A 57,462-nucleotide genomic window follows, 5' to 3' on the forward strand; every position below is an offset into this window, starting at 1 on the left:
TCGGGACTTTGCAAGCTTTCATGGCTTAAAATAATTCTGTTTTTAAAAACTTAGCGCCGTGAAATTAAACAGCAAAGCAGAAAATCCGCTTAATCATTGTTGCAGCGCGATGGTGCTTGTATAACCTGATGTCAGTAGATCTTTTACGGAGCGACCTGCCTGATGACTGTCGACGATGCCATTTTCCTTGGTGCAAGCCGCAAACCAGATGATTCTTATCAGCAGCCCGAATATCTGGCGCTGAAATATGGTAACAGGCACGGCCTTGTTACGGGGGCGACGGGTACGGGTAAAACGGTTACGTTGCAGGTTTTGGCCGAAAGTTTTTCGGCGGCAGGCGTTCCAGTTTTCTGTGCGGATATCAAGGGTGATTTGTCCGGCATTGCCGCGAAGGGCGTGCTCAATGATAATTTGAGCAAACGCGCCGAAGAAGTTAAGCTTGATCCATATGAAATGCGGGCATCGCCGGTCATTTTCTGGGATATATTTGGTGAGCAGGGCCATCCGGTCCGTGCGACGATTTCCGAAATGGGGCCGCTGCTGCTCTCACGGCTGATGAACCTGACCGACGCGCAGGAAGGCGTTTTGAACGTCGCTTTCCGTTTGGCCGATGAAGAAGGTCTGCTGCTGCTCGATCTGAAAGATTTGCAGGCAATTCTTACAGAAATGGCTGAGCGTTCAGCGGAGCTTTCGGCCAAATATGGCAATGTCAACAAAGCCTCCGTTGGTGCGATCCAGCGTTCGTTGCTGGTGCTTGACCAGCAGGGCGGCTCAAAATTCTTTGGCGAACCAGCGCTGCGAATCGCGGATTTGATGCGCACCACGACAGATGGTCGTGGCGTTGTCAGTGTGCTTGCGGCGGATAAGCTGATGATGAGCCCGCGTCTATATTCGACGTTTCTGCTTTGGCTCATGTCGGAATTGTTCGAGGAGCTCCCGGAAGTGGGGGATCCCGATAAACCAAGGCTCGTCTTCTTCTTTGATGAAGCGCATTTGCTGTTTGATGAAGCGCCGAAGGCACTTGTCGATCGCGTGGAGCAGGTGGTGCGCCTCATTCGCTCGAAAGGCGTCGGCGTTTATTTCGTAACACAGAACCCGCTTGATGTGCCGGAAACGGTGCTCGCGCAGCTTGGTAATCGTGTGCAGCACGCGCTTCGTGCTTATACACCGCGCGAAACCAATGCTGTGAAGACCGCTGCGGATACATTCCGTCCAAACCCAGATTTCAAGACGTTTGAGGCGATTACCAATCTCGCAACGGGTGAAGCGCTTGTTTCGACCTTGCAGGCGAAGGGTGTGCCCTCAATGGTACAGCGCACATTGATCCGCCCGCCAGCTTCGCAGATTGGCCCATTAACGCCTGAAGCGCGCGCCCGGATCATCGCGGCAAGCCCGGTTGCCGGTCAATATGATCAGGCTGTCGATCGCGATTCCGCCTTTGAAATGCTGGCGCGAAAAGCGCAGGCCGCAGCAGACGCGCAGCAGAAGGCCAAGCAGGAGGAATCCGGTGAAGGTGGCGGTCTTCTCGGCGAAATTATGGGAACCGCATTTGGGACGGGTGGTCGCCGGTCGGGTCGTCAGACGGTCGCTGAAACGGCTATGAAGTCCGTGGTACGTTCCGTGAGCACATCGCTTGGCCGCGCATTGGTGCGTGGCATTTTGGGCAGTTTTAAACGCTAAACGCTGGTGAAGTAAAAAAGCCCGGAGAAAACTCCGGGCTTTTTTGTATCAGATCACCACGATTGGTGATTTTGGCGGAACGCGGTTGTAAAGATCGATAATGTCCTGGTTCATCAGACGTACACAGCCTGAAGAAACGGCTTTGCCGATTGACCACCACTCCGGATTGCCGTGCAGGCGGTAGATTGTGTCTTTGCCATCCTTGAAGATGTAAAGCGCGCGTGCGCCGAGCGGGTTCTTGAGACCCGGAGCCATGCCGCCATTGCGCGAGCTATAGGGTTCGAGTTCTGGCTGACGCGCAACCATTTCATCCGGTGGCGTCCAGCGTGGCCATTCGCGCTTGTACTGAATAACAGCGCGGCCTGACCATGCAAAGCCGTCACGACCAATGCCGACGCCGTAGCGCATTGCCTGACCGTTGCCGAGCACCAGATAAAGGAAGCGATTGGCCGTATCGACGACGATTGTGCCCGGCATTTCGCCCGTTGGATCCTGAACAACCTGACGCAGATAGCGCTTGTCCATTTTCTGGATCGGAATAGCCGGAAGCTGATAGCCGTTGTCTTCAACAGCTGCATACATGGATGCCCAGCTTCCGTAAGAAGCGTCGACATTGGCTTGCGGTGTCTTGTTGATAGGATTGCCATTGGCATCGACATCAATGATGGGAACATTCTGCCCCAACTGAGCACAACCGGCGAGGCCGGCCGCCGCTGTTGCTGTCATGGCCGTCAGAAAAGAACGGCGGGTAAGAGTCGTTTGCATATGAAAACCATTTTGGTGGCGGGAGGATCTGTGGATATAACTACAACGGTCAGGGTTAATTAAGTGCGACCAACCCGTTGCTATGGTCACAAATTACGCGGCGATAACGATGCTACAGACATTTCGTTCCGCATTTATTGGTCGCAAAACGCCCGATAAATGTGACCGCCAGGGGTTCATAATAAGGCTTAAAAGTGGCTGATAGGCCGCTATGGGGCGTGTGTTGCCGTTGCGACACAACTTTGGCCGCAACAGGCCATTGTCACTCAATTTGGATTGATCAAGTTTGGGTGAGTTTCAGTCGAGCAGTTGCAGGCTCGGTAAGATGAGAGCGGGAGGATAGTGCCTGTACTCGTCTGGTTGATTGGATCGGTTGATCCAGACTGCACGCATTCCGAATCGCGCAGCCCCTGCCACATCCCAGCGATTGGACGATTGAAATGAAATGGCAGACGGATAAAGCCGCCACTGCATTGTGACGAGTTCATAGACAGATGGCGACGTCTTATATCGTCTCACACGATCGGCAGAGATGATATCATCCAGCAATTCATCAAGGGCGGATGATTTGACGGCGGCTTCAAGCATGGCAGGCGAACCATTGGACAGAATAGCCAACCGCGCACCGCGATTTTTCAGGCTTTTAAGGGCCGCAGGGACTTCTTCGTAACAGTCCAGTTTCCAGTAAGCCTCAAGCAGGTCACTGCGAAGCGTCGGGTCGACGGACGGATACCGTGCAAAGGCGAAATCAAGCGCTTCTTCCGTGAGCTTCCAGAAATCGCGATATTCGCCCATCAAGCTCAGTGTCCACGAATATTCGAGCTGCTTTGTGCGCCAGAGCAGGGAAAAAGCCGCCCCATCCGGTCCTGCTTTTTCCTCATAACGACGCACGGCAGAATGCACATCGAACAATGTGCCATAAGCGTCGAAAACATAGGAACTATAGGACACCGGTTTTCTCCCTTTGGGCATTTATCTCAAAAAAATAGAATGGCCTCTATCCTTATGCAATTTCAATAAAAATTCATCGAGTTGCATGGCAAATTTAGAACATGCGCCATTGCCGCATGAACCGTTGCGGCCTATGTAGATTGCGCACGCAAGTTTTCGGGCATGTATTCACACTGCCCCCAGTCGCTGCCTGTTGTAAGCTGAAAGACAAAGAGGAGAGTTCCAATGGCTTTTGAACTGCCCGCCCTTCCATACGATTATGACGCACTTGCTCCGTTCATGTCGCGCGAAACGCTCGAATTCCACCACGACAAACACCATCAGGCTTATGTTACCAATGGTAACAAGCTGCTTGAAGGTTCCGGCCTCGAAGGCAAGAGCCTCGAAGAGATCGTCAAGGAAAGCTTCGGCAAGAATCAGGCACTCTTCAACAATGCTGGCCAGCACTACAACCATCTCCATTTCTGGAACTGGATGAAGAAAGACGGCGGCGGCAAGAAGCTGCCAGGCAAGCTTGAAAAGGCAGTCGAATCCGATCTCGGCGGTTACGACAAGTTCCGCGAAGACTTTATCGCTGCTGGCGCTGGTCAGTTCGGTTCGGGTTGGGCATGGTTGTCGGTTAAAGATGGCAAGCTTGAAATCTCGAAGACTGCAAACGGTGAAAGCCCGCTTGTTCACGGCGCAACGCCAATCCTCGGCGTCGACGTATGGGAACATTCCTACTATATCGACTACCGCAACGCGCGTCCGAAGTACCTCGAAGCTTTTGTGGACAGCCTGATCAACTGGGATTATGTCCTGGAGCTTTACGAAAAGGCATAATCTGCCGTTTCATAATGAGCTTTAAACCCCGCGAAAGCGGGGTTTTTATTTGCTGATCAAGAATTGCATAAAATATGATTTTTGCATTCATGATTATGGGTGCTCGCCCATAGATTAGACCGCAACGCTGAGAGTGCTTAAACAATAGTATTTTAATCATGATTTTCACGTTAACGTGAATATATTGTAATATTCGATATAATATCAGCATGTTGTTTATTATTGTCACCATTTATTAGGTGCGCTTGTTGCAAAGGCGGTGAACGTATCAGATATTTGCATAGGGGTGATTTTCATCCATTTTCAACTGCGGAGGACCGTATGCGTTCATTTTTTCTGGCTATCAGCTCAGTGGCTCTTTTGACCGCCGGCGCAGCCCATGCCGATGCGATTGCAGACCGTCAGGCAATCATGAAGGATATGGGGCGTTCTGTTGGACAGCTCGCACCGATGGTGAAGGGTGATAAGCCTTTTGATGCTGTAACCGCTCTCGCAGCCCTTGAAAAGATCAACGCTGATGCGAAGAAGTTTGACGTTGATGCCTTGTTCCCAGCCGGTTCTGATCAGGGTGACACGGAAGCTTCGCCAAAGATCTGGGAAAACAAGCAAGACTTCGTCAAGCACGTTGAAAAATTTCGCTCTGACGCAGCCGCAGCGCTCGCGGCCAAACCTGCTGATCTTGATGCTTTGAAGCCAGCCTTTCAGCAGGTTGCAGCCAATTGCGGTTCCTGCCATCAGGCCTATCGGATGAAGAAGAATTAACATCAGCACAACAATGGCCCGTAAAATCGCATATGCCGCAGGCGCTGTAATCATCATTGGTGCAGCCTCCTTTTGGATGCTGACAACGCCGCAGACGGTGGATCAGTCGGTGATCGCATCCTTGCAGCCGGGTGATGTTACAAAGGGCGAGCAGGTGTTCTGGGCAGGGGGCTGCGCTTCCTGTCATGCGGCGCCCGAAGCAAAAGATGAGGACCGAAAGCTACTCGCCGGGGGCCACGAATTGGTTTCGGATTTTGGTACCTTCATTGCACCCAATATTTCTCCGTCAGAAGAGGGCATTGGCAATTGGACCCTGCACGACTTTGCCAATGCAATGCTCAAAGGAACAGGGCGGGCAGGGGAGCATCTCTATCCATCTTTTCCCTACACATCTTACGCAAAAATGCAGCCGCAGGATGTGGCAGACCTGTTTGCCTATATGAAGACTTTGCCTGCGTCTGATAATGTGACGGCACCGCATAAGCTCGGATTTCCGTTCAATATCCGTCGTGGGTTGGGGCTTTGGAAGCAGCTTTATCTGTCCGACAAGCCAGTTGTAGAACTCGCAAATGCATCTGATCAGGTCAAGCGCGGTCAATATCTGACCGAAGCGCTTGGTCATTGTGGCGAGTGCCATACGCCGCGCACTGTCATTGGCGGGCTTGATGATACGCAATGGATGGCCGGTGCTCTGTCGCCTGAAACGGGCAGCGACGGTCGCAAGGGTGTGGTTCCCAATATTACTTCTGGAGAGGGTGGTATTGGTGATTGGAGTGAAAATGATATCGCCTATGCACTGCAAAGCGGCTTCACACCTGATTTTGATTCACTCGGTGGATCAATGGCGGATGTTGTAACCAATATGGCGCACCTGACAGATGCCGATCGCGATGCGATTGCTGCTTATCTCAAAACCATTCCGGCGCATTCAAACGGCTATCCATCCAGTCGCTGATTACCGCTTTGTACAGCGCACAACCGTTGCCGCTCCGGCACTCGTGTACTTGCTTTGCATGGTATAGAGCCAGCCTTTGCACTCTGCCATTGTCGTGAAACAGCGGTAGCGATCAATCGGCACGCGCCCGTCACCGTCACTGATAAAGGGCGAATCGTCCACACCGCTGAACTGACCGACAATGATACCGCTGCCGCGTGGTGGCGTGTTGCAACGCTGCCCCGCATATTCGCTGACATTTTTGCGCACCTGAGCTCCAGCCTGTGTTGCTGGGGCCAACAAAGGAAAAGCAATGAGAGCGGTCAAAAATGCGCGATGCATGAACTGATCTCCGCGTGTATTGATCTAGACAATATAAGCTCAATAAAAACTCCCGGCAATTGATTTGCCGGGAGTGATTATAAATAAGGCCGCTAAGCTTTTCCGACTGCTTTCAGCGCAAAAGCATAGGTGTAAGCGACTTCCTCCAGTCGAGAGAACCGGCCTGAGGCACCGGTATGTCCAGCATCCATATTGATGCGGAAAAGAACTGGGTGCTCGTCTGTCTTAAGCTCGCGCAGTTTCGCAACCCACTTGGCAGGTTCCCAATAGGTAACGCGCGGGTCGGTCAGACCAGCCACTGCCAGAATGCGCGGATAGGCGTGCGCGCGGACATTATCGTAAGGCGAATAGGACGCGATGTTGCGGTAATCGGTTTCCGAGGTGATCGGATTGCCCCATTCCGGCCATTCTGGCGGCGTCAGCGGCAGTGTATCATCGAGCATGGTGTTGAGAACATCGACAAAAGGCACTTCCGCGATGATGCCGCCAAAGGCTTCCGGTGCCATATTGGCAATCGCACCCATCAGCATGCCGCCTGCCGAACCACCATGCGCGACGATGCGATCATGGCTCGTAAAGCCTTCGCTGACGAGGTGTTTTGCTGCCGCAATGAAATCCGTAAACGTGTTGGTCTTCTTTTCACGTTTGCCGTTTTCGTACCAGGCAAAACCCTTGTCCTTGCCGCCACGAATATGCGCGATGGCATAGACGAAGCCACGATCAACAAGCGACAGGCGCGAGGTGCTGAAACTTGCTGGGATGGTGATGCCGTAAGAACCATAGCCATAAAGCAGGCAAGGGGCCGAACCGTCGAGCTTTGTATCCTTGTGATAGATCAGCGACACAGGCACCAACTCGCCATCCGCTGCCGGAGCAAGGACGCGGCGTGTCACATAGTCAGCAATATTATGGCCTGATGGGACTTCCTGCGTTTTGAGCAGCGTGCGCTGACGCGTGCGCATATTGTAATCAAACAGCTGCTCAGGCGTGGTCATCGAAGAATAGGAGAAGCGAATAACATCTGTATCATATTCCGCGCTGCCATGCAGGCCAAGCGAATAGGCTTCTTCGTCGAATGCAATCGCGTGCTGCTCACCGGTTTCGCGATCACGGATAATGATGCGTGGCAGGCCATTGTCACGTTCCATCCAGACCAGATGCCGCTTATAGGCGGAATGCGACAAGATCAGGCGTCCCGGTACTTCTGGAACCAGCTCTTCCCAGTTTTCTGGTTGCGGTGCCGATGCGGGCGCGCGCATGATCTTGAAGTCTTTGGCGCTGTCAACATTCGTCAGAATGAAGAACTCATCGCCGCCGGGCGCGATATCGTATTCAACACCCGTTTGGCGCGCCATGATCAACTGCGGTTTGGCAGATGGATCGTTGGCTGGCAACAGCCAGCATTCCGAAGTCTCGTGATCGTGAATATCGATAAAGATAAAATCATCCAGTGCAGAACCGCCAACACCGAGGAAGAAACCGGCGTCCTTCTCTTCATAGATCAGCTTATCCTGCGACTGTTCAGTGCCGATTTCATGGTAAAAGACCTTGGAGGGGCGATGGTTTTCATCCAGCAAGGTATAGAAAAAACCTTTGCTGTCTGCATCCCAGCTTCCGCCGCCGTTGGTATCCGACAGAATATCTTCGAGATCCGACATGGTGCTGAGATCACGAACTCTGAGCTTGTAGAACTCTGATCCCTTATCGTCATAGCCCCAGATCAAGCGATTGTGATCGGGCGAATGATCGGCGGATGCGAGGCGGAAATAAGCTTTATTTTCCGCTTCCTTGTCGCCATCGAGCAGAATGGTTTCATCACCGCCATCGCGTGGGGTTCGAATGAAGTAAGGCTGCTCGCCGCCGGTCCGGAACGACATGCCATAAGCATAGGGACCGTCCTTTGACGGAATCGATGAATCGTCTTCCTTGATGCGACCACGCATCTCGGCAAACAGCTGCTTCTGAAGCGCTTCTGTATCTTTCATGAGCGCTGTCTGATAGGCGTTTTCTGCCTCCAGATGATCATGAATTTCAGGCGCCAGAACAGACGGATCCTTGAAGACCTCCTGCCAGTTATCGGCGCGCAGCCATGCATAATCATCGGTGCGGGTGATGCCATGGCGTGTATCGCTCGCAGGATGCTTTGGTGCTTTTGGTGGCTGAGGAAAATTGGTGTCGTGTGGCATGTAAAATCCAGTAAAAAGCAAATGAAATCAGTCCGAACCGTTGTGCCGTTCCGGACTGTTAAACACAAGAATTAATCCTGATCGAAAATCAGTGCATTTCCGTTCATGCAATAGCGCAGGCCGGTTGGTGGCGGACCATCGGGAAAGACGTGGCCCAGATGCGCATCGCAGTCTGAGCAGCGGATTTCAGTGCGGGTCATACCATAGGAATGATCTTCAAATGCAGAAACGGCATCAGGTTCAATCGGCTGATAGAAACTTGGCCAGCCAGTGCCTGATTCATATTTCGCTTCCGACTTGTAGAGCGGACGATCACAACAAACGCATCGATAGGTTCCATGCAGCGAACTGTCGAAATTCGGGCTTGAAAAAGCGCGTTCTGTGCCGTGCTGGCGTGTGATCTGATACTGAATGGGCGTGAGCTGTTCCCGCCATTCGGCATCAGTCTTAACAACCTTAAGATTGCTTCTCTGACTGGTAGAGCTTGACATGGTTTTGTCCTCTCTTTGGCGTATTGCAGTGTAAGACTGCCAGTTGGTTCTTGTCAGTTTAGAGCACTGATGTGATTCAATCTGATCAAAGCGCGCTCCGGGGTAAGTGCTTCAACCCACTGATAAATCTTGTCTACGCTAATCGGGCTCAATCTGCTGATGTACGTATGGCGAATATATAGTTGGTGACACCGTTGAATGCGAGTTTATTTAATCAAAATATATTGTACTCTGGCCTTTTTGTTGCCAGACTCCTTGTTCAGGGTCTCACGTGCAGAATGATATTTGTTCTAGCTTATGGTAAAAGACTTATCACAAAAAAATGATTGCTTATGAGTGCTCTGCAACTTAAGGGCGCGCCAACACAATTTTCCATTTCCGCCCAGCAATACGAATAAATTATGGCGCTGAAAGCAGCGCTGTCTGTGTGTTTTCAGTCAACTTGATGGCCTGAGTCCGGGAATAATTATGTTGTATTTAATGACATAAGAAGAAACCGGCCACTTTAATGTAATGTGGTTTGACAATTCTATTGCAAATGACACTATTCATTGTTAATTGCATCGTTTGTAAGGTGGGGTGGGGATAAGAAATTCGCGCAGACGGCATTCAGGTTTTTGAGAGCCATAATCTGTTTGATGCTAAGACGACCAAAAAGGAAATAAAATGGAAAACTCTGAAGTTTACGATGAGAGCGCAGAATTGCTTCTCAGCCTGACTGCTGATGTTGTTGCAGCTTATGTCGGAAATAATTCTATTCGCGCAAGTGAACTGCCTCTCCTGATTTCAGAAGTACATGCTGCTTTCAAGAGCCACGTTGCTCGTGAAGAAGCGCCTGTCGTTGTTGAAAAACCAAAGCCGGCCGTAAATCCGAAGAAATCGGTTCATGATGATTACATTATTTGCCTCGAAGACGGCAAAAAGTTCAAGTCGCTGAAGCGTCACCTGATGACCCATTACAGCCTGTCTCCTGAGCAGTATCGTGAAAAGTGGGATCTTGATCCTAACTATCCAATGGTTGCTCCGAACTATGCTGCAGCACGTTCGCGCCTTGCAAAGAAGATGGGTCTGGGCCGTAAGCCTAAGGACGCATAATTTAGAGCATAATCCGACCGGAGCGAAGCGAAGGTCGTTAAGATTGTGCTTCAAATAGAAAAATTTAGAGCTTTGATCTGTTTAATCAGATCGGAGCTCTAATTCGTTACGTGTTGTAAAACAGGTTGAGTGTAGCCCGGCATTGATATGCCGGGCTATTTTTATTTGAATTTTATTCGAGCGCTTATCTCGCTATGCCTGATACGGTCTTTCTCTTCATTGTATTTATTTCTCCGCCAAGCCTGTCGAGCGCCTGCTTCAAAGCGATATGTCTGTTGAGATCGTAGCTCCAGTGGCCGCTGACGCCCTTCAGGCGCTCGCGCTCAATCAACCGGATAAGCTTGCTTTGCGCTTGTTTTTGTTGGTCTTGCGGGGCGCTCAAGAGATTATCCATATCGATACCGGCGATAATCTGTAGTGCGATGCGCTGCATGGAGTTCATACGCTCCTGGCTGCGTGCTGCCAGAAATGCCTGGCAGGCTTTACGAAGAACAATTTCCATTTGGTGATCTTTCATGGGTTCGTGATGCGTACCGATGATAGGATCACCGTCTTTGACGGCTGTTGGATAAAATTCCTATTTTTTGATAAAATCTCTGGATAATGAAGTGTCTTAGTGCTTCAATAAACTTATCCCCACTTGCAGAATCCTCATTATAAGAACATATTCCTATAATGGTGAGGAAAGATGAATGTCTCTGAAATTTTCGGATATCATCCATACCCGCGCAGAAGCTGTAGAAGCTTTACGAGTCATTGCAGCGCGACACGGACGAACGCTTAACCCGGATAATTCCGGTCCTGCTTTGGGGCGCAGGCGTCAGGAGAAAAACGTGGAAATCTGTGATGCGCTTATCGATTTATTGTCTGCTTATTTCGCTGTCAGTGGCGCAGAATTACGTTCGCCTTTGCGATGCAGGAGAGAAGTGGCACAGGTTCGACAATTGGGAATGTATCTCGCACATACTTCATTCGGAATGGTGATGCGTGAGGTGGCTGTCGGTTTTGCCCGCGATCGTACGACGGTTATGTATGCCTGCCACCTCGTGGAGGACAGGCGTGATGATGAGGATTACGACGCTGTGGTTGCGACGCTGGAAAAGGTTGTTAATCAAGGGTTCTCGGCGTGGAGGATGGCAGCATGAGCACAACATATTCGACGTCCGAAGCCCGGATCATTCGTTTTCTCAGGCAGGGTGGCTGTGAGATGCAGGATTCGGTCCGCGAAACACATGTTTTGCTGGTTGGCGAGCAGGGAAATATAGCCGTAACGCGTGTCGAACTGGATGCAATGCAAAAGCGCGGCATTGTGATTTGCGAAGGCGAGCGCTTGGTGATTTCAGGCTATACGCGCAAGACTGCGGCGAAAAATCCAAAACCTGTGCGCAAGACAGAAACCGTTGAGACTGAGCACGGTGAAAAGGTTGAAATCAACCTGTCTGAATCTCCGCTTGCGAAACTTTATCGTCTTCGCAACGCAGATGGTGGAAGTTTCATTTGTGAAGATGAATTTCGCGCAGGCGAGAGATTACGGGCCGATTTTACCCGTGGCGCTATGATGCCATCCATGTCAGCGCGCTGGGATGTCGGGGTTTCTGGTTCCACGCGTTCGGGGCCGGGTGGGATGGCGGAACTCACCGATATTGCGCTGGCAAGCCGGATGCGCGTGGAGCGGGCGCTGGATGCCGTTGGACCCGAATTAAGCGGCGTACTGATTGATGTGTGCTGCTTTCTCAAAGGACTTGAAACGGTAGAGCGGGAACGACAGTGGCCGGTGCGTTCTGGCAAAATGCTGCTGAAAATGGGACTTTCTATGCTACACCGACATTATAATCCACAACTCGCAAAAGAATGCCGATCTCCGGTGATTCTGCATTGGGGTTCTGATGACTATCGCCCGACTGCAAGCCCGGCAAAGGGCTGATCGCAATTTGAATATGGAAACGAAAATGCAAAGCTGTCGGCAAAATCTGGAGACAATTCTGAAAGAGCTTGAGACGAGCGCGAAAAATGAGTGCGTCTTCAGTGTTGTCTATCAGGAGACGGCGCGTCTTGAGGCCAGCGCGTCTGAGCAACGTGCGAAAGAGAGGCGTGTTCTTGGTCCGCTTGATGGCCGGATCGTTTCGATCAAAGACCTGTTCGATGTGAAAGGAGAGCCAACGCTGGCTGGCTCCGTCATTCGCAAAACGGCTGCGTCTGCGCATACGGACGCGATTATTGTGCAACGCCTGAGAGCTGCGGGTGCCATCATCGTCGGCAAGACCCACATGACGGAATTTGCGTTCACCGCAGTGGGGCTCAATCCGCATTATGGCGTTCCGGCAAATGCCGCCGATCCAACACGTGTGCCGGGAGGGTCGTCGTCCGGTGCTGCGGTTTCTGTTGCGCAGGGCACCAGTGAAATTGCGATTGGTTCTGATACAGGCGGTTCCGTTCGCATTCCGGCGGCACTCAATGGTTTGGTCGGTTTCAAGCCGACCGCAAAACGCATTCCGCTCCAAGGTGCCTTTCCGCTCGCTCCATCGCTTGATTCGATTGGCCCTTTAACGAAAAACGTGAGCGACTGCATTCTTGTCGATGCGGTAATGGCAGGCGATAGCCCGGTTTTGCCTGTTTTTGCGTCTGTGGAGGGGCGAAGAGTAGGGCTGCCTGCTGGCCTTTTGCTGCACGACATGCAGCCGGAGGTCGCGACCGCTTTTGATCTGGCGGTGAGCATGCTCGAAAAAGCCGGAGCACGCATTGTAAGAATTGAACTGGATGATCTTATTCTTGCCTTTTACGAAGCGACCCGCATTGGCTCAATTGCCGGTATTGAAGCGAGCCGTGTTCATGCGCAAACTTGGCTGAAAGACCCTGACGCGAACGTCGATGAGAGGGTAAAACATACGCTTGTAAAGCGTCTTAACGTCTCCAATGCAGCCTATAACCAGCTAATGGATACACGGTTGAAGCTGATTGAAGAAATGGATCAGCGGCTGCGCGACATTGATTTTTCCATCGCGCCAACAACGCCGATTGTTGCACCAACCATCGCATCGGTCAGTGGAAACCCTGCCGAATATGATCGGGTTGAAGAACTGTTATTGCGCAATACGCAGATTGCCAATCAGTTCGATCTTTGCAGCATTACATTGCCGATGCCTGTTTCAGGGATGCCGGCAGGCCTGATGATGAGCGCACGCAATGGCGCTGATAAAGAGCTGCTCTCAGCCGCGCTTACAGTCGAAAAACTGTTAAGCTGAAACACGGAGAATTTCTGCATCCCTGCGAATACGCGCCACCATGGAGCGAAGGCCATTAGAACGCTGCGGCGTTAAATGCTCATCCAGTCCGAGCTTCTTAAGCAGGTCTTCGGGATCGGATGCGACGATTTCCGATGCCTTGCGGCCTGAATAGAAGGCTAGCACAATGGCCACTAGCCCGCGCACGATATGGGCATCTGAATCGCCCAGAAACTCCACAATCGGGTCATCGCCCTCATGTGGAATGGTTTTGAGCCAGACTTGACTGACACAGCCCTGCACCTTGTGTGCAGCATCGCGGGCATCTTCCGGGTAGGCAGGCAATTCTTTTCCAAGATCAATCACATAGCGGTAGCGGTCTTCCCAATCGTCGAGAAATTCGAAGTCGGAGATAATGCTGTCTATCGTGGTGGTCATGACATTCGCCTGAATAAAATCTTGGATAAGCCATCTATATAGGGACAAAAGCCGCCAAGGTCACGGAAAACTGTTTCGCACTTTTCAGGATGTGCTCTGGGCTCTGTCTGCATTCACGGGCTTCGTTCATCTCGCTTGCGCTCGCAATGCGCTTGCACGCGGCGTGGGGACCGGAATGGTCTGGAGAGACGTCTTTGAAGGCTCTGTCAGCGGCTCCTGCTTTGTAACAGTGGCAGCAGGTATCTCATGCTTTGTGCCGATGCGATCACTCAGATATTCGAGGATACTGCCGCTGCGGTGTAGGATTCCGCTGGCTGCACTTGAAAGCAAAGACGTGCCATTTTCGCACAATGCAGGATTGTTGGCGCAGAGCTTTCCAACTTCCAATGCCGTTTTGCCGTTTGCAAGCAGTTGATTGATGGAGTCTGGCTTTGCCATTGCTTCAACCGAAGCAGCATTTTTAGATGACGTGTTTTCTTTGTCCGCAGGAAAGAAGTGCGGCATGACAATAAATGCCAGCGACAACCAGAATACGGATTTGATGAGAAAACGGATCATTACGCTCGGAGTTTGTTGGCCGGGATTGGTAATGGCATTGTCTACGTAATTTGAAAAGATTCCGTAACCGCAAGAATCGCTGGTGTCTTACTCCTGATTGTGGCGCGCCTTGAAAGGCAATCGGGACTGCCCATATCCACCATCTGTTTACCATAGCGAAAAAACACCCGCGCCGAACCGTCAGATTCTGCATCAAGTTGCTGAAGATGGCTTCGTTTTATCGTTTCTTTAAAGCCTCACCTGCATTCTGGCTTCCAGAGGTTCTTCCGCGATGGATAAACCGAGCGAGTATTGAGTGAGTAAGGCAAGTTGAACGCCATTCTTTTGAACGCAGCACAGATTCTCGGCACGAAGGTGCAGACGTTGGCGCGTTTTCACGAACGTTTCTGCCAGCGTTGGACTGACCAATCGGATGCCGTAGCGCTTCGCACTGTCGGCTCATTTATGCTCATGCCCACCCTTCTGTTTGCAGCCGTGCTCGCATCGGGCTTAACGACAGATTTTGCAGCCATTGCTGTTCTTGCCGCAAGTTTTGCTGGCTTTGCGATGATTCTATGCGCGCTCAGCCTCATGGGTCTGAGCGTTGCAGCACTTGGAGCGTTGAATTTCTTGGCCTATGGCGCCGGTCTTGCCGCAATTTCAATGTTTCTAAATGCCAGCAACGTCGCGCTTTGGATAATGGCAGCAGCCTTGCCGCTGGAAATATGGTTTGTCAGCCGTAAGATTCCGCCTGTGCTTGCAGCGACTGGCTTGAGCGCCTGCGTTTTAAGTTTCTTTGCGCTTAAAGGTGGCATATCTGTTGCACCCGCATCGCTGATCATTTTGATACTTTATATGATGAGCCTTATAGCGCGCAGTTTTGCGATTAAATCTGCACTTCAATCAAAGCCGCTTGTGCAGCATCAACCTGTGGTCGCGGAAGGCGGTGTGCGACTCTGTCTGGATATCGAGGGCGTTCTCACTCAAGTTGATGCGCAGTCCGCAGCAGTGCTGGGCGTGCAGCCACACAATCTTGAAGGCGTTGCGTTGATTGATCGGATCCATGTTGCAGATCGCGTGCAATATTTGTCGCTTCTGGCGGACCTGCGTTCAGGACATGCATCACAGCCAGCGGATATTCGTCTGCGCATGCTGGAAAACGGCACTCCGGTTTTTCTAGCCTTCCGTATGGAAGGTGCTGCCAGCAACGGCATTATCACCCTGGTCGGCCGTTCGCTCGAAGGCGAACATAAGCTGCTTGAAGAAATCAATGCGCTGAAAGCGCAGCTTGAAGCGGAACGGATCAGCAAGGGACGTTTGCTTGCAACCGTCAGCCATGAACTGCGCACGCCGCTCAATTCGATCATCGGCTTTTCGGATATGCTCTCGCACGAAATGGGTTGCCAGTTGCAGAATGAAAAACAGCGCGAATATGCTGGTCTCATTCACAAGTCGGGCCATTATCTGCTCGAGCTGGTCAATTCTGTGCTTGATAATTCAAAGCTTGAAACTGGCACTTACGGCATTGAGCCACAGAATATTAATTTCAGGGAAGTGGCTGAACTGTGTGCGGCTGTTATGCTGCCGCAGGCCGAGAAAAAGGGCATCGCTTTTTGTCATCGTGTGAATGCGAGCACCGGTGATCTGGTGGCGGATCGCCGTGCGCTACAGCAAATCTTGATCAATCTTGCAGCCAATGCCGTGAAATTTACGCAAACCGGTGGATGCGTCACGATCGATGCTGCGCGTGTAATGATCAATGGGCGTCCACATCTCGAAATCGTGGTCTCTGATACCGGCATTGGCATTGAACCGGAAGATATGCAGCGCATCGGGGCGCCATTCGTGCGCGCAGACAATCACTATACGCGCGCGCAAGAGGGCAGCGGCCTTGGCCTTTCGGTGGTCAAGGGGCTGGTGGAACTGCATCAAGGCTCGATGCAAATTAAAAGCTGTGTGGGCGAAGGAACGGTCGTAACGGTCCACCTTCCGGTTGCAGGCCCACAAAAACTGCTCGAACCGGGCGCTTTGGGAGAAGAAGATCAACAGCAACTTGGCACGGTTATTGACATGCACCGTCACCAGGGAGAACGGAATAATGACTGGCAGAAAGACGAAAACCGGGAACAAAGCCCAGAGCGGATCGACGCGCAAGCCCGCAAAACGGCATAGCCTCGGTCGCCGTCTGCTCAAGTTCTTCTTCAGTTCGGCTTCCGCGCTGGCGATTTTCGCTGGCAATGTCATCGTGCGCAATCCTGTGCTTACAGGCGGAGCCACAGCGTTTATCGTGGTGATGGGGTTTGTTTCGGCCAATGCGCTTTGGTATCAGCCAGAAGCGCATAATGCCGTGTTTTTCAAAACCCGTGCGAATTTTGTTTTCAAGGCAACGCCACGTGCGGTGCTGCCTGGAACGGTTGTTGATAAAAAGCATGAAACTGCCAGCATAGAAACACCACAGACAGTGCCGTCGCAATCAGTGGCGGAGAGCGCAGAATTGTCGCCTGATCGCCTGCAAGTGACAGGCTCTATTGATGAAATGCTGCCCGCTCTTGCACCAAATGCCGATCTGGAGATCGCGCGATTGCAACAAAGATTGTTGACGCTTGGTATTTATCAAGGCGCTGTCGATGGCTTCACCGGCCCCCAGACGCGTGAGGCAATTGAGCGGTGGCAGGCACTTCAGAAGAAGCTCGGTGTTCCTGCACAAAATGCTTCGGCACAAACGCCATCGCAAGATGATGTTGCAAAGGTTATCGATCTGGCCATACCGACACCGCGTCCCGAACCTGCCGTGTTGAAAGTCAGTGAAACAGCAAATCGCGCGCCCGATCTTGCATCGCTGGAGCGTAAACCAGCGCCGCAAAAGAAGCATGCGGCATCGGCACCGGCCATTGAGCAGCAGGCAAGGATTTCCTCTCAGGATATTGTCCGCGTGCAGGCGGGCCTTAAAGCTTTCGGCAATGAAAAAGTGAGCGTTGACGGGGTTCCCGGTAAGTCGACGCAGGATGCCATTCGCGAATTCCAGAAATTGTTCAACCTGCGCGTCACGGGAGAAGTCGATGCTGCACTGATTTCCAAGATGCGCGAAATCGGGTTGATAAGCTGATGCGTGTTACATCTGATTTCTGGGTGTCGGCTTTAATCCGCAGAGTGCAGGGCGAGGGCGGATTTGCCTATCTCGCGCGTCGCGGCTCCAAAGAGGCCGGTGCGATCTTCATCAAAGTCAGTTCGCGCCTTGGAACATGTGATCTATATTCGCCCGCACCGCAGACGTCTTATGATGAAGACGATGATGGAGAACGCATGTTTTTGCGCATTCTCCACGAGGTGGATGCTCTGAAAGCAGGGGAGCGCATGGAGCGCGAAATTCGCTTTGATCCAGATCTTTGGTTGGTTGAACTGGAAGATCTGGCTGATCCGGCAAATCTATTTTCTATTTCACCGGATGATCTATAAGTTTGATCGTGCTGTAGCGGTATTTACATCCGCGGCAGTCGCCATCTCGCGCAACTTGCTGCGCAACAGTTTCGACATGTCATCAGCCTTCCAGCGCCGCACGAGCATGACAGCTTTTTCGCGGTCAATCGAACGATACATCTGAACGAATTCGCGCAAATGATCGCGACTGGCTGCAATCGGCCCCAAAAGCGTTGACATGATCATGAAACATTCCGAAGCGGATATTCCAAGTGCGCGCAGTGCGATAGGCAGATGTGTTTGCGGCCATTGCCCGATAATGTGATCGGCGCGCTCAAAAGATACATCAAGCGAATCGGCCAGCGCCGTCCGGAAAATCTGATCATCGATGAGCAAAGCCGTATCGATAAGATATTCAGGTGCCCAGAGTGCGCTTGTACCCGAAAGCGATGACGCAAAGGGTGAGCCGTCATCCGGCTTTTCAATTGTGTATTCTGACGTGACGGTTTTTTCAGGTTCAAGGCCCGCGAGATTTTCCTGCAGGGCCAGCAATCGATTGATTGCCGGATCATCGAAGCTGCGCAGAACATTTTTCAGCAATGGGTCGTCAGACTGCCTGCGAGCAACAGCGCGGGCATGGTCCAGCCCATTCTTGGCGATGATGTCGAGCAAATCTTCGGATCGCAAAACCGGCGAACGCAGAAGGATTGGTGCGGAAATCTCGACTGGCTCGCTTGCAAGCGAAAGAATGAGCCGGCGCGGCGCGTCTTCAATCTGAGCAAGTGCGTGGGCGGCTTGCCGTTTTCCGCGTGTGGTTGCGCGTTCAATGAGCGGAAATGCCAGATCTTCAAGCTGATGCGCATCGTGACGGCTGGGGCGTGTGATGGAGGCAAACGCAGCTATTGCAGCGCCCAGAAGGTCGTCTGCTTTGCTGCTGTCAGCTCTTGAATGTGATTGGCTCCGGTTCGCTGAAATCTCTTCCAGCACGCGGAACTGATCATTTGTCACGCAAAATTACTCCACACGACCTAACACTACGAACGCCATTTGCCACAAGTCGGCAACCTGGATAATAGGTATGAAGCCTTAGCAACTCATTAACCGTGCGTAAGAAAGTGTCTGTTTCGCAGGGAGTTAACCCGCTTCATATGGTGTGCAGTTTGCTTGTGTGAAAAAGTCTTGGACCTGCTGACCCCAGCTCGCATCAGGAACGAACCCCCGCAGGAGAACCGCACCTTCGCCGGCATTCAGTTCAATAATGATGGAACGGCCATCATTCTGCAGACCCTCGGCACGAAGCGCTGCAACACCAAGCGGATCGGCAATGATCAGATCAAGCTGCCGGTCAGTCGATACATTATCATTGAGGCTGTAAAGATTATCGCCATTGGGTGCGTAAACCGATAGCGACCAGAAAGGTAGATTGCCTTTTGCGGTGATCTGTACGGGGCCATCGGTCAGGTCAAACCGGCATGCGGCCTGTTCTATGAGTGGGTCCTGATCGCTGACAAGCCCCGATGTGTCGGAAAGCATATAGAAGCGATAAGGCTCGCCCAAAGCTTCCAGATGTGACCACGCATTCTTGCTCGAATAAAGCGGAACCAGCAACAACACCGCAATATGCACGATTGCAGCGCCGACCAGACCAAGCACCAACAGGCGGAGCACCTTAGCCACGACAAGCCTCCCGTCCGGTAATTGGCAGAATGCGTGGCATGACGAGATCAGTCAGCCCGGACGAACTTGCAGCCGGTGTATCATAAAGTGTCATGACAAGCACGAAACTGCCACTGCCTTCAACGGGCAGCCAGTTATCCGGGCTGGCATCTGGCCCCACTGTGATCTGAATGCTGCCGTCATTGTCATAAAGCACTTCACGTGAGTGCAGCGCAGGTTGCAGACCTTCGCGGGGGGGAAGCGGCTCAAGGTTCGGATCGGCCGGATAGAGCGTCCAGAAACGTGCCGGTGGTGTCAGTCCGGTAAGGCGATAACTGCACCCGCGCCGCAATTCCGCTCCATGGCTATCACGACGCGCATAAAACGGTAGCCCTTCAGCTGTTCCGAGTGCAAGCGAGGCTTTGCGCGCGGCGCGCGCCTTTGAATAAGGATCGGCCTGACTGGTACCGGAGGCGGGGTAGGCATTCCACGCGTCAAGCTGCAATTCACCGAACCCGTCAAAATGGTCCAGCGTATAATCGGTCACCCATATACCGCCGCCAATTGCAATCGTGAGCACGGCCAGAACTTTGAGAATTGTTTTCAGCATTCTGGACTCAAAGAACCGATATTTTTGTTCGTCCCGCAAGCGAGGGAACGGGCGGCGAACTGAGGAATTTGTCGCGCAGCTCTTTAAGCGTTTTTGTCGCGGCGGGTGAGAGAACGCGCGGTGGAGCGGCCATCATTTCCTGCGGGCTTGCCGTTGCCGCAAGCGTTGCCTGGGGCGTCTTTGCAGGGGCGGGGAAGGCAGGCGTGATACCGGGTATTGGCTTTAGCTCGATATTCTGATGCGCGTAATTCATCATGCGCTGCCATGCCATCGCAGGCAGAACGCCACCGGTAAGCTCTTTCATCGGCGTGAAATTATCATTGCCGAACCAGACTGCGGCTGTGAAATTTCCGGTGAAGCCGACAAACCATGCATCGCGATAGTTCTGCGTCGTGCCTGTTTTGCCGCCAACCCGCGTCATGGAAAGGGCTGCGCGGCGTGCCGTACCGCGTTCTGGCACCTGCACAAGCATTGAGTTCATCTCAAACGCTGCTTTTTCGGACAGCGCACGATGCGGCTTTGGTGCATCGCGGGTAAAATCCCATAACACTTTTCCATCTGCCGATATGATCTGCGTAAAGCCATGGCGATTGCCAGCCATTCCGCCATTGGGAAAGACGTTAAAGCCGGTTGCCTGATCCATCACCGTCATTTCCGATGTGCCGAGCACCATGGTTTTATGCGAAGAAATGGTTGATTCCACCCCCATGGCTTTTGCAAGTGCAACAATGGGGGCAGTTGTGAGATGATCGCGCGCAAGGCGCACAGGCACCGAATTGAGCGAGCGCACAAGTGCTGTTGTGAGATCAACGCGTCCGGCAAAGCTGCGGCCATAATTGCGTGGTGACCAGTTGCCCCAACTAATCGGTGCATCGGAAACGACCGTGCTTGGCGTCAGACCTTTTTCCATCGCGGCCGCATAGACATAAGGCTTGAAGGACGATCCTGCCTGCCGCAGCGCTTTGGTTGCGCGATTAAACTGGCTTTCGCCATAGTCGCGCCCACCGACAAGCGCACGCACCGAACCGTCATTGGCTATGACGACGGTGGCTGCTTCCGAGACATTATACTCTTTGCCATTCTGGCGCAGATAGAATTCGAGCGATTCCTCAGCTGCTTTCTGAATGTTGCGGTCGAGTGTCGTGCGTACGGTGAGCGTACGCTGGGGAAGTTTTCCTGCAACTTTTTTGACTTCTTCGAAGGCCCAGTCCAGGAAATAGTCGGGGCTTTCATTTTTTGCACGGTCGATGATGCTGGCAGGGTTGCGGCGCGCAACAGCCACCTGGCCATTGCTCATGAAGCCGCTTTCAACCATGTTGGAAAGCACCACATTGGCGCGTGCGCGTGCCGCAGGCAGATTGACATGCGGTGCGAATTTCGCAGGCGCTTTGAAAAGCCCGGCCAGCATGGCGGCTTCCGCAAGAGTGACATCTTTGACGTTTTTACCGAAATAAAACTCGGAGGCAGCAGCAATCCCGAATGTACCGCCCCCCATATAAGCGCGGTCGAGATACAGTTGGAGAATCTCTTTCTTGGTGAGATTGCTTTCAAGCCAAAGGGCGAGGAAAGCTTCCTTGATCTTGCGTTCAATCGTCCGCTCATTCGAAAGAAACAGGTTCTTGGCAAGCTGCTGCGTGAGGGTCGAGCCGCCTTGCACCACGCCATTGGCACGCAGATTCTGATTGAGCGCGCGGCTGAGCCCCCAGAAATCAATGCCATAATGATCGAAAAAGCGACGATCTTCCGTACCAAGCACTGCTTTGATGACATGATCGGGCAGTTCATCAATCGGCACTGCCTGGCGATGCAAAATCCCGCGTTGGCCTATTTCATTGCCATATCGATCGAGAAAGGTGACGGCATAGTCATCCTGCGCACGCCAGTCTTTTTTGGTTTCTTCAAAAGCTGGAAGTGCAAGTCCGAGCATAAGGACGGCGCCAATCGTGCCAAGCGTAAAGCCTTCATCCAGCACTTCCACGACCAGACGTCGAAAGCCGCGAACACGAAATCTGCGCGAGAAAATAGTGATATTTTCCCACCATTCACGTGTATGAGAACGCAGATTATAGAGGCCGGAATCGATCCAGGCATCAAGTCCTATAAGCCGGGAAACCCGGAAGGGCCGGCGGCTTTTTTTGTTAGAACTTTCATCGGCCGTTTTACGCATGAACTCTACTTTAAAGCCGTAAAATTTATGAAACGAGCGAAACCTGCTCGCGGATAATAGCAGATTAATAAGTTATAACTCATTTTAATTCGTAAACAGAGTCGACAAAAGTCGATATGAAAAAAATCATAAATAGGAAAATAGTCCTTGACGGCGTAACGGTGCTTTGCTACCAATTAGATACGGTCAAGAAATTGTGACTGATACCGATGAGAGCTTCGATACCCCCGGCTTTTATCGATATTTACAAAACCCCGGAAGCAACGCGCTTTCGGGGTTTTGCATGAAAAGAGGTTAAACCTGACGGATATGGCCGTTGAAGACGCAAAAAAATGACGCGGACCGCGAGGCGCAGGTCAGGCTGGCTTTTTGCCTGCAAATAAAACATGAAATCACCCCTGCGGATATTGCGCAGGTGATGGGCATCACGGAAAAAAACTATCGGATTCGTCTCGGGCGTCTCAATCTGGATGATAAAATTGTCAGCAAGCCGTCTGCCAGTGAAACGGCTTTGCAAAGATTGCAGGCAGAACTCAATAAATTAATTGATGGCGATGATTTGCCGGACAAAAGCAAGGCTGAAGCCCTGATGGCACTGGCCAAGGCTGTGAAAACCGTTGGCGAGCTTGTTGCTGAAACACAGACTGCTGAAGGGGACACGGTGACATCCGTTGCAAGCCTTCACGAGGTTCGACAGGCGCTTATCCGCATAGACAGGAGAATTGAAGATCTTGCTCAAAGGCGCGCGCGGGACATCTTGGGGCGCGGACTTGACGCAAAATCAGATATTGGCAGCGGATTGTGAATGGCTGATCAGGGCGCGTGATGCGCAATTGCCACCATTTGGTGACTGGCGGACTTGGCTTATTCTGGGCGGACGTGGCTCGGGAAAAACGAGGGCAGGGGCGGAATGGGCATCGGGGATGGCATTGGGATTGGCACCTTTCTCGCAGAAAGCATGCGGACATATTGCGCTGGTCGGCGAAACTTTCGCCGATGCGCGTGAGGTGATGGTCGATGGCCCTTCCGGCATTTTATCGGTGTCGCGCATTTCGCGTCCCCGTTATGAAACAACGCGCAGGCGACTGCTGTGGGACAATGGGGCCGTGGCGTCTCTTTATACATCAGAAGATCCAGATGGCTTGCGTGGGCCGCAGTTTGATGCCGCATGGTGCGATGAGCTTGCAAAGTGGAAAAACCCGCAAGCCACATGGGACATGCTGCAATTCGGGCTTCGACTGGGAGACTTCCCACGTCAGGTGGTGACGACAACACCGAGGGCAGTGCCATTGTTGAAGGCGCTGATGACAGACAGTTCTGTAACCATGACGCATATGCGCACCGCGGAGAATGCAGCGCATCTGGCTGTTGGCTTTATGGAGACTATCAATCAACGCTATGCGGGAACCCGCCTTGGACGACAGGAACTCGATGGCGAATTGATTGAGGAGCGCGCAGGCGCTTTGTGGTCGCGTGAGCGGATCGAACAGTGTTTTGAACCCAAAGCCCCTGAGCTTGAGCGTATTCTGATCGCTGTTGATCCGCCTGCATCATCCAACAAATCGTCGGATGCCTGCGGAATCGTTGTGGCCGGGATTGATGAAAATGGCTTTGCGCATGTGTTGGCTGATGAAAGCATGAATATGGCCAAGCCGCATCAATGGGCGCGGCGTGCAATCGCACTTTATCATTCTTATGAGGCCGATGCGATTTTGGCCGAGGTCAATCAGGGCGGTGAAATGGTTGCCGCCGTTCTGTCGGCCGAAGATGCCACCGTTCCGGTGCTGATGCGGCATGCATCGCGCGGCAAATGGCTGCGCGCCGAGCCGGTGGCGGCCCTTTATGAACAGGATCGTGTTCGTCATGCAGGACGCTTTGCAGCACTTGAAGATGAAATGTGTGATTTCGCACCCGAAGGTCTGTCCACCGGGCGCTCGCCGGACCGTCTTGATGCCCTTGTCTGGGCGCTGACCGAACTCATGCTCGGTCACGACCGAAAGCCGCGTATCAGGCGTTTCGGATAACATTTACACTGATTGGAGAGCCGATATATGGCGTGGAATTTGCCGTGGCGTAGAAATGCCGGGAAGGCAGCCTCATATTCTGATGCGGGACGTGAGCGCAAAAACACGAATGGCTTTGTGGCCCTTCATATGGAACGCGGACCATCCTGGATAGCGCGGGATTATACATCATTGGCGCGCGAAGGGTTTATGCGTAATCCGGTGGCGCATCGTTGCGTTCGGCTGATCGCCGAAGCGGCCAGCAATGTGCCGTGGCTGCTTTATGAGGGCACGACCGAGCATGAAGTTCATCCGCTGCTTGATCTTGTGGCGCGCCCCCAGAGTGGTCTGGATGGAAGCAGTTTTTTTGAACGGCTTTATGGCCATTTGCTGATTTCAGGAAATGCTTATGTGGAGCGTGTTGCTCTTCCAAGCGGAAACAGCGAGTTGCATTTGCTCAGGCCTGAAAGGGTGACGCTAGAAACATCGAATGATGGATGGCCGCAATCGCTGGTCTATCGTTCAGGCAATACAAGCCGAGTGGTGTCTCTTTCAGGCGAGGCATCCTCTGGCCTGCATCTGAAACTGTTTCATCCACTGGATGATCATTATGGTTTTCCGCCGCTTGAAGCGGCTTTAATGGCGCTTGATCTGCATAATGCAGCAGGTGCCTGGAACAAGGCTCTGCTTGATAATTCCGCACGGCCTTCCGGCGCGTTAGTCTACGCACCAAAAGATGGTGGCAATCTGACGGAAGAGCAGTTTGATCGCCTGAAAACCGAGCTTGAAGAAGGCTACACAGGGGCCTCAGGGGCGGGGCGACCATTGCTTCTTGAAGGCGGACTGGACTGGAAAGCCATGGGCTATAGCCCGCAGGATATGGATTTTATCGAAGCCAAAAATGGTGCCGCACGCGATATTGCGCTGGCATTTGGCGTGCCGCCGATGCTGCTCGGTATTCCGGGTGATAACACATATGCAAATTATGCCGAAGCCAATCGCGCCTTCTATCGCCTGACTGTTCTGCCGCTGATCAACCGGACTGCCAAGGCCTTTGGCTGTTGGCTGGGCCCACTGTTTGGCGGCGATCTGCGGCTAGAGCATGACATTGACCAGATCGAAGGGTTGTCGCTCGAACGGGAGTCGCTCTGGCGGCGTGTGTCAGAAGCCTCATTTCTTAGCGATGACGAAAAACGCGATGCGGTTGGCTATCAGCTGCGCGCAGAAAGGAGAGTGCCATGAGTAATCTGAGTGATACCGTAATGACATCCGATGCAACATTGGTTTGGTTTGCCAAGATTGCCGGAGCGGTTGCCGGTTCTGCCGTGTCACTTGCCTATATGCTGCCCAAAGGAAAACGCGAAGCTGGCATTCGCTTTGCGGTGGGAATCATCTGCGGTATGATCTTTGGCGGTGCCGCAGGCGTTAAAATAGCGGAAACACTCTCGCTTGAAGCCCTTCTTGGCCGAGCTGAACTGATGCTGATGGGGTCGACGGCTGCAAGCCTTGCTGCATGGTCGGTGCTTGGCATTCTGAAGCGCTTTGCCGAGCGGGTGAAGCATGCGCCGCTTCAGGGGCTTATAACGTCTCAAAGGAGCGGGAATGATAAAGCCTGATCTCAAACTGGAAACCAAGCGTGCTTCACTTGCGCTCAGTGATGTCGAAATGGACGGGAGTTTTTCCGGCTATGCCAGTATTTTCGGCCTGCCTGATCTTGGCAATGACATTATTGAAAAAGGTGCTTTTGCAAAGTCGCTGTCGACCCGGAGATCGTCGGGTGTGCGGATGCTCTGGCAGCATGATGCGGCCGAGCCGATCGGTGTATGGACAGATATTCGCGAGGATGCGCGTGGTCTTTATGTGGAAGGCAGGCTTGCCAAGGGTGTGGCGCGCGCACGCGAAGCACTGGAGCTGATGCGGGCAGGCGGGCTTGATGGACTGTCCATCGGCTTTCGCACCGTGAAGGCGCGCAAGGATGCACGCACGGGCCTGCGCCATATTGTTGAAGCGGATCTCTGGGAAATCTCGGTGGTGACGTTTCCGATGCTGCCACAGGCGCGCATCAACAATCTGAAAGCGGATTTGCCAACAGTCAGAGAATTTGAACGTTGGCTCACGCGGGATGCGGGGTTAAGCCGTTCCGCTGCACGTCTGGTGATAGCCAAAGGCTATTCAGCACTTGCAGCCTTACAAAGCCGGAATGAGCGGGACGCTCTCAACTCGGGCGATACAGGCCTTGCACAGCGTATGCGTGCCGCCTGCAAGATGATGTCTTTTAACTAAATCAGGATCAAAATGAACAACACTCATAAAGTCCAGCTCGAAACCAAGAGCGTGGAAACAAAGGCGCTTGGCGCCAATCTGGGCAATGATGGCGATGTGTCGGAAGCCTTCGATGAATTCATGGCCGCTTTTTCGGCCTTTCGTGAAGCCAATGATGAGCGGCTGAAAAAAGTCGAAAAGAATACGAGTGTCGATGTGCTGCTGCGCGAAAAGGTTGATCGTATCAACCACGCGCTCGACGAGCAGAAACAGGCGCTTGACCAATTTGTTCTGAAAACTGCACGTCCGCAACTGGGCAAATGTCCGGTTGTCGAAAACCGCGAACACAAGCAGGCTTTCGATGACTATGTACGCCGTGGCGATGAACAGGCGATGCGCGGTATTGAGCAGAAAGCGCATTCTTACGCCTCTGGGCCGGATGGCGGTTATCTTGTGCCAGCAGAGCTTGAAACCGAAATTGGCCGCAGGCTGGCTGTGTTGTCGCCGATCCGTGGCATTTCAAGCGTGCGCCAAGTTTCTGGTGCTGTGCTCAAAAAGCCGTTTTCGGTGAGCGGCCCGGCAACAGGCTGGGTCGGTGAAACTGATGCTCGCCCACAGACAGCTTCGGCCAAACTGGCAGAACTGCAGTTTCCAACTATGGAAATCTACGCGATGCCGGCGGCAACATCTTCGCTTCTCGATGATGCTGCCGTTAATGTCGAGCAGTGGATCGCCGAGGAAGTGGAAGCAGCCTTTGCCGAGCAGGAAGGCGAGGCCTTTATCAGCGGCAATGGCGTCAACAAGCCAACGGGCTTTTTGAGCTATGATACGGTCGAAGACACAAGCTGGGAATGGGGCAAGATCGGTCATATCGAAACGGGTGTTGCAGGTGCGCTGCCAGCAGCCGATCCGTCTGACAAGCTGATCGAACTTATCTATGCGCTGAAAGCCGGATATCGTCAGAATGCCAGTTTCGTTATGAATCGCAAGACTCAGAGCGTGCTGCGCAAGCTCAAAGATGCAGACGGAAATTACCTCTGGCAGCCGCCCTCGGCTGTTGGCGAGAAAGCGTCACTGATGGGCTTTGGTCTGGTTGAGGCCGAGCATATGCCGGATATTGCAGCCGACGAAACGCCAATCGCTTTTGGTGATTTTGAACGGGGGTATCTGGTTGTGGACCGTATTGGCGTTCGCGTTTTGCGCGACCCATACTCTGCCAAACCATATGTGCTTTTTTATACCACCAAGCGCGTTGGCGGTGGTGTTCAGGATTTTGATGCGATCAAGCTTCTGAAGTTTGGAGCCTGATATTTGCATCAACAAGCATCGTATCCGAAAGCGGAATCATGTTTTCGGGATGCGCATTTCGCAGCGGCTTTGCTGCATTTCTGCTTAACGACCCTGCCGGTTTTGGCAGCTAGATTCAATTCGCAAACACGTTGAATCTTTTTCTGGAATGCCATTCGTAACTATCTGATTTGAGAGTTATTTTAAGGGGAAATAAATGACAATGTTTCTTGTCACGCCGCCGGTACTTGAACCGGTGACGGTCGCGGATGCGCGTGCATTTTTAAGAATTTCAACGGACAGCGAAGATGACATTCTTCGCCGTATTATCAAGACAGCACGTGAACTGGTCAAGGCTGATACAGGGCTGGCTCTTATCGACCAAACTTGGCGGTTGCGCGTTGATCGCTGGCCGCGTTCGGGTCGGTTGGCTCTTTTCAAGTATCCGGTAAAGGCTGTGACCGCTGTCGTCGCATATCGCTGCGACGGAACTGCAATCAGCATGGAGCCCGAAGAATTCATGCTCCAGCATGGACGCCGCCCCCAGCGTGTTTACATGGCACAATATCCTGATGCGCAGTCGTTTTGCGGTCTTGAAGTCGACTTCATTGCGGGCTTTGGCGAAACGGGTGTCGAGGTGCCTGACGCCCTCAAGCAAGCCATACTCACGTTGAGCGCGCATCTCTACGAGAACCGCGCTGGTCTTGATGGCGCAACATCAGAGCTTCCGCCGATGGTTGGGCAGATGGTCGATAGTTGGCGGCGCATATCTCTATGAACAACGTCCTGTTTATTGATCCAGGCCAGCTCACCGTAGAGCTGGCTCTGGAAGCCATGCATCCGATTGCCGACGGCATGGGCGGCTATCGCGAAACATGGGTGGAAGTATCAACCGTTTGGGGGCGCATTGAACCAATAACCGCCAGTCAACGCGATTTCGGCACCCGGCCACGCCCGGAAATAACCCATCGTATCTTGGTGCGCCATCGTGAGGATATTTCATCCGACAAGCGCTTCCGAAAAGGGGGGCGTGTTTTCTTGCTGCGTTCCGTACGCGATCCGGATGAAAGCGGACGCTATCTGATTTGTCTGGCAGTGGAGGAAGGGCGGTGAACGTAACCATGAAATTAACGTTTGATGGCCTCGTGCGTGCGCTTCGGTTCAAACAGATAGCGCTGCGCGAGGAAATTGCCACCTGGGGATCTGGCAGTCGAGGCGACAAAGAAAAGCTGATTGGGGAACACAATGAAGAGCAGCGCGGCAGCATTGCAGAAAGCACTTTATGAGGCCTTGAAGAACGACGGCGAACTCATTGAAACGCTTGGTGGAGAACATGTTTATGACCATGTCCCACCAAAAACCGCGTTCCCTTATATCACGCTTGGCGAGACACTGACGAAGGATTGGAGCACGGCGAGCGAGCTGGGCGGGGAGCATTTTCTCAACATTCAGATATGGGCGCGCGAGTCAGGCCGCAAACGCGTTTTGGAGATTGCCGGGCGCATCGCTACGCGTCTTGATGAACAACCGCTCGCAGTCAACGGCCATCGCATCGTCAATCTTATGTTGACCGAAGTGCTAGCCCGTAACACCGACGGGTTCGGGAGTTATCTCGGCACCATGCGCTATCGGGCCGTAACAGAACCCGTAATTTGATTCAGGAGCCAAATATGACAGCTCAACGCGGCAAGGACATCTTGCTGAAAATTGCGCATGGCGCAGGGCAGTTTGAAACCTGTGCCGGCCTGCGCACCAAACGCATTGCGTTCAATGCGGAAACGGTCGATGTGACTGACGCCGACGCAGCCGGGCGCTGGCGACAGTTGCTGGCCGGAAGCGGCGTGCAGCGGGCCTCTGTAAGCGGGTCTGGCATATTCAAAGATGCAACGTCTGATGCTCTGATACGCAGCGTATTCTTTGATGGTGAAATTCGCAACTGGCAGATTTTACTTCCTGACTTTGGAACAATCACAGGGCCGTTTCAGATCGTGGCTCTTGAATATGGCGGCAATCACGATGCGGAAATGACCTTTGAAATTGCGTTGGAATCCGCCGGACTGATCGCCTTCGGAGAAGCGCTATGATGGTCAATCGTCATCGTGGCGAGGTTGCGGCAAAACTGGATGGTCGTGACTGGACACTCTGCCTGACGCTCGGTGCGCTGGCGCAACTCGAATCTGCTTTTGAGGCAGACAATCTTTCTGACCTGATCATGCGCTTTTCCGGCGGTAAGCTGTCTGCTTTCGATATGCAGCGCATCATCTGTGCGGGCCTTCATGGTGGTGGGCATAATGTACCGTTTGAAGACGTGGCCGAAATGCGCGCCGATGGCGGTGCCAGCGGCTATGCCCGCATCGTTTCAGCACTGCTGACGGCGACCTTCGGAACGGAAGAAAGCGATTCTCCTTCAAACCCTTGAGTGCCGCAGTTGAATCAAGTCCTTCACGTCAGCCTTTTCCCTGGAAAGAGGTGATGCGCGCTGGCTTTGGTTTGCTGCGGCTTTCTTCAAAAGACTTCTGGGCGATGACCCCACGCGAACTCAGTGTCGTTCTCGGGCCTGTCTCGCAGAGCAAAAATGCTCCTTCGCGCGCGACTCTCGACGCGCTGATGCATGCCTTTCCCGATAGGTGATTTATCATGACGGATGAAACCGTAACTGTTTCCGTCGAGGCGGATACAAGCGCATTTGATCGCGCATTGACGGACCTCGAAAAACGCTCATCAAGCTTCGGCTCAAGCCTGACGACTGCACTCAAAAGTGCAATCGTTTCCGGCAAGGGGCTTGACGATGTGCTGCGCGGCCTTGCCAGCAGTCTGGCAGGTTCGGCACTTTCGGCCGGGCTTCAGCCATTGCAAAGTCTTGGCTCATCGCTGATGTCGGGCGTACTTGGCGGTATTCGTGGCATCATGCCGTTTGCGAAAGGCGGTGTGGTTTCAAGCCCGACCTATTTCGGCATGGGCAATGGGGCGCTGGGGCTGACGGGGGAGGCCGGTGCAGAGGCGATTTTGCCACTCGCGCGCGGTGCTGATGGCAGACTTGGCGTTGCCACGGGTGGCACAGGCAGTAAGCCGGTGCAGGTGGTCTTTAATATGACGTCGCCCGATGTATCTTCTTTCCGCAAGTCCGAGGCACAGCTTTCCACCATGCTTGCAGGTGCAGTACGCCGTGGCGCACGGAGGATGTGAGATGGAAGCCTTTCACGATGTGCGTTTTCCGCTCAGCGTTTCGTTTGGTGCAACCGGTGGGCCGGAATGGCGCAATGAAATTGTCACGCTCACATCAGGTATGGAAAAGCGGAATGCGCGCTGGGCGCATTCACGCCGACACTTTGATGCGGGGACGGGGCTGCGCTCGCTTGATGATCTGAAAACCGTATTGGCGTTTTTTGAGGCGCGGCGCGGGTCGCTTCATACGTTTCGGTTCCGCGACCCGCTCGATTTTTCTTCCGCAACCGGCTGTGCTGCGCCCTCGCATCTCGATCAGGTGATTGGAACGGGCGATGGGGCCACCACACGCTTTCAACTCGTCAAACATTACGAGACATATGATCGCCCCATCCGGCGGCCCGTTGCAGGCTCTGTGGTGGTTGGTGTGGATGGCATAAGGCTGACTGAAACTGAGGCTTTCACGCTTTAGCCCGCCACTGGCATTGTCGCCTTCACATCCGGTTATGTGCCGTCTTCAGGCCAGCGGGTCAGTGCTGGTTTCCTGTTCGATGTGCCGGTACGTTTCGATACGGATCGTCTTTCGGCCAGCATCGCCTCGTTTCAGGCGGGTGAAATCCCGTCTATTCCCATCATTGAGGTCAAGGCATGATCCCTATTCCGACCGAACTTGAATCACATTTAAAGGGTGAAGTGACAAGCCATTGCTTTGCATGGCTTATCAGGCGTTCTGACACTGTCGTTCTCGGTTTCACCGATCATGATTCTGCTTTGCCTTTGGACGGTGTTTTATGTGAACCGCTCACGGGATTGAACAGCAGCGAAGCAACCACAATGCTTGGTCTCTCTATCGCCGGAGGCGAGGTCGAGGGTGCACTCTCATCGCAGCGCATCAGCGATCGCGATATTGAACTTGGCCGCTACGATGGTGCCATCGTTGAAAGCTATCTGGTCAACTGGAATGCTCCAGATCAGCACATGCTGTTGCGGCGCTGGATAGCGGGCACCATCAGCCGCTCCGATGGACGCTTCGTAATGGAGTTGAAAGGCGCCGCTGCAGCGTTCGATGCCGTTTGTGGGCGCCGGATTATGCGCCAGTGTAATGCAGTGCTAGGCGATAACCGTTGCGGCGTGAATGGCAATGATCCGCGATTTTCTGCCGTTGGTTCAATCCTGCATGCCGATGGTGTGATGCTTGATGTTGCCGGGCTTGAGGGCTTTGGCAGTGGCTGGTTCACGCAAGGACTGCTCACATGGACGAGTGGTGAAAATGTCGGTCGGTCTGTGCGTGTTCTTATGCACAGTGGCACTAATCTAAACCTAACCGATCAGCCGGTCCTGCCTGTCACAGCAGGCGATGGTTTTCGTATCATTGCTGGCTGCGACAAGAGTTTTGCCACCTGTAAGGCGAAATTCGAAAACGGCATTAACTTCCGAGGTTTTCCGCATCTTCCCGGAAACGATGCAGCTTTTGCCTATGTCAGCGGCGGCAATGAGTATGACGGGAGCGCACTGGTGCCATGACAATCGCAGACAAAGTTTTGACCGAAGCTGAAAGCTGGATTGGTACGCCCTATCGGCATGGCGCTTCAACGCGCGGCATAAGCTGCGATTGCCTCGGACTGGTGCGGGGTGTTTGGCATGCGCTTTATGGTGAGGAGCCAGAAGATCCCGGTGCCTATGCGCCGGACTGGGCGGAGGCCGCATCTGGCGATCCGTTGCTGGAGGCGGCCAACCGGCATATGCAGCCTCGTTCCAGCTATAATCCTGAGCCGGGTGATCTGTTGATCTTTCGCTGGCGTGCCGATGTTGCGGCCAAGCATCTCGGCATTATGACCAATCAAAACCGTTTCATCCATGCCTATGAGGGGCATCGGGTAATGGCCTCTGCGCTGGTGCCGCAATGGCGGAAACGTATAGCCGGAATTTTCATCTTTCCCGAACCAAAAGGTTAAGCAATGGCGACTGTTGTTCTGCAGGCCGTGGGCGCTGCTGTCGGAGGCATTTTTGGTCCTGTGGGTGCAGCTATCGGCGCAGGTCTTGGTGCCATGGGCGGATATGCCATCGACACGGCAATCATCAATTCTACCCGTCATATGGAAGGGGCACGCCTCAATAGCGGCCGCGTGGCCACGGCAGAAGAGGGCGCTGCATTGCCATTTGTCTATGGGACAGCACGGCTTACGGGCACGCTGATCTGGGCAACCCGTTTTGAGGAAAAGAAAACCACCGAGCGCCAGGGCGGCAAGGGCGGTCCGAAAGTCACCAGCTACAGTTATTTCGGCAATGCAGCCTATGCAGTTGCCGAAGGTGAAATTGCTACTATTCGTCGTGTATGGGCCGATGGGCAGGAGCTTGATCTTACCGAGATCGAAATGCGCATTTATCACGGCACCGATACCCAGCAGCCGGACCCGCTGATTGAGGCAAAGCAGGGCACGGGCAATGCACCCGCTTATCGCGGTACGGCCTATGTGGTTTTCGAACGCATTCCGCTTGATACTTACGGAAACCGATTTCCGCAGTTTCAGTTTGAGGTTCTGCGACCGGTTGGAGAACTGGCACAGAATCTTCGTGCCATCGCGCTTATTCCGGGGTCAACTGAATTTGGTCTTTCGCCTGATCCGGTTACGGATCGGGTCTTCTTCGGTGAACGCCGCACACTCAACCGCAATGCAAAGCGCGGTCGTAGCGACTGGACGGTGGCCATGGATGAACTGCAAGCGCTGTGCCCTCAATTGCAACACGTGGCTATCGTTCTGCCGTGGTTTGGCGATGATCTGCGTGCAGCATCATGTAAAATTCGCCCCGGTGTCACGCATCAGGCGTCGCTGTTATCAAGCCTGACATGGAAGGTCGAGAATGTCACGCGCGCGCAGGCGCATTTGATTTCGACGAGCGGCAAGGGCGCGGCCTATGGCGGAACGCCATCCGATCAGAGCGTGATCAGTGCCATCCGCGATGCGAAAGCGCGCGGTCTTAAAGTCACATTATATCCTTTTATCATGATGGATATTGCGGCTGATAATCAGTTGCCGTCTCCCTATGGTGGAATTGGGCAATCGGTCTATCCATGGCGCGGACGTATCACCTGCCATCCGGCAATCGGTGAAACAGGTTCGCCAGATACAACGCCTGAGGCGGGAAGTCAGGTTGAGGCTTTCGTCAATGGAACATGGGGTTACAGACGTTTTTTGAATCATTGTGCAAATCTTGCGGTACGGGCCGGTGGAGTCGATGCGTTTTTGCTGGGATCTGAATTGCGCGGCCTGACAAGCATTCGCGATGCTCGAGAGAACTTTCCATTTGTCACGCATCTTTGTGCGCTCGCCGGTGAAATGCGTGTGAAGCTTGGGGCGGGTTGCCGCATCAGTTATGGCGCAGACTGGACCGAATATTTTGGTTATCAGGCGCAGGACGGAACCGGCGATTTTTATTTTAACCTCGACCCGCTCTGGTCGCATCCGGCAATAGATGCCGTTGGCATCGACAATTACATGCCGCTTTCCGACTGGCGAGATAGTGATCTTCGCGGCGGCAATCCCGATGGTTTCGAGGGGCCCTATGATCTTGATGGACTGCTACAGAGTGTTGAGGCACGTGAAGGTTTCGACTGGTATTATGCCAACAGTCAAGACCGGGATGAGCGCAAGCGCACACGCATCACTGACGGGCTTGCGGGGAAGCCATGGGTCTATCGTTACAAAGACACTCGTGCATGGTGGAGCAATCCGCATCATAACCGGATTGATGGTGAGGAGGTTGCAGCACCGACCGGTTGGGTGCCGCAGTCAAAGCCCATTTGGTTTACGGAACTCGGATGTCCGGCAGTCGATAAGGGACCGAACCAGCCCAATGTATTTCCCGATCCAAAATCGTCGGAAAATGCCACGCCCTATTTTTCGAATGGCTCGCGCTCCGATATCGCAATGGATCGCTTCCTGCGCGCGCATTATTACTATTGGCCTCAAAATAATCCGGTCTCGCCGGTCTATGGCGGGTCAATGCTGGATATGGACCGCATTTATCTCTGGGCCTGGGATACGAGGCCTTTCCCGGAATTTCCGCTGAAAGGGGATGTGTGGGGTGATACGCCAAACTGGCGGCTGGGTCATTGGTTGAACGGCCGGCTGAGTGGCGTTGCCCTTGATGAACTGATTGCCGCAATCCTTGAGGACTTTGATTTGCCGCAAGCTGATTGTTCCGGTGCAGATGGACATTTGACCGGCTTCGTCATTTCAGAACCCTCCACAGCGCGTGGCGTGCTTGAACCTTTGGTGAATGTATTTGGCGTTCATGGTTTTGAGCAGGCGGGAACATTCGTCTTCCGCAGCATTGGACGTACCGCACAAACGCTGGATGTTGCGGACCTGTTGGTCGAGCCGCATGATGGTGATGCGCTGACCTCTGTTCTTGAAGACCAGGGCGATTTGCCCAGCGTGGCGGAGCTTTATTGCAACGATCCTCTGCGTGATTTTCAGGTCGTGGGGGCATCCGTGCGCCGCGATGCGGGACAAGGGACAGAGAGTCTCAGCCTTTCAGATTCGATGGAAACAGGACAGGCAATGGCCCTGGCTGAAGGCTGGATGGCACGTCGCTATGCGGAGCGGCGCACAGCAAGCTTTTCATTGCCGTGGTCGGCAGCAGCGCTTCATGTCGGGGACCGGGTACGGATCGATATTTTGGGCGGTGAGCGTGATTATGTGGTGTCATCGCTCGAAGATGGTGAGGTGCGAGCGGTCAAGGCGGTGGCGTTAGCACCCAATGTCGCCTTTGCCGACAGAGGCGAAACACCACAGCTTTCGCCGGGCGGGTCAGTTTCTGATATGAAGCCGATTTTCCATCTGATTGATGTGCCGCTCTGGCCGGGTGCGGAAGATCCCGCTGGTCAGTTTCGCATTGCTTGCCATGCCAGACCATGGCGTGGCGTGGCAATTTATGCTTCGCCTTCCGATGATGGTTTTGCCGAGCGTAATATGATTGGGGAGCGCGCGGTCATGGGAGAACTCACCGCGGCACTTGGATCAGGTCCGAGTGGACGTCTGATCGAAGCGCAGACCATAGACGTGGTGCTTTATTCGGGTGAACTGCAATCAAAGCCGATCGCACAAATTCTCAATGGTGCCAATATGGCAATGATGAAATCTCCCGATGGAAAATGGGAGGTGGTTCAGTTTCTTGAGGCCGAGGAAGTTGGACAGAATCAATGGCGATTATCGCGGCTTTTGCGCGGCCAGCTTGGCACAGAAGCGGCAAGCCGCATCGAAAAACCCATCGGAGCGCCATTTGTGCTCTTTGATGGCGGCGTACAAAGCATTGGATTGCAGGCAAATGAAATCGGGCTTGAGCTCAATTGGCGGATAGGCGCGGCAGGCAAAACCTTCTCGGATGAGTATTTTGATACTGTGAAAGTCATCGGTGGTCTGAACGCTTTGAGACCTTTAAGCCCTGTTCATCTCAGGGCAGAACGGCTTGGTAATGGTGATCTGTCGCTGCATTGGATAAGGCGCGGGCGTGTAGATGCCGATAGCTGGATGGGCGCAGATATTCCGCTGGGGGAGGACGCAGAAGCCTATCGGATTGAAATCTGGCAGGGGGAAACGCTTGTCCGAAGTTTAGAGGTGCAGACGCCATCATGGATCTATCCGAATGCTGAACGAATGGCTGAGGTTGGAGCCAACAGTTTTGAGCTGCGGATTGCGATGTTGAGCGCAAGAATAGGCGCGGGCGATTTTGCCTCAATCGAAATTCAGAATGTTTTGTGAAATGAAAGGACACGTCATGAGTGAAGACAAGCCTTGGTATCTTTCTCGCACTATCTGGGCCGGGCTGGTCGCGCTTTTTCTGTCGCTGGCTGGCGCTTTTGGCTTCATCAGCGATGCGGTGGATCATGGTGCTTTGACTGATGTAATGCTGCAACTTGCCACTGCAATTGCCGGTCTTATTACCATTTTTGGAAGGTTAGGGGCAACTTCGCGCATTTCATAATTTCATAAACCGTGATAGCAAAGTTCCGAAGATCGCCTGATACCGGAATATTGACGGATGTTTCGGAAGATATTATGCGTAAAAACAATAGTTTAGAATGGCTTCGGTCTGAGGCTGTTTTATGGGAAAAATTCCTTTGCGTTGATCATCTGCGTGTATCGTTCATGCATCGTTCAGATGAAAGGCGCTATATAAGGGACATGATGAAACAGAACCCTGCTCTCAAAATTTTCGCGCTTCTGGCCGTTAGCATTGGTCTGTTGCCTGTTAACGCCGGTGCCTTGCCAATTGCTACCCCGCAGAAGTCCAACATGCTGATTGCCGCCGCAGGTGATTGCGCGGCAGTCGGCGAACAAGTGGCCGCCTCACAGGGGGGCCAGTTGGCCAAGGCAACACCCACCACACAGAACGGTCGCGCTATGTGCGTGATCGTGGTGCTCGTGCCGGGGCGCGATGGCGAACGTCCGCGTCGTGTCGAAGTGGCTGTTCCTGCGCAATAACTTACTTTGCTAGAGAATATAGGCAAGGCAACATAGGCAAGGGAATATGGCTTGCGTATCCTGATTGTTGAAGATGACAAGGACCTGAACAGGCAGCTCTCGGATGCGTTGGGTGCAGCAGGTTATGTTATTGATAGCGCTTTTGATGGCGAGGAAGGTCATTATCTGGGCGACACTGAGCCCTATGATGCGGTGATCCTTGATATTGGCTTGCCGCAGATGGATGGCATTAGCGTGGTTGAGCGCTGGCGGCGCAGTGGCCGCACAATGCCTGTTCTGATGCTGACGGCGCGGGATCGCTGGAGCGACAAGGTTGCTGGTATTGATGCCGGTGCCGATGATTATGTTGCCAAACCTTTTCATATTGAGGAAGTGCTGGCCCGATTGCGTGCATTGATTCGTCGCGCTGCCGGGCATGCTTCATCTGAGCTGGTTTGTGGTTCCTTGCATCTTGATACGAAGACATCCAAGGCAAGCGTCGATGGCGTCGCGCTCAAGCTCACATCCCATGAATATCGCCTGCTGTCTTATCTGATGCATCATATGGATGAGGTCGTTTCGCGAACTGAACTGGTTGAGCATCTTTATGATCAGGATTTTGATCGTGACTCGAACACGATTGAAGTTTTTGTCGGACGCCTGCGCAAGAAGATGGGTGTCGATCTGATCGAAACCGTGCGCGGTATGGGATATCGCATTCGCTCGGACGAGCAGGGAGATACGAAAGGGACCGGGAACTGAAGCTTCTCAGCGTTTTCCCCTCTTTACGATCCCTTGCGATACGCGTCGTCACCCTATCGACGCTCTGGGTTATTCTGGGGCTGGTCGTTGTCGCGACACTTATCAGCACACTTTATGGCGATGCGGCGCGCAATAATTTCGAGCGGCTTCTGACGGCGCACCTTTTCAGTCTTGTTGGCGCCGTGAGCATAACACCCGATGGGCTTCTGCAGGGCCGCCCGGAATTGGGTGATCTGCGATATTCCAGCCCGCTCTCCGGTTGGTACTGGTTTGTTGACCCCATTTCTCCCAACACCAATGGCAAATTACAGTCTCTGTCTTCAGTGGGGCGTATCGTGCCGGAAATGCCGGTTTCGCAGGCGCCTTTTGATAGCTCGTTCATGCGCAGCTACACCTTGCCAGGTCTCAACGGTGAAGAGCTTTACATCGTTGAAACGGAAGTGGTGCTCGACAATGACAACCGTGTTGCGCGTTTTCGCGTGATGGGAAACCTCAGTGAAGTCCTAAGTGAAATTTCGGACTTTAGAAGGAAACTTGCATTCTATCTGGCGATTTTTGGCCTAGGCAGTGTTTTCATTAATGCAGGCATTATTCTTTTTGGTCTGCGTCCTCTCGATAAAGTGCGTCAGGCTTTGGCTGATATTCGAGAGGGGCGTTCTGCGAAGCTTGATACATCGCTGCCAATTGAGATTGCCCCCCTTGCGGTTGAAATGAATGCGCTGATTGAAAACAACCGCCGTATTGTCGAGCGCTCGCGCACACAGGTCGGGAATCTTGCGCATTCGCTAAAAACGCCGCTATCGGTCCTTGCCAATGAGGCGCGTACAATGGGTGGTCAGCAGGGGCGGCTTGTACTGGAACAAAGCGAGGCAATGCAGGTCCAGATCCAGCATTATCTGCAACGAGCACGGATTGCAGCACAACGTGACAGTGTTGTGTTTCGCACCCTGGTTACGCCTGTTCTTGAACGCATGGAGCGGGTGACAGCAAAGCTCAACCCTTCTTTGAAGATCACTTTCAGAAACACCCTGCCGGAAGCAGTCTTTGCTGGTGAGAAGGAGGATCTGGAGGAGATTGTCGGAAACCTTCTGGAAAATGCGGGTAAGTGGGGGCGCAGACGGATAAAGATTGTTTTGCAGTCTGCAACGGATTCGCAACGGCAGTTTGAAATTCTGATCGAAGATGATGGTGCGGGGCTTGCGCCGGATAAGATGGATGCGGCCCTGAAACGTGGCAATCGTGTTGACGAAACGAAGCCGGGAACAGGTCTTGGTCTGGCAATCGTTCAGGATACGGTGCGCGAGTATGGGGGGACTCTGCATCTGGGGAAAAGCGATATGGGGGGGCTTCAGGTGCGCGTTGTGTTGCCGCTGACCGAAGATTGACTGTTGCGTTTGGCTCAAGGTGATTTAGAAGATTGAAGTTATTAGCTGTATTCTGCGATAGTATGCATGCTCATTTATTATGAAGGCCGGTTTATTATGATGGTTGTATCAAGGTTTTCTGCTCCGATTCTGGTTGCTTCAATGGCGATTGCGCTTTCTGCCTGCGGTACGTCCGGCGGCGGAAAGGGTTCGGGGCTGACTTCACTTGGTGGTCTTTCTGCTCCGGCTAACACGCGCCCGGCTGACACACGTCCTGATCTGCTTGCTTCACTCGGTAATGGGCTTCTTGGCAGTTCAGCAGCGCAATTGACTGCCGCTGACCGCAAAACTGCGCTTGAAGCGGAGTATCGCGCGCTCGAATATTCGCCTGCTGGCAAAGCAGTGTCTTGGAGCGGCAGTGGGTCGGCTTCTGGTGATGTGACCGCCGCACAGCCTTATCAGGTCGGATCCCAAAATTGCCGCCAATATACCCATAGCTTTACGATTGCGGGAGCACCACAAACTGCACGTGGAACGGCTTGTCGCAATACGGATGGAAGCTGGACGCCATTAACCTGATTTGGCCTTTGCGGCGAATTGCCCTACTATGCGACTTATAGCAGGTTAGTGTTGGTTTTTGCCTCGGCTGGGATTAAGTCTCAGCCATGGAATTCTGGTTGACTGCCGCACTGCTGACTTTTGCAGCTACATTGACTGTTTTGTTGCCGCTGACGCGGAACAAGCAGGAATTTTTGCCCCCTGAAAAAAACGATCTGGAAGTTTATCGCGATCAGCTGCGTGAGATCGAAGCCGATGCCGCACGCGGCATGATTGATGCGCCAAGCGCTGAACAGGCACGTATCGAAATTTCCCGCCGTATTCTCAATGCCGAGAAAGCCAGCACGGATGCAGCCGCGCAAATGAAGAAGTCCCGCTCCGGACGCCTGCTTGCATTTCTGGCTGTTCTGGCTGTGCCGTTGATCGCGTGGGGTGTTTATCCTTTGTTTGGTGCGCCCGATATGCAGTCCATGCCGCTTGCCGCGCGTCTGGAAAATAGTCCGCAGAACAGTTCGGTTGACGAGCTTATTGCGCGTGCTGAAACACATCTTTCTCAAAATCCGAATGATGCACGCGGGTGGGATGTCTTGGCGCCAATTTATCTGCGCATTGGCCGTGGTGCCGATGCGGTCAACGCTTATCGTTCAGCAATTCGTCTTGAAGGCGAAAACTTTTCTCGCCTTCTTGGGCTTGGTGAAGCCTTGATCGCAGTGTCAGGTGGGCCGGTGACGGCAGAAGCTGAAGAATTATTCAACAAAGCAGCAAGTTTGAACCCGAAAGATATTCGCCCGCAATACTACCTCGCGCAGGGCGAAGTTCAGGATGGCAATACCGAAGGTGCTGTGAAGCGGTTACAAAGTCTGCTTGATGAAGCGCCTGCTGAAGCACCATGGCGTGCTCAGATTGAGCAGGCAATTGCCCGTATTAAGGGGGTTGTTGCGGCCCCGCCGCCTGCCAATGGCCCAACGACAGAGGATGTGGCTGCTGCTGCTGCCATGAATGCCGATGATCGTCAGGCCATGGTTGAAGGCATGGTTCAACGCCTTGATGATAGCCTTCGCAACGACGGTGACAATCTTGACGGCTGGAAGCGGCTTGTGCAGGCTTACATTGTTCTTAATCGCCGCGATGCGGCCCTTGATGCGTTACAACGTGGTGCGGAAGCGCTCAATGTTGAGAAGCGGGATGAGCTGAAAAGCTTTGCCGCGGGGCTGGGCCTTGAAGCAGGGAGCGCAACCCAATGAGTGCGACTGCAGAAAATAATGATCGGAAAGCGAAACCGACAGGCAGTCTTGCCCGCGCCGTCAGCCAGAGGAAGCGCAAGCGCCTTATCATGATTGGTGGAGCGCTGGCTGTTCTTGCGGTCGCGGTCGGCCTCATGCTGATGGCTTTTAGTCAGGATATTCGTTTCTTTCGAACACCTGCGGATTTGACTGAACAGGAAATCACGTCCGGGGCCCGCTTTCGTCTGGGGGGGCTTGTGGAAGAGGGATCTGTTACGCGGGTTGGCAGCGAATTACACTTCACAGTCACCGATACAATTAAAACCGTCAAAGTCGTGTTTGAAGGCATTGCACCTGATCTCTTTCGGGAAGGGCAGGGTGTTGTCGCCGAGGGGCGCTTCGGCCCTGACGGGGTATTTCGCGCTGATAGTGTGCTGGCCAAACATGATGAAAATTACATTCCTAAAGATCTCGCCGACAGCCTGAAGGAAAAGGGCGTGTGGGAAGGGCAATGATGAGATCGGGATATAGAACATGAATGTTGAAATCGGTCATTTTGCCCTTGTGCTTGCACTGGCTTTGTCTGTGGTGCAATCTATTGTTCCGCTTGTGGGCGCGCAACGCAGAGATATGCAACTCATGTCCGTTGCAGCCCCCACTGCACTTGCAGTTTTCTCACTGATTGCCTTTTCCTTCATCGTTTTGACTGTTGCTTATGTCACATCCGATTTCTCGGTGCTGAATGTGGTCGAGAACTCCCATTCGCAGAAGCCGATGCTTTATAAAATCACCGGCGTCTGGGGTAATCACGAAGGCTCGATGCTGCTGTGGGTGCTGATTCTTAGTTTTTTCAGCGCACTTGTTGCAGCCTTCTCGGCCAATCTGCCTGAGACACTGCGCGCCAACGTTCTGGCTGTTCAAGGCTGGATTGCCACGGCTTTTCTTGCTTTTATCATTTTCACATCCAATCCTTTCATACGCATCTTTCCAGCGCCGATGGAGGGGGGCGATCTCAATCCGATCCTTCAGGACATCGGCCTCGCCATCCATCCACCGCTGCTTTATCTGGGATATGTCGGCTTCTCAGTCTGTTTCTCTTTCGCTCTTGCGGCGCTTATCGAGGGACGTCTGGATGCTGCATGGGCTCGCTGGGTGCGTCCATGGGCACTGCTTGCATGGATGTTCCTGACGGGCGGCATCGCGATGGGTTCCTACTGGGCCTATTATGAACTTGGCTGGGGAGGTTGGTGGTTCTGGGATCCGGTTGAAAACGCATCCTTCATGCCATGGCTGGTCGGCACTGCATTGCTGCATTCGGCAATTGTGATGGAAAAGCGCTCGGCACTGAAAATCTGGACCGTCCTGCTCGCAATATTGACCTTCTCGCTGTCTCTGCTCGGCACATTTCTGGTGCGCTCCGGTGTGCTTACATCGGTGCATAGTTTTGCAACCGATCCGGGGCGTGGGCTATTTATCTTAGCCATCCTTGCGATTTTCATCGGCGGTTCCCTGTCGCTTTTTGCGCTGCGTGTTCAAAGCCTTTCGTCGGGTGGGCTGTTTCAGCCGATTTCGCGCGAAGGCGCGCTGGTTTTTAACAATCTTTTCCTCACAACGGCGGCAGCAACGGTGCTGATCGGTACGCTTTATCCGTTACTTCTGGAGGTTCTGACGGGTGAGAAGATTTCAGTTGGCGCACCATTCTTCAACATGACATTCGGGCCGTTGATGATTCCGTTGCTGCTGGCCGTGCCTTTCGGGCCGCTTCTGGCCTGGAAACGCGGTGATCTTTATGGCGTCGCTCAACGGCTGATGACCGCCTTCGCTTTGGCTTTGATTGTCTTTGGCATCGTGCTGTGGCGCAGCAATGCGCATTCGGTGATGGCAGCACTTGGCATCGGTCTCGCGGCATGGCTTATCTTTGGCAGCCTTACTGACCTGTGGCTCAAAGCAGGGATCGGTAAAGTTTCGGCAGGCAAGGCATTCTCACGCTTCATCGGTCTGCCGCGTTCGGTCTTCGGCACATCGCTCGCGCATATGGGCCTTGGCTTTACGCTGCTTGGCATTGTCAGCGTCACAACCTTTGGCACGGAAAATGTCGTTGTTATGCGTTCCGGTGATACGGTCAGCATTGCCGACTATTCGCTGCGCTTTGACGGACTGCGCCCGCTAACGGGCTCTAACTTCACAGAAAACCGCGGCGATTTTACGCTGTTCGATTCCTCAAATCGTGATCTTGGGCAGATCCACTCCTCAAAGCGCTTTTTCCCTGCGCGTCAGATGCCCACAACTGAATCGGGCATCCGCACACTGTGGTTCAGCCAGATCTATGTCGCTCTTGGTGATGAGCCGGGTGAAGGATCCATCGTTGTGCGGGTCTGGTGGAAACCATATGTCACACTCATTTGGTACGGCGCTCTGGTGATGATGCTTGGCGGCATCTTCTCGCTGGCCGATCGGCGATTGCGCATCGGCGCTCCGTCGAAAGCGCGCAAGTCTTCGTCCAAGCAGGCAGGGGCAAGCGCATGAGACTCTCCCAAAAACTCGCGGCGTTTTTTTTAGGATTTTCATTGATACTATATGGTTCTGCTGCTTTGGCAGTGAACCCCGACGAGATTCTGCCTGATCCTCAGCTTGAAAGTCGTGCGCGTCAAATCTCGGCTGAACTTAGATGCATGGTCTGTCAGAATGAATCGATAGACGATTCCAATGCCGAACTCGCACGAGATTTGCGCATATTGGTGAGGGAGCGCCTGACATCGGGCGATACCGATCAGCAGGTTATCGATTTTGTGGTGGATCGTTACGGCGAATTCGTTTTGCTTAAGCCGCGCTTCAATGCACAGACAGCTCTTTTATGGGGTTTCCCTGTGCTTCTTCTTTTAATTGGTGGCATCGCACTTGTTTTTGCATTTCGCAGAAGAAGTGCTGTCGTTGAAGTGCAAAAGCCGCTTTCTGAAAGCGAAAGAGCCCAGCTTTCCCGGCTTCTTGACGACAAATAATCGCGTTTGAGCGGGAATTATAAGCTCTATTCTTACAAAAGTTTCATCTTGCGGAAATTGAGCGGTAAGGTAGCCCATACTATCTTAAGCTCTATAAAGAGTTCACAGAGCTGGTAAGCCATGTAACGGCGCGCTGGTCCGAGAATATTGCTCGCAAGGAGAGACTTATGTTTAAAGCGACTAATTCCAGGTATCGTAAGGGCGTTGCAGCCTTGGCACTGTCGGCAGCGCTCGCTGGCGGTTTTGTCGCAACCGGCCCTTTGGGCGCATTGCAGGATGCCCGTGCTGAAGCTGTCCGCGTTACCGGTCCCCAGCAGGCAGGCTTTGCTGATCTTGTTGAAAAGGTTCGCCCCGCTGTTGTCAGCGTGCGGGTGAAGAAGGAAGTGCAGGAAGTTGACAATCAGGGTCAGCAGTTCGCGCTGCCTCCAGGCTTTGATCAGCTCCCGGACGGTCATCCGTTAAAGCGCTTCTTCCGTGATTTCGGTATGGAGCCACGCGGTGATGCGCGCCCGGATGATCGCCGTCAGGGCAAGCGCGGTGCAAAGCCGCGTCCAGGTCACGAACGTCCGTTTGCGCAGGGTTCTGGCTTCTTCATTTCAGAAGACGGCTATCTGGTTACCAACAATCATGTCGTTTCCGATGGTGACGCTTATAGCGTTGTGATGGATGATGGCACCGAATATGATGCCAAGCTCATTGGCGCCGATCCGCGCACCGATCTTGCTGTGCTCAAGGTTGATCAGCCTAAGCATAAATTTACCTATGTCAGTTTTGGTGACGATAACAAGGTCCGTGTCGGTGACTGGGTTGTCGCTGTCGGTAACCCCTTTGGTCTTGGCGGCACCGTGACATCCGGTATCGTTTCGGCGCGCGGTCGTGATATTGGTGCCGGCCCTTACGATGACTTTATCCAGATTGACGCTGCGGTAAACAAAGGTAATTCCGGTGGTCCGGCTTTTGATCTCTCCGGTGAAGTGATCGGCATCAACACCGCGATCTTCTCCCCATCTGGCGGCAGCGTTGGTATTGCCTTCGCAATTCCGGCTTCCACTGCCAAGCAGGTTGTGGATCAGCTGATCAAGACAGGTTCGGTTGAACGTGGTTGGATTGGTGTTCAGATTCAGCCTGTCACCAAGGACATTGCAGCATCGCTCGGTTTGGCGGAAGAAAAAGGCGCAATCGTTGCCTCGCCACAGGCTGATGGCCCTGCTGCAAAGGCAGGCATCAAGGCAGGTGATGTGATCACCGCAGTCAATGGTGACCCTGTTCAGGATCCACGTGATCTTGCACGCAAGATTGCCAAGATTGCGCCGGACGAAAAGGCAGCATTGACGGTCTGGCGTAAAAATAAGGCTCAGGAAATCGACGTTACGATTGCCGCTATGCCTAAGGATGCAGGCAAGGCCACAACCCAGTCCGATGATGGCAACAGCGATCAGGGTGAAACGCTTGACAACTATGGTCTGACGGTCACGCCTTCAGAAGAAGGTGACGGTGTTGTTGTAACCAATGTTGACCCGGACAGCGATGCTGCGGATCGTGGCATTCGTTCTGGCGATACGATTGTTACTGTCAATAATCAGATCGTGAAGAGCGCGAAGGATATCGACAAGGCTATTGCCGAAGCATCGAAGGCAGGTCGCAAGGCTGTGTTGCTTCAGATCCAGAGCAATGATCAGAGCCGCTTCGTCGCTCTACCAATCGATCAGGGTTAATGCTGTACTGTTGGTCTTGCTGTGATTAAATCTGGTGCCAGGCGGACGATCCGCCTGGCATTGCTTCATTTTCTCCAACGACCCGGTATAGTAACGCCATGAAGATTCTCGTTATCGAAGACGACCGCGAAGCGGCCCGCTATCTTGAGAAGGCCTTTACCGAGGCCGGTCATTCTGCTGATATTGCCGGTGACGGCGAGACTGGTTATGCACTGGCGGAACATGGCAGCTATGATGTGCTGGTCGTTGATCGGATGCTGCCCAAGCGCGATGGACTTTCTGTCGTTGCAGGTCTTCGGGCGAAGGGCTTGGAAACGCCGGTTCTCATTCTTTCTGCCCTCGGCGAAGTGGATGATCGCGTAACGGGTTTACGTGCGGGTGGTGATGATTATCTCACCAAACCCTATGCATTTTCCGAGCTTCTGGCGCGTGTGGAAGTTTTGCAGCGTCGCTCGAGTCCGCGCGAGGCCGATACTATTTATCGCGTTGGTGATCTGGAACTCGACCGTCTCGCACACACCGCACGCAGACAAAATGTCGACATCACACTCCAGCCGCGCGAATTCCGTTTGCTTGAATATTTGATGCGTCATGCGGGACAGGTCGTGACGCGCACAATGTTGCTCGAAAATGTCTGGGATTATCACTTTGATCCCCAGACCAACGTGATTGATGTGCATATTTCGCGCCTGCGTTCAAAGATCGAAAAGGGATTTGACGGTCCGCTGCTGCACACGGTGCGCGGTGCAGGTTACATGTTGAAAGCCGGACGTTCCAAGCCAGCTTCGAATGCCGGGACAGCCGTTTCCGGAGGACAAGAGTGAGCCGTTTTTCCGCACTTATGCGGACAACTGCCGTGCGATTGTCCACGCTCTACCTGCTGCTTTTTGCAGTAGGCGCGGTCGCGCTTGTTTTTTACATGACAAATCTGTCGGCTTCAATTCTCAATGGCCAGACGCAGGAAGCTTTGGGCGAGGAAGTTGCAAGCATTGGCAAGGCCTATGCGCGTGGCGGCATACCTCAACTCGTGCGGACAATTGATTATCGTTCCCGTCAGCCGGGCGCTTATCTTTATCTCGTCGCCGATCCATCGGGGCGTATTCTCTCCGGCAATGTCGAAGGTGTCGAGCCGGGTGTCCTTGATACGGATGGCGTGGTTGAACGCGCGTTCAAATATCGGCGCTATGGTGATCAGGGGGCTGAAACCGAGCATCGTGCGATTGCCGTGGTGATTGCGCTGCCCAATAGTATGCGCCTGCTGGTCGGCCGCGATCTGGGCGAACCGGAGCGTTTCCGCGATCTGGTGCGTAGCTCGCTGATGCTGGCACTTGGTATCATGGGCGTTGGCGCACTTCTGATCTGGTTCTTTGTTGGCCGTCGGGCACTCAAGCGCATTGATGATATGTCGCGTGCATCACAGCGCATTATGGATGGTGATCTGACAGGTCGGTTACCGGTTAATGGTTCGGGCGACGAGTTTGATCGCTTGTCCGGCAATCTCAACGTCATGCTTGGGCGCATTCTTGAGCTGAATGAGGGGCTGAAACAGGTTTCTGATAACATCGCGCATGATCTCAAGACACCGCTGACACGACTGCGCAATCGTGCTGAAGAAGCGCTCTCGCGCAAGAAAACCGGCCCGGAATATCGTGAAGCGCTTGAGGCTATGATCAGCGAATCCGATCAGCTGATCCGCACATTCAACGCCATCTTAATGATTTCGCGTCTCGAAGCGGGCTATTCGACTGAAAGTCTTGAAAACATGTCGGTGGCGTCGATTGTCAGGGACGTTGCGGAAATGTATGAGCCGGTTGCCGAAGATGCTGGCGCTGCTTTGACGCTTGGAGCGTTGGACGATGTGCCTTTGCATATCAACCGCGAATTGGTCGGCCAGACGGTTTCAAACCTCGTCGATAATGCCATCAAATATGCTTTGCGAAGCGAGAAGGATGCTGCCGTCAGTCTCTCCATGGAGCGCGATCAGCAATGGGTGCGCATTGTGGTGGCCGATAACGGTCCGGGGATTCCCGAGGACAAGCGTGAACAGGCGACAGAGCGTTTCGTAAGACTTGAGGAAAGCCGCACGCAGCCGGGTTCAGGGCTCGGTTTAAGCCTTGCCAAGGCGGTCATGAAGTTGCACGGTGGCGCTCTTCGTCTCGAAGACAATGGTCCCGGTCTGCGTGCTGTTCTGGAGTTTCCGTTGGTAAAAGATGAAAAACCATAATGGCTTAGAGCGCATCCCGAAAAGTGTGAAGTGATTTTCATATAAGATGCGCGTCAAAACAAATAAACAGAGCGCCGATTTGATAAAATCAGATCGAGATGTGCTCTAATACACGAGGGGCTTATGACGGCTGAAGACACAAAGGCACTGTTTTTTGATCGAAACCTTTGTGGGCTGACACCCCTTGATGACGAGAGAGCACAGTCCTTCCTGACTGATCTTGAAGAGCGGGTAAAGGAAGAAGAACTTGGCCGCGTCAAAGCCCTTTTGCAAGACAAACGCGCCGCGAGCTTTCTGGCAGCCGTCCTTGACCTGTCGCCCTTTATGCGCGAGGCGCTCATCCGTCACCCGCGCATTCTTGATCGCATTGCAGTCGATACGCCTGAGCAGGCGCTTGCCAATATTCTTTCCGAAATTGTTGCATCCGGCCTCGAAGACGGTGTGACCGAGGCGGCGTTGATGAGCAGCCTGCGGCAACGAAAGCGAGAGGCGCATGTGCTGATTGCACTTTGTGATCTGGCTCGGATTTTTAATACCGAAATGACGACTGGCTGGCTCACGGATCTCGCAGAAGCCTGTACGGGCGCAGCCGTTCGTTTTCTTCTGCGCGATGCGGACAGTGCCGGTAAAATCAAGCTGCTGGATCGCGATAACCCCGAAAAAGAAAGCGGCTGGATCATTCTTGGCATGGGTAAGTTCGGTGCGCGCGAACTTAATTATTCTTCTGATATTGATCTGATTGTTTTTATCGATTCAGAACGCCCGGCGATTATAGACCCTTATGAGTGCGTGGATGCTTTCTCGCGGATGACGCGGCGTCTGGTTCGTATTCTGCAGGATCGCACGGCTGACGGCTATGTCTTCCGCGTCGATCTCAGACTGCGTCCTGATCCGGGATCGACACCGCTGGCAATTCCGGTGGGGGCAGCGCTTCATTATTACGAAGGGCGCGGCCAGAACTGGGAACGTGCAGCGATGATCAAGGCGCGGCCTGTTGCCGGTGATCGCGAATCCGGCCAGCAAGTGCTTGCCGAACTTAGCCCCTATGTCTGGCGCAAATATCTCGATTATGCGGCAATTGCTGATGTGCATTCGATCAAGCGGCAGATTCATGCGCATAAGGGCCATGGCGATATCGCCGTGCGCGGGCATAATGTGAAACTTGGGCGCGGCGGTATCCGCGAAATCGAGTTTTTCGTGCAGACACAGCAATTGATTGCCGGTGGACGTTTTCCCGAATTGCGTGGCAATCAGACGGTCCCAATGCTGGCCAGACTTGCCGAGCGCGGCTGGATCACCGAGAAGGCACGTGATGCGCTTGGCAAGGAATATTACTTCCTGCGCGATGTTGAACATCGCATTCAGATGGTTGCCGATGAGCAAACCCACATTCTCCCGGAAGATGATGAAGGCTTTGCCCGCATTGCCCATATGATGGGCTATTCTGATACAGCCGCGTTTTCCGATGTGTTTTTATCGGCGCTCAAGATCGTTGAAAAGCACTACGCTGCATTGTTCGAACAGGCGCCCGAACTTGGCTCATCCAGTGGTAATCTCGTTTTCACTGGCGATGTCGATGATCCGGGAACATTGGAAACGCTTGCCTCGATGGGGTATGAGCGTCCAAGCGACATTTGCCGTGTCATCCGCACATGGCATTTTGGCCGTTATCGCGCCACACAATCAGCCGAAGCACGCGAGCGTCTCACAGAACTGACACCAGCCTTGTTGCAGGCTTTTGCCGCAACAAAGCGCGCAGATGAATCGCTTTTGCGCTTTGATGGTTTTCTGCAGGGACTGCCTGCGGGCATCCAGCTTTTCAGCCTGCTTCAATCCAATCCGCGCCTTCTCAACTTGCTTGTGATGATCATGAGCGCCGCCCCCCGGCTTGCAGAGGTGATCACGCGCAATCCGCATGTCTTTGATGGACTTCTCGATCCGGCAATTTTCTCGGAAATGCCAACGCGTCATTATCTTGAGGAGCGGTTGCGCGTTTTTCTGGGCGCTGCCACCGATTATGAAGAAGTGCTCGACCGCTTACGCATTTTTGCGGCTGAACATCGCTTTTTGATCGGCATTCGTCTGCTCACCAGTGCGATTGATGGTGTTCGGGCAGGGCGCGCATTCTCCGATCTGGCTGAACTGATGATTGGTAAGGCTTTCGAGGCAGTGGAAGCCGAACTTGAGCGCCGCCATGGCAAGGTGAAGGGCGCGAAGGTTGCATTGCTTGCCATGGGCAAGCTTGGCAGTCGCGAACTGACTGCAGGCTCCGATGTCGATCTGATCCTGCTTTATGATCATGACAAGGATGCTGAGGAATCGGATGGCGCGAAGCCGCTTGCGCCGTCGCAATATTATATTCGACTGACACAGCGTTTGATTGCGGCCTTGTCTGCGCCAACCGCCGAAGGCGTGCTTTATGAAGTCGATATGCGTTTGCGCCCCTCCGGCAATAAAGGCCCCGTTGCCACGCATATTGAATCATTTGGCAAATATCAGCGCAGCGAGGCATGGACGTGGGAACATATGGCGCTCACCCGTGCGCGCCCGATCCATGGCGACGTGGCATTCAGCGACTTTATCAGGGGCGAAATTGACGAAGTGCTGGCGGCCAAACGCGACACACACAAGATCGCCAAAGATGTGCACGAAATGCGCGACCTCATTTATGAGGAAAAGCCGCCGCGTGACGATTGGGATTTCAAGCTGAAACCCGGTGGCATTGTTGATCTAGAATTCATCGCGCAGTTTGCCGTGCTGACCGGCAAGGAAATCAGACATCCCCGACCCTTGGGAACCGAAGATGTGCTGGCGGGATTAGACCCATCTTTTGCCGATCCCGCTGTCATTGACACTCTGGTTGAGGCACATCGCTTCTACACAAATCTCAGCCAGACAATCAGGCTCTGTCTGGGGGGCGATGCAAAACGCGAAGAATTCATTCCTGGAATGGTTGATCTTCTTTGCCGTGCGGCCGAACTGCCAGATATTGATCGCGTCGAACATCATTTGAGCGAACTTGCAGCAACGGTTCGAACCAGCTTTGATACGCTGATCAAATAATCATGCCGCGTGGATTTCCGCCTCCGGGTTATTGACGATTTTCTGTCTGCGATCGGGAATGCAGACGGAAACCACCGTTCCAACACCTTCGGTTGAGCGGATGCGCAGCCAGCCGCCATGCAGCTCTGCAAGCGAACGGGTGATCGCGAGGCCAAGACCTGAACCGCTATGCGTTTTGGTGAACTGGTTTTCCACCTGCTCGAATGGCTGGCCGATTTTCTTGAGCGCGGATTTCGGAATGCCCACGCCTGTATCCTGAATGGTCATGAACAGCGCTGAGCCGGTCTTGCGTGCGCGCACCGTGATATGGCCGTTATGCGAAGTGAACTTCACCGCATTGGACAGAAGATTGATCAGGACCTGCTTGACCGCACGGCGGTCGGCATTGAGTTGCATCGCTTCTTCAATGCGCGTTTCAACCGTGATGTTTTTCTCATCTGCTTGCAACGAGATCATACGCACGGTTTCATTGATGAGCGGACAAAGGTCGATCTCTTCGCGATCAAGCGAGAAGTGACCCGCTTCGATCTTCGACATATCGAGAATGTCGTTGATCACATTGAGCAGGAAGTTACCGCTGGTGTGAATATCGTTGATATATTCCTCGTAACGGTCTGAACCAAGCGGCCCGAATGTGCCAGCCTGAATCATCTCAGAGAAGCCGATAATCGCATTGAGCGGCGTGCGCAGTTCATGGGACATATTGGCAAGGAATTCAGATTTGGCACGGTTTGCAGCTTCCGCGCGTTCCTTTTCCTGCCCGTATTTACGCGCCAATTCCGAGAGCTCACGCACCCGGTCGCGCTCGCCTTTGCGGGCAATGGAGAGGTCGTGAATGGTCGCCATCAAGCGGCGCTCGCTATCCACCAGACGCTCCTGATGCTGTTTGATCTGCGTAATATCGGTGCCAATCGAAACAAGACCACCGTCCTGCGTGCGGCGTTCGTTGACCTGGAGCCAGCGACCATCACTCAACTGGCGTTCAAACGTCTGTCCGCCTGCACGATTGTGCTCGTTGGCCATGCGGCGTTCGAAGCTGAACGGGCGGGTATGCGCATCAACCTCGTTGCGTGGTACGCCGGGCTTCAATGTCCAGACAGGCAGGCCTGCATATTCGCTGAATTTGGAATTGGCCATTACCAGACGATTGTTGGAATCCCAAAGAACGAAGGCTTCGGAAATGTTTTCGATGGCTTCGCGGATGCGCATATCGGCCTCTGCCGTCTGTTGCGCAAAGCGATGCTGTTCGCTGACGTCAAAGGCAATGCCGACCAGATGCAGTTCATTTTCTGCTGCAATCTCAGCGCGAACCCGCATCCATACCCACGAGCCGTCCGCGTGGCGCATGCGAAACACGCGATCAACATGTGAGATGTCGCCAGCCGCAGCCTGCTCGGCGATGGAATACAGATCGCCATCTTCCGGGTTGATGATCGCCGATACGTCACCAAAAGCCAGCACGGCATCCTGCGCTTCATAGCCCAGCATTTCATACATGGAGCGCGACCAGTAAATGCGCCCCCGCGCCATATCCCAGTCCCACAGGCCGCCGCGACCGCGCGCCAGCGCCATATCAATACGGCGCTGGATCTGGCCAGAAAGATCGTCGGCCTCCCGAGCCCGTGCCGCCTGGCTGAAATAAGCATAAAGAATTGCAAACATCACGCCGGTCGTGCCAGCAAACAGCGTCACATTCAGCGAGACTGCACGCCGCCATTCGGCAAAGATCGTGCTTTCCGGTTCAGCTGCGATAATCGAATAAGGCACGCTGACTGGTTTTGACACCGTGCCATAAGCGGCTTCCCCCTTCATGACGATCGTCAGAACGCCAGCGCGTTCCGCAAACATGAACAGCGGCTGGATGTCGCTGAATACCTCGTCCGCCTGTTTTCCCACTATGTCCGCCGCAGGCCCCGAGGCGGTCACGATGACAGATTCATCATTGACCATAGCAATGGTCATCCCGCTGGATGAAAGACCACGCGCGCGAAATTCGGCAATTGTATTGTCCAGATCTTTCGGCGTCATTTGCGCGCCGGACTGTGTGCCATTGGAGGCACGCTCGATCATCTGCGCGAGATTGGCGGTCGCGGCTGAGAGGGCAGCCTTATGCTGCAATTCAATGTCTTCACGCCATGAAAGCATCGAGAACACGCGCGCTGCGCCAAGGATGACAAGAAAAATAATGATGAGGGCTGGCACAAGACGGCGCAATGCAGGTTCGAATGCCGCGAACTTGCCATAGGCAGGACCTGCAAGAAGCTTGGCATGGCCCGAAAGCCTGCTCTTCTTGCGCTTTGCTTCGGAGTAGCCACGCTTCCCCGCCGCCGCGTCATACGCGTCGGTGCTCGCCATGTGTCGGCCCCTCTTGATCCGTCGTGACAGTTTCCAATATGCGCCAAAAAGCGCCGCCCACTCGAAACTGCGTGAATTGAAATCTTTACTCAAAATCGTTCGGAATACGCCGCCTCCGAACAGCTTCAATGAATCAAAAGTGATTCGTGCTGTCCAGCGAATTCGTTAACGAGATGTAAAAAATGACATTCCTTGATGACATTTTCCGTTGAATCTCAATCTGTTAAGTAGAATCAGTTTGAGAAGTGGCCCATCTAACGTCATGAAAAGACTCATGAAAGCCGTAAGCCTTCGCAGGATTTATGCGATACTTCTTGAATATAGCCAGAATGATAAAACCCGACCCATTTCGAGTCGGGTTTTACGAATCACGCAATCATCTCAGTGATTCGCGAATCAGTGACCAATCAAGCAAGCGTCCTGTCCACGATGTCCCGCAGGTCGGTCGAGAGCTTTGGTGTCGCTGATATGCGTGCCAGAGCCGCGCGCGCATGTTCACGGCGCGTGTCTTCGAGTGCGCGCCACGAACGCAGAGCTGTTAGCAGACGCGCTGCAAGCTGCGGGTTTTCTGGGTCAATTGCCAGAATGATATCAGCAAAGAAGCTGTAAGCTGCACCATCTCTGCGATTGAAGCCTGTCGGATTGCTGGCCGAGAATGCACCAATCAATGCACGCACACGGTTCGGATTCTCAAAGGAAAGAAGCTTGTGTTTCGTCAAAGCACGAACCGCCTCAAGCGCTTTTTCGCCTGGACGCGTTGCCTGCACGATAAACCACTTATCCATGACCAAACCATCATCGCCAAAGCGCTTTTCAAAGGAGGCGAGAGCGCCTTGTGCTTCGTGACTATCACCAAAGCGATGCACCAGAATGCTCAATGCGGCTGCGCGTTCGGTCATGTTGTCGCCATCGGCAAATTGTTGCGCTGCCCGTGCAGGATTGTTTTCATGGCGGCTCAGATAATCGAGAAGCACATTCCGCAAGGCGCGTTTGCCTGCCGATACCGCATCGGGTGAGAAGGCACCTTCTTGTTGCAGGCTGGTGTAAAGAGCCGCAAATTCTTTGGCATAAGCCGACCCAATGGCCGCGATCAGATGATCACGGCTTGCAAAGATAGCATCCGGGTCAACGTTCTCGCCAATTTCGCGGGCGATGTCGCTTTCCGTTGGCAAGGTCAGGCACAACGCACGGAAGGCGGGATCAAGCGTTTCATCGGAAGCAATGCGTCCGGCAAGTTCAAGGATATTTGGGTCGGTTTCTGGCTTATAGCCGCCACGCACGCGTTTGGTGCCTTCAAGCAAGGCCTGCGTGAAGATATTGGTGAGTGCCTGCCAGCGAGCGACCGGGTCGCTGTCATTGAGCGCGAGAAAAGCCCGGTCTTTTGCATCCAGTGGTAAAACCAGATTGATTGGCGCTGAGAAGCCGCGCAAGAGCGAGGGCACAGGACGCTCCTTAATGCCATGGAACGTGATTGTTTCTGATGCGCGATGCAGATGGATAACACCGTCCTGCACGTCGCCACCTTCGACAGATGAGGGGTGAATGTCCTTTCCATCCGAGCCCAAAAGGCCAAAGGCGATAGGAATATGCATGGGCCTTTTCACCGGCTGGCCGGGAGTGGGCGCAAGAGATTGAATGAGATGGATGGTATAGGTCTCGTTTACAGCATCAAAGTCGAAGCTTGCCTCAACCTTCGGCGTGCCTGACTGATCGTACCAAAGCGCGAACTGCGAGAAATCCCGACCGGATACATCGGCAAAGACTTTGATAAAGTCTTCAATGGTCGCCGCATCACCATCATGGCGCTCGAAATAGAGGTCCATACCTTTGCGGAATAGTTCAGCGCCGATGATAGTGTGGATCATCCGCACCACTTCCGAGCCCTTTTCATAAACAGTCGCGGTGTAGAAATTGTTGATTTCGCTGTATTCGCGTGGACGCACGGGGTGCGAAAGGGGGCCGCTATCTTCTGGAAACTGCTGCGCTTTGAGGATTTTCACCTCGGCAATGCGTTTCACAGGGCGCGAGCGTTCATCGGCTGAAAACTGGTGATCGCGATAAACGGTCAGACCTTCTTTGAGACACAGCTGAAACCAGTCGCGGCAGGTGATTCTGTTTCCCGTCCAGTTATGGAAATATTCATGCGCAATAACCGCTTCGATGCCTGCATAATCCACATCCGTTGCCGTTTCGGGATCAGCCAGCACATATTTATCGTTGAAGACGTTAAGGCCCTTGTTCTCCATGGCCCCCATATTGAAATCCGAAACGGCGACAACATTGAACACATCAAGATCATATTCGCGGCCGAATTTTTCCTCGTCCCAGCGCATGGAGCGTTTGAGCGCATCCATTGCATAAAGCGCGCGATCCTGTTTGCCATGCTCGACATAAATAGCGAGATCGACCGGACGGCCAGATTGTGTGGTGAAATGATCTTTCACAACATCAAGTGAGCCGGCAACGAGCGCGAATAAATAGGACGGTTTCGGATGGGGGTCGTGCCAGATGGCAAAATGTCTGTCGGTTGTGCCAGACACGGCGCCGTGTTCGACAGGGTTTCCGTTCGCCAGCAATATGGGCGCGGCTTCCTTCTCCGCATCAATGCGGACTGTATAGACGGAAAGCACGTCTGGACGATCATAATAGTAAGTGATGCGCCGGAACCCTTCTGCCTCGCACTGTGTGCAATAGACGTCGCTTGAGCGGTAAAGCCCTGAAAGCTGGCGATTTGTCGTCGGGTTCACTTCGGTGACGATTTCCAGCGAAAAACGTTCGGCGTCTGGAAGATCCGTGATCTCCAGCTTGTCCGGTGTCACGGCGTAGCTGTTATTGCTGAGCACTTTGCCATCAAGACGAATGCTGATGAATTTCAGTTCATCGCCATCCAGCACAAGCGGCGTGCCCGCGACTGTTCCCGCACGGCGCTCGATGATGAGTTCGGCACGAACGATCGTCTTTTCCGGTTCAAGTGTGAAATCGAGTTTCGTTTCCGGAATGGCGTAAGGGGTCGGGCGGTAATCCTCAAGACGGAATGTCTGGCCGGTTTCAGTGCGCATTGCGAAACTCTTCTCTGTAATCACTTCGATACAGGAGTCGTATCCGGCTTTTGAGTAAACGACAAGAAAGGCAAAATGACAGGATATTTTTTACGCAATCGTGAAAGCCTGACGAGGCCATGTGGTCAATTATATTCTCGTTCATACCACGAACCAAAAATATAATTGTCCACATGGCCTAGTGCTTTATTGCGAACAAGCCTATGGATATCACAGTCACTACAATTTCCCACCTTACTCCTTTGCCCTCCCTGTTTTAAGGAATTGCGTTGTGAAGTCCCTTCCGGACGCGGCCTCCGCAAATGCTCAGATCAGCCAAACTGTCGAGCCTGATCTGCTTCAAAATAATCCAATGCTGGGGATTAGCCTCAAAGTTGCTTCTGTTGCAGTGTTTGTCGGCATGTCGACCTTGCTCAAGGCCGCAGATGGTATCCCTCTCGGACAACTGATTTTCTTTCGGTCTTTTTTCGCCGTATTGGCAATCCTGGTGTATTTCGCAGCGCGTGGGCAAATATCCGGTATTCTCCATACGCAGCACGGTTTCAGCCATTTCTGGCGTGGAATGGTCGGCGTCGCTGCGATGACCTTAAGCTTTTATGCATTGACCAAACTGCCTTTGCCCGAAGCAATTGCGATCAATTATGCATCACCGCTTATTGCTGTGATTCTTGGCGCTGTCATTCTGCGTGAAGTCGTCAGAATGTATCGTTGGAGCGCTGTCATTGTCGGGCTTTTTGGTGTTCTGATCATCATATGGCCGCGCATGACGTTGTTTGCTGAGGGGCATGTGGGTCGGAATGAAGCGCTGGGCGCTCTTGCGGCACTTGGCGGTGCAGTCATGGCTGCGTTTGCCATGATGCTGGTGCGACGTCTGGTTCAGAC

The 57,462-nt window shown here is 53.3% G+C and carries 56 protein-coding genes and 1 pseudogene (1 of these 57 cut by a window edge); 43 read left to right on the plus strand and 14 right to left on the minus strand.

Annotated features, from left to right (window positions below; translation table 11 throughout):
* Positions 1–162: 162 nt before the first annotated feature.
* On the plus strand, positions 163–1,680 hold the full coding sequence (locus tag OPR82_RS04105) for a helicase HerA-like C-terminal domain-containing protein (protein WP_265983160.1): 1,518 nt from the start codon (positions 163–165) through the stop codon (positions 1,678–1,680).
* Between the two features lie 48 nt (positions 1,681–1,728).
* Here the strand turns inward: OPR82_RS04105 and OPR82_RS04110 are convergent, their stop codons facing one another.
* Positions 1,729–2,445: a L,D-transpeptidase gene (locus OPR82_RS04110; RefSeq protein ID WP_265983161.1), complete on the minus strand. Its 717-nt coding sequence runs from the start codon at positions 2,443–2,445 to the stop codon at positions 1,729–1,731.
* A 297-nt stretch (positions 2,446–2,742) separates the two neighbouring features.
* The gene (locus OPR82_RS04115; RefSeq protein WP_265983163.1) at positions 2,743–3,396 is read right to left on the minus strand and encodes a haloacid dehalogenase type II; all 654 of its coding nucleotides are present in this window, start codon (positions 3,394–3,396) and stop codon (positions 2,743–2,745) included.
* Between the two features lie 225 nt (positions 3,397–3,621).
* Between OPR82_RS04115 and OPR82_RS04120 the strand changes: the two genes are divergently transcribed.
* The 3 genes from OPR82_RS04120 (at position 3,622) to OPR82_RS04130 (ending at position 5,935) form a co-directional block, all read left to right on the plus strand.
* Positions 3,622–4,218 (plus strand): superoxide dismutase, encoded by a 597-nt coding sequence (locus OPR82_RS04120; RefSeq protein ID WP_265983165.1) that lies wholly within the window; start codon positions 3,622–3,624, stop codon positions 4,216–4,218.
* 321 nt (positions 4,219–4,539) lie between these two features.
* A complete protein-coding gene (locus tag OPR82_RS04125) occupies positions 4,540–4,980 on the plus strand; it encodes a c-type cytochrome (RefSeq protein ID WP_265983166.1) in 441 nt (146 codons plus the stop codon).
* Between the two features lie 13 nt (positions 4,981–4,993).
* Entirely contained in the window at positions 4,994–5,935 is a 942-nt protein-coding gene (locus tag OPR82_RS04130) for a cytochrome c (protein WP_265983168.1), read from the plus strand.
* Here the strand turns inward: OPR82_RS04130 and OPR82_RS04135 are convergent, their stop codons facing one another.
* The 3 genes from OPR82_RS04135 to msrB form a co-directional block, all read right to left on the minus strand.
* Positions 5,936–6,256, minus strand: coding sequence for a hypothetical protein (locus OPR82_RS04135; RefSeq protein WP_265983170.1), 321 nt, complete (start codon positions 6,254–6,256; stop codon positions 5,936–5,938).
* Positions 6,257–6,348: 92 nt separating this feature from the next.
* A complete protein-coding gene (locus tag OPR82_RS04140; RefSeq protein WP_265983172.1) occupies positions 6,349–8,442 on the minus strand; it encodes a S9 family peptidase in 2,094 nt (697 codons plus the stop codon).
* Between the two features lie 71 nt (positions 8,443–8,513).
* A complete protein-coding gene (msrB, locus tag OPR82_RS04145) occupies positions 8,514–8,933 on the minus strand; it encodes a peptide-methionine (R)-S-oxide reductase MsrB (RefSeq protein WP_265983173.1) in 420 nt (139 codons plus the stop codon).
* Between the two features lie 666 nt (positions 8,934–9,599).
* Here msrB and OPR82_RS04150 point away from each other — a divergent pair.
* Positions 9,600–10,028 carry a MucR family transcriptional regulator gene (locus OPR82_RS04150; protein WP_265983175.1) on the plus strand — a complete coding sequence of 143 codons (429 nt, stop codon included), beginning with the start codon at positions 9,600–9,602 and terminating at the stop codon, positions 10,026–10,028.
* Positions 10,029–10,212: 184 nt separating this feature from the next.
* Here OPR82_RS04150 and OPR82_RS04155 read toward each other — a convergent pair whose 3' ends face one another.
* Positions 10,213–10,530, minus strand: a complete 318-nt coding sequence (locus tag OPR82_RS04155; RefSeq protein WP_265983176.1) for a cytoplasmic protein — start codon at positions 10,528–10,530, stop codon at positions 10,213–10,215.
* A 196-nt stretch (positions 10,531–10,726) separates the two neighbouring features.
* On the opposite strand from OPR82_RS04155, the gene OPR82_RS04160 reads away from it, so the two are divergent.
* Genes OPR82_RS04160 through OPR82_RS04170 form a run of 3 tightly spaced genes read left to right on the plus strand, consistent with a single transcriptional unit; the run spans position 10,727 to position 13,270 of the window.
* A complete protein-coding gene (locus OPR82_RS04160; RefSeq protein ID WP_265983854.1) occupies positions 10,727–11,173 on the plus strand; it encodes a helix-turn-helix domain-containing protein in 447 nt (148 codons plus the stop codon).
* Positions 11,170–11,952, plus strand: coding sequence for a DUF6456 domain-containing protein (locus OPR82_RS04165; protein ID WP_265983177.1), 783 nt, complete (start codon positions 11,170–11,172; stop codon positions 11,950–11,952). The genes OPR82_RS04160 and OPR82_RS04165 overlap by 4 nt, the downstream gene beginning before the upstream one ends.
* 25 nt (positions 11,953–11,977) lie before the next feature.
* Positions 11,978–13,270 (plus strand): amidase, encoded by a 1,293-nt coding sequence (locus tag OPR82_RS04170; protein ID WP_265983178.1) that lies wholly within the window; start codon positions 11,978–11,980, stop codon positions 13,268–13,270.
* On the opposite strand, the gene OPR82_RS04175 is transcribed toward OPR82_RS04170, so the two are convergent.
* Positions 13,262–13,687, minus strand: coding sequence for a SufE family protein (locus OPR82_RS04175; protein ID WP_265983179.1), 426 nt, complete (start codon positions 13,685–13,687; stop codon positions 13,262–13,264). The genes OPR82_RS04170 and OPR82_RS04175 overlap by 9 nt on opposite strands.
* 126 nt (positions 13,688–13,813) lie before the next feature.
* A complete protein-coding gene (locus tag OPR82_RS04180; RefSeq protein ID WP_265983180.1) occupies positions 13,814–14,245 on the minus strand; it encodes a hypothetical protein in 432 nt (143 codons plus the stop codon).
* Positions 14,246–14,554: 309 nt separating this feature from the next.
* Between OPR82_RS04180 and OPR82_RS04185 the strand changes: the two genes are divergently transcribed.
* The 3 genes from OPR82_RS04185 to OPR82_RS04195 are packed head-to-tail and all read left to right on the plus strand — an operon-like array spanning position 14,555 to position 17,680.
* On the plus strand, positions 14,555–16,396 hold the full coding sequence (locus OPR82_RS04185; protein ID WP_265983181.1) for a sensor histidine kinase: 1,842 nt from the start codon (positions 14,555–14,557) through the stop codon (positions 16,394–16,396).
* Positions 16,323–17,330 carry a peptidoglycan-binding domain-containing protein gene (locus OPR82_RS04190; protein ID WP_265983183.1) on the plus strand — a complete coding sequence of 336 codons (1,008 nt, stop codon included), beginning with the start codon at positions 16,323–16,325 and terminating at the stop codon, positions 17,328–17,330. The genes OPR82_RS04185 and OPR82_RS04190 overlap by 74 nt, the downstream gene beginning before the upstream one ends.
* A complete protein-coding gene (locus OPR82_RS04195; protein ID WP_265983184.1) occupies positions 17,330–17,680 on the plus strand; it encodes a DUF1491 family protein in 351 nt (116 codons plus the stop codon). Before OPR82_RS04190 ends, OPR82_RS04195 begins: the two co-directional genes overlap by 1 nt.
* Here OPR82_RS04195 and OPR82_RS04200 read toward each other — a convergent pair.
* From OPR82_RS04200 to OPR82_RS04215, 4 genes are all read right to left on the minus strand, one after another.
* Positions 17,675–18,649: a DUF2336 domain-containing protein gene (locus OPR82_RS04200; protein ID WP_265983185.1), complete on the minus strand. Its 975-nt coding sequence runs from the start codon at positions 18,647–18,649 to the stop codon at positions 17,675–17,677. The two genes, OPR82_RS04195 and OPR82_RS04200, sit on opposite strands and share 6 nt — an antisense overlap.
* 126 nt (positions 18,650–18,775) lie before the next feature.
* Positions 18,776–19,318: a DUF1254 domain-containing protein gene (locus OPR82_RS04205; protein WP_265983187.1), complete on the minus strand. Its 543-nt coding sequence runs from the start codon at positions 19,316–19,318 to the stop codon at positions 18,776–18,778.
* On the minus strand, positions 19,311–19,907 hold the full coding sequence (locus OPR82_RS04210) for a DUF1214 domain-containing protein (protein WP_265983188.1): 597 nt from the start codon (positions 19,905–19,907) through the stop codon (positions 19,311–19,313). Before OPR82_RS04210 ends, OPR82_RS04205 begins: the two co-directional genes overlap by 8 nt.
* Before the next feature lie 7 nt (positions 19,908–19,914).
* The gene (locus tag OPR82_RS04215; RefSeq protein WP_265983190.1) at positions 19,915–22,074 is read right to left on the minus strand and encodes a transglycosylase domain-containing protein; all 2,160 of its coding nucleotides are present in this window, start codon (positions 22,072–22,074) and stop codon (positions 19,915–19,917) included.
* Between the two features lie 316 nt (positions 22,075–22,390).
* On the opposite strand from OPR82_RS04215, the gene OPR82_RS04220 reads away from it, so the two are divergent.
* The 31 genes and pseudogenes from OPR82_RS04220 to OPR82_RS04370 all read left to right on the plus strand — a co-directional run bounded on the left by OPR82_RS04220 (position 22,391) and on the right by OPR82_RS04370 (position 51,166).
* Positions 22,391–22,879, plus strand: coding sequence for a hypothetical protein (locus tag OPR82_RS04220; protein ID WP_265983191.1), 489 nt, complete (start codon positions 22,391–22,393; stop codon positions 22,877–22,879).
* Positions 22,806–24,098, plus strand: a complete 1,293-nt coding sequence (locus tag OPR82_RS04225) for a DNA-packaging protein (protein ID WP_456094071.1) — start codon at positions 22,806–22,808, stop codon at positions 24,096–24,098. Before OPR82_RS04220 ends, OPR82_RS04225 begins: the two co-directional genes overlap by 74 nt.
* A gap of 27 nt (positions 24,099–24,125) precedes the next feature.
* Positions 24,126–25,319, plus strand: coding sequence for a phage portal protein (locus OPR82_RS04230; RefSeq protein ID WP_265983192.1), 1,194 nt, complete (start codon positions 24,126–24,128; stop codon positions 25,317–25,319).
* Positions 25,316–25,693 (plus strand): DUF6107 family protein, encoded by a 378-nt coding sequence (locus OPR82_RS04235; RefSeq protein WP_265983193.1) that lies wholly within the window; start codon positions 25,316–25,318, stop codon positions 25,691–25,693. The genes OPR82_RS04230 and OPR82_RS04235 overlap by 4 nt, the downstream gene beginning before the upstream one ends.
* On the plus strand, positions 25,680–26,360 hold the full coding sequence (locus OPR82_RS04240; protein ID WP_265983194.1) for an HK97 family phage prohead protease: 681 nt from the start codon (positions 25,680–25,682) through the stop codon (positions 26,358–26,360). Before OPR82_RS04235 ends, OPR82_RS04240 begins: the two co-directional genes overlap by 14 nt.
* Positions 26,361–26,372: 12 nt before the next feature.
* Positions 26,373–27,647, plus strand: coding sequence for a phage major capsid protein (locus tag OPR82_RS04245; RefSeq protein ID WP_265983195.1), 1,275 nt, complete (start codon positions 26,373–26,375; stop codon positions 27,645–27,647).
* Positions 27,648–27,843: 196 nt separating this feature from the next.
* Entirely contained in the window at positions 27,844–28,404 is a 561-nt protein-coding gene (locus OPR82_RS04250; protein WP_265983196.1) for a head-tail connector protein, read from the plus strand.
* Positions 28,401–28,739 (plus strand): phage head closure protein, encoded by a 339-nt coding sequence (locus OPR82_RS04255; RefSeq protein WP_265983197.1) that lies wholly within the window; start codon positions 28,401–28,403, stop codon positions 28,737–28,739. The genes OPR82_RS04250 and OPR82_RS04255 overlap by 4 nt, the downstream gene beginning before the upstream one ends.
* 8 nt (positions 28,740–28,747) lie before the next feature.
* Positions 28,748–28,912, plus strand: coding sequence for a hypothetical protein (locus tag OPR82_RS04260; protein WP_265983198.1), 165 nt, complete (start codon positions 28,748–28,750; stop codon positions 28,910–28,912).
* On the plus strand, positions 28,872–29,282 hold the full coding sequence (locus OPR82_RS04265) for a DUF3168 domain-containing protein (RefSeq protein ID WP_265983199.1): 411 nt from the start codon (positions 28,872–28,874) through the stop codon (positions 29,280–29,282). The genes OPR82_RS04260 and OPR82_RS04265 overlap by 41 nt, the downstream gene beginning before the upstream one ends.
* 14 nt (positions 29,283–29,296) lie before the next feature.
* Positions 29,297–29,710: a phage major tail protein, TP901-1 family gene (locus OPR82_RS04270; protein WP_265983200.1), complete on the plus strand. Its 414-nt coding sequence runs from the start codon at positions 29,297–29,299 to the stop codon at positions 29,708–29,710.
* Positions 29,707–30,045, plus strand: coding sequence for a gene transfer agent family protein (locus tag OPR82_RS04275; RefSeq protein ID WP_265983201.1), 339 nt, complete (start codon positions 29,707–29,709; stop codon positions 30,043–30,045). Before OPR82_RS04270 ends, OPR82_RS04275 begins: the two co-directional genes overlap by 4 nt.
* The gene (locus tag OPR82_RS04280; RefSeq protein ID WP_265983202.1) at positions 30,042–30,257 is read left to right on the plus strand and encodes a rcc01693 family protein; all 216 of its coding nucleotides are present in this window, start codon (positions 30,042–30,044) and stop codon (positions 30,255–30,257) included. The genes OPR82_RS04275 and OPR82_RS04280 overlap by 4 nt, the downstream gene beginning before the upstream one ends.
* A gap of 6 nt (positions 30,258–30,263) precedes the next feature.
* Complete coding sequence (locus tag OPR82_RS04285; protein WP_265983203.1) at positions 30,264–30,812, plus strand: phage tail tape measure protein; 549 nt, start codon at positions 30,264–30,266, stop codon at positions 30,810–30,812.
* Between the two features lies 1 nt (position 30,813).
* Positions 30,814–31,443 (plus strand): annotated as a pseudogene (locus OPR82_RS04290) (phage distal tail protein, Rcc01695 family).
* On the plus strand, positions 31,440–32,315 hold the full coding sequence (locus tag OPR82_RS04295; RefSeq protein WP_265983204.1) for a DUF2163 domain-containing protein: 876 nt from the start codon (positions 31,440–31,442) through the stop codon (positions 32,313–32,315). Before OPR82_RS04290 ends, OPR82_RS04295 begins: the two are co-directional and overlap by 4 nt.
* Complete coding sequence (locus OPR82_RS04300; protein WP_265983206.1) at positions 32,312–32,746, plus strand: C40 family peptidase; 435 nt, start codon at positions 32,312–32,314, stop codon at positions 32,744–32,746. The genes OPR82_RS04295 and OPR82_RS04300 overlap by 4 nt, the downstream gene beginning before the upstream one ends.
* A gap of 3 nt (positions 32,747–32,749) precedes the next feature.
* Complete coding sequence (locus OPR82_RS04305; RefSeq protein ID WP_265983208.1) at positions 32,750–36,556, plus strand: baseplate multidomain protein megatron; 3,807 nt, start codon at positions 32,750–32,752, stop codon at positions 36,554–36,556.
* A 16-nt stretch (positions 36,557–36,572) separates the two neighbouring features.
* On the plus strand, positions 36,573–36,779 hold the full coding sequence (locus OPR82_RS04310) for a hypothetical protein (protein WP_265983209.1): 207 nt from the start codon (positions 36,573–36,575) through the stop codon (positions 36,777–36,779).
* A gap of 203 nt (positions 36,780–36,982) precedes the next feature.
* A complete protein-coding gene (locus OPR82_RS04315) occupies positions 36,983–37,279 on the plus strand; it encodes a hypothetical protein (protein ID WP_265983858.1) in 297 nt (98 codons plus the stop codon).
* A 51-nt stretch (positions 37,280–37,330) separates the two neighbouring features.
* Positions 37,331–38,020, plus strand: coding sequence for a response regulator transcription factor (locus OPR82_RS04320; protein WP_265983210.1), 690 nt, complete (start codon positions 37,331–37,333; stop codon positions 38,018–38,020).
* Positions 38,021–38,094: 74 nt separating this feature from the next.
* Positions 38,095–39,405 (plus strand): ATP-binding protein, encoded by a 1,311-nt coding sequence (locus OPR82_RS04325; protein ID WP_265983860.1) that lies wholly within the window; start codon positions 38,095–38,097, stop codon positions 39,403–39,405.
* A gap of 96 nt (positions 39,406–39,501) precedes the next feature.
* Positions 39,502–39,963 (plus strand): hypothetical protein, encoded by a 462-nt coding sequence (locus OPR82_RS04330; protein ID WP_265983211.1) that lies wholly within the window; start codon positions 39,502–39,504, stop codon positions 39,961–39,963.
* An 86-nt stretch (positions 39,964–40,049) separates the two neighbouring features.
* Positions 40,050–41,186 (plus strand): c-type cytochrome biogenesis protein CcmI, encoded by a 1,137-nt coding sequence (gene ccmI / locus OPR82_RS04335; protein WP_265983213.1) that lies wholly within the window; start codon positions 40,050–40,052, stop codon positions 41,184–41,186.
* Complete coding sequence (gene ccmE / locus OPR82_RS04340; protein ID WP_265983214.1) at positions 41,183–41,680, plus strand: cytochrome c maturation protein CcmE; 498 nt, start codon at positions 41,183–41,185, stop codon at positions 41,678–41,680. The genes ccmI and ccmE overlap by 4 nt, the downstream gene beginning before the upstream one ends.
* Positions 41,681–41,699: 19 nt before the next feature.
* Positions 41,700–43,691, plus strand: coding sequence for a heme lyase CcmF/NrfE family subunit (locus tag OPR82_RS04345; protein ID WP_265983215.1), 1,992 nt, complete (start codon positions 41,700–41,702; stop codon positions 43,689–43,691).
* Positions 43,688–44,164: a cytochrome c-type biogenesis protein gene (locus OPR82_RS04350; RefSeq protein ID WP_265983216.1), complete on the plus strand. Its 477-nt coding sequence runs from the start codon at positions 43,688–43,690 to the stop codon at positions 44,162–44,164. The genes OPR82_RS04345 and OPR82_RS04350 overlap by 4 nt, the downstream gene beginning before the upstream one ends.
* A 167-nt stretch (positions 44,165–44,331) precedes the next feature.
* Entirely contained in the window at positions 44,332–45,879 is a 1,548-nt protein-coding gene (locus OPR82_RS04355) for a Do family serine endopeptidase (protein WP_265983217.1), read from the plus strand.
* Positions 45,880–45,977: 98 nt separating this feature from the next.
* Complete coding sequence (locus OPR82_RS04360; RefSeq protein WP_265983219.1) at positions 45,978–46,703, plus strand: response regulator transcription factor; 726 nt, start codon at positions 45,978–45,980, stop codon at positions 46,701–46,703.
* A 17-nt stretch (positions 46,704–46,720) separates the two neighbouring features.
* Positions 46,721–48,103 carry a sensor histidine kinase gene (locus OPR82_RS04365; RefSeq protein ID WP_265983861.1) on the plus strand — a complete coding sequence of 461 codons (1,383 nt, stop codon included), beginning with the start codon at positions 46,721–46,723 and terminating at the stop codon, positions 48,101–48,103.
* A 123-nt stretch (positions 48,104–48,226) separates the two neighbouring features.
* Positions 48,227–51,166 carry a bifunctional [glutamine synthetase] adenylyltransferase/[glutamine synthetase]-adenylyl-L-tyrosine phosphorylase gene (locus OPR82_RS04370; protein ID WP_265983220.1) on the plus strand — a complete coding sequence of 980 codons (2,940 nt, stop codon included), beginning with the start codon at positions 48,227–48,229 and terminating at the stop codon, positions 51,164–51,166.
* Here OPR82_RS04370 and OPR82_RS04375 read toward each other — a convergent pair whose 3' ends face one another.
* Together OPR82_RS04375 and pepN are read right to left on the minus strand one after the other, a co-directional pair.
* Positions 51,167–53,521: a PAS domain-containing sensor histidine kinase gene (locus OPR82_RS04375; protein ID WP_265983222.1), complete on the minus strand. Its 2,355-nt coding sequence runs from the start codon at positions 53,519–53,521 to the stop codon at positions 51,167–51,169. It lies immediately after the preceding gene.
* A gap of 407 nt (positions 53,522–53,928) precedes the next feature.
* Positions 53,929–56,580, minus strand: coding sequence for an aminopeptidase N (pepN, locus tag OPR82_RS04380; RefSeq protein WP_265983223.1), 2,652 nt, complete (start codon positions 56,578–56,580; stop codon positions 53,929–53,931).
* 352 nt (positions 56,581–56,932) lie between these two features.
* On the opposite strand from pepN, the gene OPR82_RS04385 reads away from it, so the two are divergent.
* On the plus strand, positions 56,933–57,462 hold the 5' portion of the coding sequence (locus OPR82_RS04385) for a DMT family transporter (protein ID WP_265983862.1). 379 nt of this gene lie beyond the right edge of the window; the window shows 530 of its 909 coding nt (coding positions 1–530); its start codon is at positions 56,933–56,935; its stop codon lies off the right edge, out of view.

The sequence above is a fragment of the Ochrobactrum chromiisoli genome, from assembly GCF_026241335.1.
Taxonomy (GTDB): domain Bacteria; phylum Pseudomonadota; class Alphaproteobacteria; order Rhizobiales; family Rhizobiaceae; genus Brucella; species Brucella chromiisoli.

Excerpts from the sequence above, each read along its gene's own strand:
- OPR82_RS04330 (WP_265983211.1), top strand. The coding sequence starts at position 39,502 with ATGATGGTTGTATCAAGGTTTTCTGCTCCGATTCTGGTTGCTTCAATG.
- OPR82_RS04155 (WP_265983176.1), bottom strand. The coding sequence starts at position 10,530 with ATGGAAATTGTTCTTCGTAAAGCCTGCCAGGCATTTCTGGCAGCACGC.
- OPR82_RS04215 (WP_265983190.1), bottom strand. The coding sequence starts at position 22,074 with ATGCGTAAAACGGCCGATGAAAGTTCTAACAAAAAAAGCCGCCGGCCC.
- OPR82_RS04360 (WP_265983219.1), top strand. The coding sequence starts at position 45,978 with ATGAAGATTCTCGTTATCGAAGACGACCGCGAAGCGGCCCGCTATCTT.
- OPR82_RS04135 (WP_265983170.1), bottom strand. The coding sequence starts at position 6,256 with ATGCATCGCGCATTTTTGACCGCTCTCATTGCTTTTCCTTTGTTGGCC.
- OPR82_RS04310 (WP_265983209.1), top strand. The coding sequence starts at position 36,573 with ATGAGTGAAGACAAGCCTTGGTATCTTTCTCGCACTATCTGGGCCGGG.
- OPR82_RS04370 (WP_265983220.1), top strand. The coding sequence starts at position 48,227 with ATGACGGCTGAAGACACAAAGGCACTGTTTTTTGATCGAAACCTTTGT.
- OPR82_RS04295 (WP_265983204.1), top strand. The coding sequence starts at position 31,440 with ATGATCCCTATTCCGACCGAACTTGAATCACATTTAAAGGGTGAAGTG.
- OPR82_RS04150 (WP_265983175.1), top strand. The coding sequence starts at position 9,600 with ATGGAAAACTCTGAAGTTTACGATGAGAGCGCAGAATTGCTTCTCAGC.
- OPR82_RS04240 (WP_265983194.1), top strand. The coding sequence starts at position 25,680 with ATGATAAAGCCTGATCTCAAACTGGAAACCAAGCGTGCTTCACTTGCG.
- OPR82_RS04345 (WP_265983215.1), top strand. The coding sequence starts at position 41,700 with ATGAATGTTGAAATCGGTCATTTTGCCCTTGTGCTTGCACTGGCTTTG.
- OPR82_RS04195 (WP_265983184.1), top strand. The coding sequence starts at position 17,330 with ATGCGTGTTACATCTGATTTCTGGGTGTCGGCTTTAATCCGCAGAGTG.
- msrB (WP_265983173.1), bottom strand. The coding sequence starts at position 8,933 with ATGTCAAGCTCTACCAGTCAGAGAAGCAATCTTAAGGTTGTTAAGACT.
- OPR82_RS04260 (WP_265983198.1), top strand. The coding sequence starts at position 28,748 with ATGAAATTAACGTTTGATGGCCTCGTGCGTGCGCTTCGGTTCAAACAG.
- OPR82_RS04120 (WP_265983165.1), top strand. The coding sequence starts at position 3,622 with ATGGCTTTTGAACTGCCCGCCCTTCCATACGATTATGACGCACTTGCT.
- OPR82_RS04175 (WP_265983179.1), bottom strand. The coding sequence starts at position 13,687 with ATGACCACCACGATAGACAGCATTATCTCCGACTTCGAATTTCTCGAC.
- OPR82_RS04140 (WP_265983172.1), bottom strand. The coding sequence starts at position 8,442 with ATGCCACACGACACCAATTTTCCTCAGCCACCAAAAGCACCAAAGCAT.
- OPR82_RS04265 (WP_265983199.1), top strand. The coding sequence starts at position 28,872 with ATGAAGAGCAGCGCGGCAGCATTGCAGAAAGCACTTTATGAGGCCTTG.
- OPR82_RS04315 (WP_265983858.1), top strand. The coding sequence starts at position 36,983 with ATGAAACAGAACCCTGCTCTCAAAATTTTCGCGCTTCTGGCCGTTAGC.
- OPR82_RS04285 (WP_265983203.1), top strand. The coding sequence starts at position 30,264 with ATGACGGATGAAACCGTAACTGTTTCCGTCGAGGCGGATACAAGCGCA.
- OPR82_RS04125 (WP_265983166.1), top strand. The coding sequence starts at position 4,540 with ATGCGTTCATTTTTTCTGGCTATCAGCTCAGTGGCTCTTTTGACCGCC.
- OPR82_RS04245 (WP_265983195.1), top strand. The coding sequence starts at position 26,373 with ATGAACAACACTCATAAAGTCCAGCTCGAAACCAAGAGCGTGGAAACA.
- OPR82_RS04270 (WP_265983200.1), top strand. The coding sequence starts at position 29,297 with ATGACAGCTCAACGCGGCAAGGACATCTTGCTGAAAATTGCGCATGGC.
- pepN (WP_265983223.1), bottom strand. The coding sequence starts at position 56,580 with ATGCGCACTGAAACCGGCCAGACATTCCGTCTTGAGGATTACCGCCCG.
- OPR82_RS04350 (WP_265983216.1), top strand. The coding sequence starts at position 43,688 with ATGAGACTCTCCCAAAAACTCGCGGCGTTTTTTTTAGGATTTTCATTG.
- OPR82_RS04130 (WP_265983168.1), top strand. The coding sequence starts at position 4,994 with ATGGCCCGTAAAATCGCATATGCCGCAGGCGCTGTAATCATCATTGGT.
- OPR82_RS04355 (WP_265983217.1), top strand. The coding sequence starts at position 44,332 with ATGTTTAAAGCGACTAATTCCAGGTATCGTAAGGGCGTTGCAGCCTTG.
- OPR82_RS04375 (WP_265983222.1), bottom strand. The coding sequence starts at position 53,521 with ATGGCGAGCACCGACGCGTATGACGCGGCGGCGGGGAAGCGTGGCTAC.
- ccmI (WP_265983213.1), top strand. The coding sequence starts at position 40,050 with ATGGAATTCTGGTTGACTGCCGCACTGCTGACTTTTGCAGCTACATTG.
- OPR82_RS04180 (WP_265983180.1), bottom strand. The coding sequence starts at position 14,245 with ATGATCCGTTTTCTCATCAAATCCGTATTCTGGTTGTCGCTGGCATTT.
- OPR82_RS04365 (WP_265983861.1), top strand. The coding sequence starts at position 46,721 with ATGCGGACAACTGCCGTGCGATTGTCCACGCTCTACCTGCTGCTTTTT.
- OPR82_RS04305 (WP_265983208.1), top strand. The coding sequence starts at position 32,750 with ATGGCGACTGTTGTTCTGCAGGCCGTGGGCGCTGCTGTCGGAGGCATT.
- OPR82_RS04105 (WP_265983160.1), top strand. The coding sequence starts at position 163 with ATGACTGTCGACGATGCCATTTTCCTTGGTGCAAGCCGCAAACCAGAT.
- OPR82_RS04300 (WP_265983206.1), top strand. The coding sequence starts at position 32,312 with ATGACAATCGCAGACAAAGTTTTGACCGAAGCTGAAAGCTGGATTGGT.
- OPR82_RS04110 (WP_265983161.1), bottom strand. The coding sequence starts at position 2,445 with ATGCAAACGACTCTTACCCGCCGTTCTTTTCTGACGGCCATGACAGCA.
- ccmE (WP_265983214.1), top strand. The coding sequence starts at position 41,183 with ATGAGTGCGACTGCAGAAAATAATGATCGGAAAGCGAAACCGACAGGC.
- OPR82_RS04275 (WP_265983201.1), top strand. The coding sequence starts at position 29,707 with ATGATGGTCAATCGTCATCGTGGCGAGGTTGCGGCAAAACTGGATGGT.
- OPR82_RS04170 (WP_265983178.1), top strand. The coding sequence starts at position 11,978 with ATGCAAAGCTGTCGGCAAAATCTGGAGACAATTCTGAAAGAGCTTGAG.
- OPR82_RS04235 (WP_265983193.1), top strand. The coding sequence starts at position 25,316 with ATGAGTAATCTGAGTGATACCGTAATGACATCCGATGCAACATTGGTT.
- OPR82_RS04255 (WP_265983197.1), top strand. The coding sequence starts at position 28,401 with ATGAACAACGTCCTGTTTATTGATCCAGGCCAGCTCACCGTAGAGCTG.
- OPR82_RS04230 (WP_265983192.1), top strand. The coding sequence starts at position 24,126 with ATGGCGTGGAATTTGCCGTGGCGTAGAAATGCCGGGAAGGCAGCCTCA.
- OPR82_RS04250 (WP_265983196.1), top strand. The coding sequence starts at position 27,844 with ATGACAATGTTTCTTGTCACGCCGCCGGTACTTGAACCGGTGACGGTC.
- OPR82_RS04190 (WP_265983183.1), top strand. The coding sequence starts at position 16,323 with ATGACTGGCAGAAAGACGAAAACCGGGAACAAAGCCCAGAGCGGATCG.
- OPR82_RS04165 (WP_265983177.1), top strand. The coding sequence starts at position 11,170 with ATGAGCACAACATATTCGACGTCCGAAGCCCGGATCATTCGTTTTCTC.
- OPR82_RS04210 (WP_265983188.1), bottom strand. The coding sequence starts at position 19,907 with ATGCTGAAAACAATTCTCAAAGTTCTGGCCGTGCTCACGATTGCAATT.